General features: G+C 68.9%; 49 protein-coding genes (2 of these 49 only partly in view). 26 read left to right on the forward strand and 23 right to left on the reverse strand.

All coding sequences use genetic code 11. From position 1 onward, the window contains the following. A protein-coding gene (locus tag ON29_RS14910; RefSeq protein WP_040866834.1) for a heavy metal translocating P-type ATPase crosses the window boundary here: on the reverse strand, positions 1 to 1,374 show its 5' portion. The gene continues 585 nt to the left of window position 1, outside the view; the window shows 1,374 of its 1,959 coding nt (coding positions 1-1,374); the start codon lies at positions 1,372 to 1,374; its stop codon lies off the left edge, out of view. 93 nt (positions 1,375 to 1,467) lie between these two features. Between ON29_RS14910 and ON29_RS14915 the strand changes: the two genes are divergently transcribed. Then, positions 1,468 to 1,830 carry an ArsR/SmtB family transcription factor gene (locus ON29_RS14915; protein WP_040866835.1) on the forward strand — a complete coding sequence of 121 codons (363 nt, stop codon included), beginning with the start codon at positions 1,468 to 1,470 and terminating at the stop codon, positions 1,828 to 1,830. Between the two features lie 92 nt (positions 1,831 to 1,922). Next, positions 1,923 to 2,798, forward strand: a complete 876-nt coding sequence (locus tag ON29_RS14920; RefSeq protein WP_040866836.1) for an LLM class F420-dependent oxidoreductase — start codon at positions 1,923 to 1,925, stop codon at positions 2,796 to 2,798. A gap of 114 nt (positions 2,799 to 2,912) precedes the next feature. Here ON29_RS14920 and ON29_RS14925 read toward each other — a convergent pair whose 3' ends face one another. Both ON29_RS14925 and ON29_RS14930 read right to left on the reverse strand, forming a co-directional pair. Further along, the gene (locus ON29_RS14925; RefSeq protein WP_040866837.1) at positions 2,913 to 3,395 is read right to left on the reverse strand and encodes an adenosine-specific kinase; all 483 of its coding nucleotides are present in this window, start codon (positions 3,393 to 3,395) and stop codon (positions 2,913 to 2,915) included. A 102-nt stretch (positions 3,396 to 3,497) separates the two neighbouring features. After that, complete coding sequence (locus ON29_RS14930; RefSeq protein ID WP_217999166.1) at positions 3,498 to 4,256, reverse strand: PP2C family protein-serine/threonine phosphatase; 759 nt, start codon at positions 4,254 to 4,256, stop codon at positions 3,498 to 3,500. A 968-nt stretch (positions 4,257 to 5,224) separates the two neighbouring features. Between ON29_RS14930 and ON29_RS33845 the strand changes: the two genes are divergently transcribed. After that, positions 5,225 to 6,748, forward strand: a complete 1,524-nt coding sequence (locus tag ON29_RS33845; protein ID WP_157172783.1) for a hypothetical protein — start codon at positions 5,225 to 5,227, stop codon at positions 6,746 to 6,748. Between the two features lie 17 nt (positions 6,749 to 6,765). Here the strand turns inward: ON29_RS33845 and ON29_RS14940 are convergent, their stop codons facing one another. Continuing rightward, complete coding sequence (locus ON29_RS14940) at positions 6,766 to 7,101, reverse strand: MmcQ/YjbR family DNA-binding protein (protein ID WP_040866838.1); 336 nt, start codon at positions 7,099 to 7,101, stop codon at positions 6,766 to 6,768. A 219-nt stretch (positions 7,102 to 7,320) separates the two neighbouring features. Between ON29_RS14940 and ON29_RS14945 the strand changes: the two genes are divergently transcribed. The 4 genes from ON29_RS14945 (at position 7,321) to ON29_RS14955 (ending at position 11,991) form a co-directional block, all read left to right on the forward strand. Next, positions 7,321 to 8,871: an acyl-CoA carboxylase subunit beta gene (locus tag ON29_RS14945; protein ID WP_040866839.1), complete on the forward strand. Its 1,551-nt coding sequence runs from the start codon at positions 7,321 to 7,323 to the stop codon at positions 8,869 to 8,871. A 76-nt stretch (positions 8,872 to 8,947) separates the two neighbouring features. After that, on the forward strand, positions 8,948 to 10,405 hold the full coding sequence (locus tag ON29_RS14950) for a lipase maturation factor family protein (RefSeq protein ID WP_040866840.1): 1,458 nt from the start codon (positions 8,948 to 8,950) through the stop codon (positions 10,403 to 10,405). 137 nt (positions 10,406 to 10,542) lie between these two features. Then, on the forward strand, positions 10,543 to 10,689 hold the full coding sequence (locus ON29_RS35820) for a hypothetical protein (protein ID WP_157106512.1): 147 nt from the start codon (positions 10,543 to 10,545) through the stop codon (positions 10,687 to 10,689). Between the two features lie 117 nt (positions 10,690 to 10,806). Continuing rightward, positions 10,807 to 11,991, forward strand: coding sequence for a mechanosensitive ion channel family protein (locus tag ON29_RS14955; protein ID WP_245548960.1), 1,185 nt, complete (start codon positions 10,807 to 10,809; stop codon positions 11,989 to 11,991). Positions 11,992 to 12,053: 62 nt separating this feature from the next. Here the strand turns inward: ON29_RS14955 and ON29_RS14960 are convergent, their stop codons facing one another. After that, entirely contained in the window at positions 12,054 to 12,554 is a 501-nt protein-coding gene (locus ON29_RS14960; RefSeq protein WP_040866841.1) for a metallophosphoesterase family protein, read from the reverse strand. A gap of 242 nt (positions 12,555 to 12,796) precedes the next feature. Here ON29_RS14960 and ON29_RS35825 point away from each other — a divergent pair, with 242 nt between their 5' ends. Continuing rightward, the gene (locus ON29_RS35825) at positions 12,797 to 12,949 is read left to right on the forward strand and encodes a hypothetical protein (RefSeq protein WP_157172784.1); all 153 of its coding nucleotides are present in this window, start codon (positions 12,797 to 12,799) and stop codon (positions 12,947 to 12,949) included. Positions 12,950 to 12,960: 11 nt separating this feature from the next. Here the strand turns inward: ON29_RS35825 and ON29_RS14965 are convergent, their stop codons facing one another. The 4 genes from ON29_RS14965 to ON29_RS14980 all read right to left on the reverse strand — a co-directional run bounded on the left by ON29_RS14965 (position 12,961) and on the right by ON29_RS14980 (position 16,466). Continuing rightward, positions 12,961 to 13,308 (reverse strand): SCO6045 C-terminal-like domain-containing protein, encoded by a 348-nt coding sequence (locus tag ON29_RS14965; RefSeq protein WP_063825315.1) that lies wholly within the window; start codon positions 13,306 to 13,308, stop codon positions 12,961 to 12,963. Further along, positions 13,305 to 14,177 (reverse strand): MbnB/TglH/ChrH family RiPP precursor modification enzyme, encoded by an 873-nt coding sequence (locus tag ON29_RS14970; protein WP_174371824.1) that lies wholly within the window; start codon positions 14,175 to 14,177, stop codon positions 13,305 to 13,307. The genes ON29_RS14965 and ON29_RS14970 overlap by 4 nt, the downstream gene beginning before the upstream one ends. Continuing rightward, positions 14,170 to 15,090, reverse strand: a complete 921-nt coding sequence (locus ON29_RS14975) for a TIGR04222 domain-containing membrane protein (RefSeq protein ID WP_063825316.1) — start codon at positions 15,088 to 15,090, stop codon at positions 14,170 to 14,172. The genes ON29_RS14970 and ON29_RS14975 overlap by 8 nt, the downstream gene beginning before the upstream one ends. Positions 15,091 to 15,239: 149 nt before the next feature. Next, entirely contained in the window at positions 15,240 to 16,466 is a 1,227-nt protein-coding gene (locus ON29_RS14980) for a PucR family transcriptional regulator (protein ID WP_040866927.1), read from the reverse strand. Positions 16,467 to 16,555: 89 nt separating this feature from the next. Here ON29_RS14980 and ON29_RS14985 point away from each other — a divergent pair, with 89 nt between their 5' ends. From ON29_RS14985 to ON29_RS15005, 5 genes are all read left to right on the forward strand, one after another. Beyond that, positions 16,556 to 18,103, forward strand: coding sequence for a class I adenylate-forming enzyme family protein (locus tag ON29_RS14985; RefSeq protein WP_083863508.1), 1,548 nt, complete (start codon positions 16,556 to 16,558; stop codon positions 18,101 to 18,103). Between the two features lie 98 nt (positions 18,104 to 18,201). After that, the gene (locus tag ON29_RS14990) at positions 18,202 to 20,022 is read left to right on the forward strand and encodes a DUF3556 domain-containing protein (protein ID WP_051175214.1); all 1,821 of its coding nucleotides are present in this window, start codon (positions 18,202 to 18,204) and stop codon (positions 20,020 to 20,022) included. Between the two features lie 26 nt (positions 20,023 to 20,048). After that, the gene (locus ON29_RS14995; protein WP_040866844.1) at positions 20,049 to 21,476 is read left to right on the forward strand and encodes a phytoene desaturase family protein; all 1,428 of its coding nucleotides are present in this window, start codon (positions 20,049 to 20,051) and stop codon (positions 21,474 to 21,476) included. Positions 21,477 to 21,703: 227 nt separating this feature from the next. Next, positions 21,704 to 21,982, forward strand: a complete 279-nt coding sequence (locus ON29_RS15000) for a hypothetical protein (protein WP_040866845.1) — start codon at positions 21,704 to 21,706, stop codon at positions 21,980 to 21,982. 106 nt (positions 21,983 to 22,088) lie between these two features. Continuing rightward, on the forward strand, positions 22,089 to 22,661 hold the full coding sequence (locus ON29_RS15005; protein WP_040866846.1) for a GNAT family N-acetyltransferase: 573 nt from the start codon (positions 22,089 to 22,091) through the stop codon (positions 22,659 to 22,661). Between the two features lie 14 nt (positions 22,662 to 22,675). On the opposite strand, the gene fadD11 is transcribed toward ON29_RS15005, so the two are convergent. The 6 genes from fadD11 to ON29_RS15035 all read right to left on the reverse strand — a co-directional run bounded on the left by fadD11 (position 22,676) and on the right by ON29_RS15035 (position 30,490). Continuing rightward, the gene (fadD11, locus tag ON29_RS15010; protein WP_040866847.1) at positions 22,676 to 24,517 is read right to left on the reverse strand and encodes a fatty acid--CoA ligase FadD11; all 1,842 of its coding nucleotides are present in this window, start codon (positions 24,515 to 24,517) and stop codon (positions 22,676 to 22,678) included. 130 nt (positions 24,518 to 24,647) lie between these two features. Continuing rightward, positions 24,648 to 25,526: an SDR family oxidoreductase gene (locus tag ON29_RS15015; protein WP_040866848.1), complete on the reverse strand. Its 879-nt coding sequence runs from the start codon at positions 25,524 to 25,526 to the stop codon at positions 24,648 to 24,650. Beyond that, entirely contained in the window at positions 25,523 to 26,989 is a 1,467-nt protein-coding gene (locus ON29_RS15020) for a flavin-containing monooxygenase (RefSeq protein WP_040866849.1), read from the reverse strand. Before ON29_RS15020 ends, ON29_RS15015 begins: the two co-directional genes overlap by 4 nt. Further along, positions 26,986 to 28,488, reverse strand: a complete 1,503-nt coding sequence (locus ON29_RS15025; protein ID WP_040866850.1) for an aldehyde dehydrogenase family protein — start codon at positions 28,486 to 28,488, stop codon at positions 26,986 to 26,988. The genes ON29_RS15020 and ON29_RS15025 overlap by 4 nt, the downstream gene beginning before the upstream one ends. Positions 28,489 to 28,547: 59 nt before the next feature. Next, positions 28,548 to 29,600 carry a PDR/VanB family oxidoreductase gene (locus ON29_RS15030; RefSeq protein ID WP_040866851.1) on the reverse strand — a complete coding sequence of 351 codons (1,053 nt, stop codon included), beginning with the start codon at positions 29,598 to 29,600 and terminating at the stop codon, positions 28,548 to 28,550. Beyond that, positions 29,597 to 30,490, reverse strand: a complete 894-nt coding sequence (locus tag ON29_RS15035) for a metal-dependent hydrolase (protein WP_040866852.1) — start codon at positions 30,488 to 30,490, stop codon at positions 29,597 to 29,599. Before ON29_RS15035 ends, ON29_RS15030 begins: the two co-directional genes overlap by 4 nt. 96 nt (positions 30,491 to 30,586) lie before the next feature. Here ON29_RS15035 and ON29_RS15040 point away from each other — a divergent pair, with 96 nt between their 5' ends. Next, positions 30,587 to 31,219 carry a TetR/AcrR family transcriptional regulator gene (locus ON29_RS15040; protein ID WP_040866853.1) on the forward strand — a complete coding sequence of 211 codons (633 nt, stop codon included), beginning with the start codon at positions 30,587 to 30,589 and terminating at the stop codon, positions 31,217 to 31,219. Between the two features lie 721 nt (positions 31,220 to 31,940). Next, positions 31,941 to 33,506, forward strand: a complete 1,566-nt coding sequence (locus tag ON29_RS15045) for a flavin-containing monooxygenase (protein WP_245548961.1) — start codon at positions 31,941 to 31,943, stop codon at positions 33,504 to 33,506. A gap of 60 nt (positions 33,507 to 33,566) precedes the next feature. Here the strand turns inward: ON29_RS15045 and ON29_RS15050 are convergent, their stop codons facing one another. The 4 genes from ON29_RS15050 to ON29_RS15065 are packed head-to-tail and all read right to left on the reverse strand — an operon-like array spanning position 33,567 to position 36,837. Continuing rightward, positions 33,567 to 33,920 carry a VOC family protein gene (locus ON29_RS15050; RefSeq protein WP_063825318.1) on the reverse strand — a complete coding sequence of 118 codons (354 nt, stop codon included), beginning with the start codon at positions 33,918 to 33,920 and terminating at the stop codon, positions 33,567 to 33,569. Positions 33,921 to 33,951: 31 nt separating this feature from the next. After that, a complete protein-coding gene (gene lipP1 / locus ON29_RS15055; protein ID WP_051175215.1) occupies positions 33,952 to 34,899 on the reverse strand; it encodes a LipP1 family hormone-sensitive lipase in 948 nt (315 codons plus the stop codon). A gap of 16 nt (positions 34,900 to 34,915) precedes the next feature. Continuing rightward, a complete protein-coding gene (locus tag ON29_RS15060) occupies positions 34,916 to 35,674 on the reverse strand; it encodes a glucose 1-dehydrogenase (protein ID WP_040866854.1) in 759 nt (252 codons plus the stop codon). Between the two features lie 35 nt (positions 35,675 to 35,709). Further along, the gene (locus ON29_RS15065; RefSeq protein WP_040866855.1) at positions 35,710 to 36,837 is read right to left on the reverse strand and encodes an LLM class flavin-dependent oxidoreductase; all 1,128 of its coding nucleotides are present in this window, start codon (positions 36,835 to 36,837) and stop codon (positions 35,710 to 35,712) included. A gap of 217 nt (positions 36,838 to 37,054) precedes the next feature. Between ON29_RS15065 and ON29_RS15070 the strand changes: the two genes are divergently transcribed. From ON29_RS15070 to ON29_RS34720, 6 genes are all read left to right on the forward strand, one after another. Then, positions 37,055 to 37,810 (forward strand): glucose 1-dehydrogenase, encoded by a 756-nt coding sequence (locus ON29_RS15070; protein WP_040866856.1) that lies wholly within the window; start codon positions 37,055 to 37,057, stop codon positions 37,808 to 37,810. 13 nt (positions 37,811 to 37,823) lie between these two features. Beyond that, positions 37,824 to 39,527 (forward strand): 3-oxosteroid 1-dehydrogenase, encoded by a 1,704-nt coding sequence (gene kstD, locus ON29_RS15075; RefSeq protein ID WP_040866857.1) that lies wholly within the window; start codon positions 37,824 to 37,826, stop codon positions 39,525 to 39,527. After that, entirely contained in the window at positions 39,527 to 40,258 is a 732-nt protein-coding gene (locus tag ON29_RS15080) for a glucose 1-dehydrogenase (RefSeq protein WP_040866858.1), read from the forward strand. The genes kstD and ON29_RS15080 overlap by 1 nt, the downstream gene beginning before the upstream one ends. A gap of 58 nt (positions 40,259 to 40,316) precedes the next feature. Then, positions 40,317 to 41,135: an SDR family NAD(P)-dependent oxidoreductase gene (locus tag ON29_RS15085; protein ID WP_040866859.1), complete on the forward strand. Its 819-nt coding sequence runs from the start codon at positions 40,317 to 40,319 to the stop codon at positions 41,133 to 41,135. Between the two features lie 419 nt (positions 41,136 to 41,554). Further along, entirely contained in the window at positions 41,555 to 41,899 is a 345-nt protein-coding gene (locus tag ON29_RS35830) for a hypothetical protein (RefSeq protein WP_157172785.1), read from the forward strand. Positions 41,900 to 42,511: 612 nt separating this feature from the next. Continuing rightward, on the forward strand, positions 42,512 to 42,949 hold the full coding sequence (locus ON29_RS34720; protein ID WP_245548962.1) for a hypothetical protein: 438 nt from the start codon (positions 42,512 to 42,514) through the stop codon (positions 42,947 to 42,949). 5 nt (positions 42,950 to 42,954) lie between these two features. Here the strand turns inward: ON29_RS34720 and ON29_RS15100 are convergent, their stop codons facing one another. Then, complete coding sequence (locus ON29_RS15100) at positions 42,955 to 44,544, reverse strand: FadD3 family acyl-CoA ligase (RefSeq protein WP_040866933.1); 1,590 nt, start codon at positions 44,542 to 44,544, stop codon at positions 42,955 to 42,957. Positions 44,545 to 44,819: 275 nt separating this feature from the next. Here ON29_RS15100 and ON29_RS36565 point away from each other — a divergent pair, with 275 nt between their 5' ends. Both ON29_RS36565 and ON29_RS15110 read left to right on the forward strand, forming a co-directional pair. Then, entirely contained in the window at positions 44,820 to 46,982 is a 2,163-nt protein-coding gene (locus tag ON29_RS36565) for a pyruvate, phosphate dikinase (protein WP_051175216.1), read from the forward strand. Then, positions 46,972 to 47,757: a tyrosine-protein phosphatase gene (locus tag ON29_RS15110; protein WP_051175217.1), complete on the forward strand. Its 786-nt coding sequence runs from the start codon at positions 46,972 to 46,974 to the stop codon at positions 47,755 to 47,757. The genes ON29_RS36565 and ON29_RS15110 overlap by 11 nt, the downstream gene beginning before the upstream one ends. Before the next feature lie 543 nt (positions 47,758 to 48,300). On the opposite strand, the gene ON29_RS15115 is transcribed toward ON29_RS15110, so the two are convergent. Next, entirely contained in the window at positions 48,301 to 49,206 is a 906-nt protein-coding gene (locus ON29_RS15115; protein WP_040866861.1) for a tyrosine-protein phosphatase, read from the reverse strand. Positions 49,207 to 49,285: 79 nt separating this feature from the next. Then, positions 49,286 to 51,688: a PEP-utilizing enzyme gene (locus ON29_RS15120; protein WP_169332578.1), complete on the reverse strand. Its 2,403-nt coding sequence runs from the start codon at positions 51,686 to 51,688 to the stop codon at positions 49,286 to 49,288. A 163-nt stretch (positions 51,689 to 51,851) separates the two neighbouring features. On the opposite strand from ON29_RS15120, the gene ON29_RS15125 reads away from it, so the two are divergent. The 3 genes from ON29_RS15125 (at position 51,852) to ON29_RS15135 (ending at position 55,448) form a co-directional block, all read left to right on the forward strand. Continuing rightward, complete coding sequence (locus tag ON29_RS15125) at positions 51,852 to 53,333, forward strand: FAD-dependent oxidoreductase (RefSeq protein ID WP_040866863.1); 1,482 nt, start codon at positions 51,852 to 51,854, stop codon at positions 53,331 to 53,333. A 97-nt stretch (positions 53,334 to 53,430) separates the two neighbouring features. Beyond that, entirely contained in the window at positions 53,431 to 54,594 is a 1,164-nt protein-coding gene (gene hsaA, locus ON29_RS15130) for a 3-hydroxy-9,10-secoandrosta-1,3,5(10)-triene-9,17-dione monooxygenase oxygenase subunit (RefSeq protein ID WP_040866864.1), read from the forward strand. After that, positions 54,594 to 55,448 carry an alpha/beta fold hydrolase gene (locus tag ON29_RS15135; RefSeq protein ID WP_040866865.1) on the forward strand — a complete coding sequence of 285 codons (855 nt, stop codon included), beginning with the start codon at positions 54,594 to 54,596 and terminating at the stop codon, positions 55,446 to 55,448. The genes hsaA and ON29_RS15135 overlap by 1 nt, the downstream gene beginning before the upstream one ends. A 16-nt stretch (positions 55,449 to 55,464) precedes the next feature. Here ON29_RS15135 and ON29_RS37475 read toward each other — a convergent pair whose 3' ends face one another. Next, on the reverse strand, positions 55,465 to 57,671 hold the 3' portion of the coding sequence (locus tag ON29_RS37475; protein WP_040866866.1) for a LuxR C-terminal-related transcriptional regulator. It continues 73 nt past the right edge of the window; only the last 2,207 of its 2,280 coding nucleotides appear in the window; the start codon falls outside the window, past its right edge; it ends in the stop codon at positions 55,465 to 55,467.

Below are 57,671 nucleotides of genomic sequence, written 5' to 3' on the forward strand. Positions count from 1 at the left end.
GATCGGCCGGTGCTCGCAGGTCACGACCACGGCGGTGCAGCCGCTCACCTGGAGCGCTTCGACGGTCGTTCGCGGGCCGGGGGCGAGTTCCGACGTGGTGGGGGAGCCGACGCCGATGAGCTGGTCGCCGACGCGGGCGGTGACGCCGCGACCGGGGTTCGCGGTGAACTCGGTGACCTCGGGCAGTCGCAGGCCCCGGGCACGGGCCGCGCGCACGATCGCCGCCGCCAAGGGGTGCTCGCTCGGATGCTCGGCCGCGGCGGCCAGTCGGAGCAACTCGTCGTCGGTGAATCGTTCGTCCAGGCAGCGGATTTCGGCTAGTTCGGGAATGCCGCGGGTCAGCGTGCCGGTCTTGTCGAAGGCGACGTGCGTGGTGGCGCCGAGCCTTTCCATGACCACCGCGGATTTGACCAGGACGCCGTGGCGCCCTGCGTTGGCGATGGCCGCCAGCAGGGGCGGCATGGTGGCCAGCACCACCGCGCAGGGGGAGGCGACGATCATGAACGTCATCGCCCGCAGCAGCGCCCGCCGCAGGGTGTCGCCGAACAGCAGCGGAACGACGAACACGGCGAGGGTGACCAGAACCATGCCGATCGAGTAGCGCTGCTCCACCTTCTCGATGAAAAGCTGTGCGCGCGCCTTGGTTCGGGCCGCTTGCTCGACCAGGGCCGCGATCCGCGCGACCACGGAGTCCTCCGCGCGGCGATCCACCCGGATCCGCAGCACTCCGGTGCCGTTGAGAGTGCCCGCGAACACTTCATCGCCCGCGGCTTTGTCCACCGGCAGCGGTTCACCGGTGATGGTGGCCTGATCGACCTCGCTGCCGCCGGAGAGCACCGTCGCGTCGGCGGCGATCCGCTCACCGGGACGCACCACGAGAAGATCACCGACGCGCAGGTCGGCGGCGTGCACCGTCTGCTCCGCTCCGCCATCGGCGAGCCGGGTCGCGGTCTGCGGTGTGAGATCGAGTAGTCCGCGCACCGAGTCCTCGGTCCGGGCGGTGGCCAGCGCTTCCAGGGCGCCCGAGGTGGCGAAGATGACGATCAGCAAGGCGCCGTCGGTGATCTGGCCGATGGCCACCGCACCGATCGCCGCGGCGACCATGAGCAAATCGACATCGAGCGTCTTGTCGCGTAATGCCCGCAGCCCGGCCCATCCCGGTTCCCAACCGCCCGCGGCGTAACAGGCCAGGTATAAACCCCACCACGCCCCTCGCGGTCCATCGGCCAGCTGCGTCGCCAGACCGGCGAGGAAGAACGCGACACCCACTGCGGCCCACCGCACTTCCGGCAGGGCGAACAGCCGGGTCCGGTGCGTAGGCACACGACCGGTCGGCGAAGTCGGACGGGTCGGCGCGAGGGTCGGCGCGGCCACGGGTCACCTCCAGGACAGCAACGAACAGACCGCCCGACCATAACAGAAAGCATGAACATGTCTTCATTTGTTCCTAGAGTATAATGTTCCCTCATGGGACACGGTGTCGAAGGCAGGGATCGCCCTGCCGCGCGCCTGGATCCGGAATCGGCCAACCATGTGGCGACCACATTGCAGGCGCTGGCCACCCCGAGCCGCTTGATGATCCTCACCCAGCTGCGCCAGGGGCCACTGTCGGTGAGCGCGCTGGCCGACGCGATCGGCATGGAACAGTCCGCCGTTTCCCACCAGCTTCGCCTGCTGCGCAATCTGGGGCTGGTCACCGGTGCCCGCACCGGCCGCAGCATCGTCTACAGCCTCTACGACAACCACGTCGCCCAGCTGCTGGACGAGGCGATCTACCACAGTGAACATCTGCGCCTCGGATTGTCCGACCGCCCCGAAACCGCCGGCTGACCGCTCTGCCCTGATCCGCTTGCTTGACCTGGAGCGCACTCCAGCACTTAGTGTGCGCTCGTACACGGTTGACCAGCAGAAGGGACCGCTTCATGGAGCTCGGTTTTCACGTACCCGTCTTCGATATCGACGGTGGTACGACCGCTATCGCCGGTGAGCTGGCGCGGGTCGGCGCGGCAGCGGAGGCGTCCGGGGCGACCTGGTTGTCGTTCATGGACCACTACTTCCAGATCGAGCCGACGGGCCTGCCTGCGGAGGCGAACATGCTGGAGGGCTACACCACTCTCGGCTATCTGGCCGCGCACACGTCGCGCGTCGACCTCGGCCTCCTCGTCACCGGCGTGACCTATCGCCACCCCGGGCTGCTTGCCAAGATCGTCACCACGCTCGACGTCCTGTCGGGTGGCCGGGCGGTCCTCGGCATCGGCGCCGCCTGGTTCGAGCGCGAACACCGTGGGCTCGGCGTGGCGTTTCCCTCGACCGCCGAACGGTTCGAGCGGCTGGAAGAGACGTTGCGCATCTGCCGCCAGATGTGGGACCCCCAGGACAACGGGGCGTTCGACGGGAAGTACTACCAGCTGGCCGAGACGCTGTGCTCGCCGCAGCCGATCAACCGGCCGAAGGTGCTCATCGGCGGCGGGGGAGAGCGCAAGACGCTGCGCTTGGTCGCGCAATACGGCGACGCCTGCAACCTGTTCGGCTCCTCGCCCGCGGACGTCGAGCACAAGCTCGATGTGCTGCGCCGGCATTGCGACGACGTCGGCCGCGACTATGACGAGATCCGCAAGACGATCATCGCCAACAATCCGCGGCCGAGCCCGGAGAACCGCGACGACTTCGTCCGGCAGATGGCCGACTACGCGAAACTCGGCATCGACACCGCCATCGTCACTCCGACCACCGGTTCACCGGCGGCTTGGATCGATGGCATGGCGCCCGCCGTGGCGCAACTGGCGGAACTCGGCTGAGGCGCGGCGGAACGCGCTGTGAAGGCGCTCCGGATGAGGTGTCGCGGTAGGGGATTGCGGACCCGGGGATGAACATGTCGCGGTCGGCGGCCCGGAAGGTCGCCGACCGCGGGACTACAGTTTGTAGCCGATCTGGCGCAACAGCTGCCTACGGGCTGCCTGGTCGTCGGCATTCTCCACGCCGAGCGGCGCCGAACCGTCGATCACGCCGATGATCCCTCTGCCGAGTTCCGTCTCGGCGATCAGAACCTCGACGGGATTGGCTGTGGCGCAGAAGATCCCGCAGACCTCGGGGACCTGCCGCACGGCATTGAGCACGTTGACGGGATAACCCTCGCGCAGAAAGACGATGAACGAGTGCCCGGCCCCGAGGTCCACCGCGTTCTTGGTGGCGAGCTCGACGAGCGAGTCGTCGTTGCCGGAGTGGCGGACCAGGCGCGGGCCGGAGGCCTCGCAGAACGCCAGCCCGAAGCGCAGGTGCTGACTTACCCCGACCAGCGCTTCGTGCAGGTCTTCCACGGTTTTGATGAAGTGGGACTGTCCGATGACGACGTTGAGTTCGTCCGGCTTGTCGATGCGTACCGCTGTCAACTCCACAGCGACATACTGCGCCCCAGCGATGTCGATTCATAGCATTTCGACATTTCTTTCGCACGCGTCGCGGGTGCCCCGCGGTGACGCCCGAGTCGGTAGCGGGACCTAGCCCTCGGCCGTGCGGGAAGGGAGGTCCACCACCAGCGCGGTGGCGTTGTCCCTTCCTCCGGCCAGAAGGGCGGCGTCGACCAAGGAGTTCGCGATCGCGTCGGCCGCGTCGCCGTCCGCAAGAATGGCCTTGACGGTGGCGATGCCGAGTGGCTTGTGCACTCCGTCGGTGCTCAGCAGCAGTCTGCCCGTGCTCGATCCGGTGGCGGCATACCCGATCTCATCCGGCCGGACGGTGCGGGCCGAGGTGGTGACCAGATGGCTCATTCGCGGGGTGACGGCCAGCCCGCGGGCTCGGTACGACTCGGCCACGGTGTGGTCGGTGGTGATCTGGTGCAGCACCCGCCCGTTCCAGCGATACGCCCGGCAGTCGCCGACCCATGCCACCTCGCAGGGGCCATCGGGTCGACCGGCGGTCGGCAATACCGCCACCACGAGCACGCTGTCGGCGGAGGGTTCCGGGACTTCCCGCAGCAATTCTTCTTGTGCCGCGAGGATTCCCGCTCGCGCCCCGTCCCGGGCGCCCGCATGTGCCGCCGCCGCGGCAACCGTGCGTGCCGCCCGGGCGCCGAGGAGATGGTCTCCCACACCGTCGGCGACCACGAACGCTGTCGCTCCGCTCATCGCATCGGTCTCGATCGCCACCGCGTCGGCGTTGATCGACCGTGACGCACGCCGACTGGCCGAGGCGCCCATCGCCGCGCCCAGCCACGGCAGCTCGATCCGCGGCAGGCTTGAAGTAGTGCCGGTGTACATGAACTGGTCTCCTCCGGGCTGAGCTCGAGTGCTGCCGACCAGCACCCTTCAAGGAGACCGCACCGGTATTTGGGCTTGTCGAGAGTTCGTTGTGGGGACACTGAGAATTCGCTCTCGATCCGGTCACGGCCGGCATCCCGCGTCCGCTCCGGCGCGAGCATCGGTGTGCTTTGCGTCTTGTATTCGATCGATGCCGACCGCGGGTGGATGCAGCCGTGCAATATCGATCATTGTTTCCGCGCCGAACTCCCATTTCGCGACATTGCTTCCGGATTCCGGCAATCAATCGGCTTACTGTCGGCTGATCGGCGAATTCACCTTCTCGTCAGTCCGGCAGGGACACAGGCAGCGTGTAACTCATCGAGGCCGATTTCTCTCGTACGGGTCGCCAGGGGCCGAAGCAGTGCGCCCGATGCCGCGACGGCCGCAAACTCGGAGCCGTCGGCTCGCTACGGCCCAGCGCGGCTCCGGGACAGGACATGGTCGCGCTGCCCGCGCTGCGGCAGCGCTCGCCTCGCCTGTCCCGGTCGCCTGCGCACGGATTGTGTCGGCGGGTGGCGGACCGCTCCTGCTCGGCGAGGCGATGTGGGCGGCGCGGTGGTCGGGTGTCGGCTGTCCTGGTGTGCGCCGGGTCGGCGCGCGCTCCGCGCGGTAAGCCCGACTCGGGCGGCAACGTTCGGTGTACCGATTTGGCGGCGTCCAGCACCGTAGACACGGACGCCGAAATTTCCGGTGTCGGCATCGGCCACGTCTTTCCGTCGCTAGGGGCGACAGACATCTTGACTAGGCAAAACGCATTCGGTGCGCGAGATTTCGGTAGATCGTGTAGTTGCCGGTGACGTAGACAACAGACGAAACTCCGTTGAATTCCCCGCCCTACCGGCGAGTACGTGATCGAATGCTCTGCAACTGACGTCTCGAACCCGCCGTGTTGCGCCGTGGGTCCAGAAATCCAGGAGGTTGTGGCTGTGGTCGACGCAAGCGTGCCCACGCTGCGTCCGTCCGAGCTGGAAAGATTGGCCCAGCTCGACGAACACAACGAACTTTCTGCCGAACGGATGCGATCGACCTCGCAGCGGCTGGGCGTGCCGGAGGAGGACCTGCGGCGATGGCTGGCGGACCGCCGCGCCGCCAGCGCGCCCACCAGGCGCATCGATGTCACCGGGACCGCGTCCCCACGCATCGATGTTCCCGACGCACCGGCTACGCATACCGATGCCCCCGAGGCAGCGACCACGCAGACCGATGCCCCCGAGGCACCGGCTACGCACACCGATGCCCCCGAGGCACCGGCTACGCAGACCGATGCCCCCGAGGCAGCGGCCACGCAGACGGATGTCCCTGAGGCAGCGACCACGCAGACCGATGCCCCTGAAGCGGCGACGACGCGCATCGGTGTCCCCGACCCGCCCACCACGCGCATCGACGGCTTCGAGCCGCCGACCCGGCAGGTGGGGTATGGGCAGGTCAGCCAACCGCCGTCGCGCATCATCACGCTGTCGGAAGCGGCAGGAGGCGGGCTGCTGCCGCAGATCTCCGACGGCGATGTCACCACCTTCCTGGCCGATGCCTACCGCAGCCTGCCGCCGCAGGAGTTCGCGCGCATCGACGCCGTCTACACCGATGGGATCCAGACGACCTGCCGGTGGCTCGCCGAACACACCGGCAGGCAGTGCCGTCACGACCTGAACCAGAACGGCGTCGGGAGCTGGCTGGGTCCCCGCGGGGCCGGTCTGGCCGAATACATGCTCTCGGTGCTGCAACCTCGACTCAGCTCGCCGAATCGCTTTCAGCCGGGTCCCGGCTCCGGTGTGGTGGACGAGTGGAACGACATCCTCAGCCTGTACCGATTCCTCGGCAGCCTGGTGGCCGACAGCCCCAGTCGCGGGCACACCATCACGCGCCTGCGCGGCGCCCAAGCCGCGTTCCTGCTGCACGGTCTTCGGCTGGATCTGCCGCCGGATCTGGCCTACTCGGTCGGGCCCGGGCTGACCACGGTCCCGATCGACCACGACGTCATCGCCCGTGTCCGGGCCAGGACCGCCGATCCGGTGGACGCGGCGGCGCTCGTCACCGCACTCTTCACCGGTGCCACCGCGATGGAACTGAACGCCATTCCGTGTGTCGCGCTGACCGCCGACGCGCTGATCTTCAACGGCCCGATCGGCTACACCCACGCACCCGACTTGTACGTCTGGGTGATACCGCCGCCTGCGCGCACCTTGCTCTACGACGCCCGCGTCGCCCAGGAATCGCGACCCACCCCGAACAGCAAACTGTTCACCGGGGCCATCGGTGGCGCGGGCTTCCGCCTTCGCAGGCTCGCCGCGGCATGCGAGGTGAGCCTTCCCGACCTGTACCACTGGCACCACAGCTGGATCCGCCGTGCCGGACTGCTCCGGATGTCCGAGCAACCGGCGCCGGTCCGCAACACCGATCTGCTGTTCGGCCTGAAACTCGCGCCCCGGCCACGCCGCCGCCGCGCACGCTGAGGCCGGGCGCGAGCAGGTCACCCCGCGTCGAGGAGATGCCGGGGTGCGGCCTGCCGCCACGAGTCGAGCACGATGGCTTCCAGTTCGGCCAGGTCGTCGAGGGCGGTCAGACGCGCGCGGACCCACGCGTTGTTCGCTTCGTGCGCGGCGATCCAGAACTTGCCCGGTTCGGCGGCGACGAGTTCGTCGCGATCGGCGATGGGGCAGCGGACCGCCATCGAGGTCTCCGCCTCCGGAAGGGTGAGAAACAACTTGCCCGCGACCCGGAAGGTCGGCATCCCCCAGGTGAACTGTTCGGATGTCTCCGGTAGCGACAGCGCGAAGGACCGGACATCGTCCCCGGTGAAACTCATGCACCGAATCCTTCCAGGCCGGAATGGAACTCCCCGTGCGTGGTCCGCCCCCCGACGAGATCGCCGGTGCGGGGCCGGCCCGATCAATAGGGCGGGGTGCCAACGCGACGGCCGGCGCGTTGTGAAGTGCCCAGTAATCGTCTCGTGACCTCAGCGCTCGTCGTCCAGCCCCCTATCGTTCGGCGCAGTGATCGGTGAGGTCGAGAGGGCAGTATCCGAATGGTCGGCACGCGCGAGAAGTTGGAGCGATTGCGGGACACCCTCGCGACCGCCGAGGAACCGGCGGGTGCGTCCGGTGTCGCCAAACGGCAGAGCAAGGGCATCCCGAGTGCCCGTGAGCGGGTGCGATCGTTGCTGGATCCCGGAACGTTCGTCGAGATCGGCGCACTCGCGCGGACACCGGGAGCCCCGGACGCGAAGTACGGCGACGGCGTGGTCACCGGCCACGGCCGCATCGACGGCAGACCCGTCGTGGTCATCGCGCACGACCAGACGGTCTACGGCGGCTCGGTCGGCGAGATGTTCGGCCGGAAGGTCGCGCACATCCTGAAGTTCGCGTACGAGAAGGCCTGCCCAGTGGTGGCGATCAACGATTCCGGCGGCGCCCGGATCCAGGACGCGGTCACCTCGCTGGCCTGGTTCGCCCACATGAGCCGACGCCAAGAGCGGTTGTCCGGATTCGTCCCGCAGGTCTCCATCATGCTCGGCAAGTGCGCCGCCGGTTCGGTATACGGCCCGGTGAACACCGACGTTCTCGTCGCGACCGAGAACTCCTACATGTTCGTCACCGGTCCCGAGGTCATCAAGACGGTGACCGGCGAAGACGTGACCGCGGAGGAACTGGGCGGCGCTCACGTGCAGGCCCGCAACGGCACGATCCACCACGTGACCGCGACCGAACAGGAGGCATTCGACTGGGCCCGCAAGTACCTGAGCTACCTGCCGTCGAGCTGCCTGGAGCAGGCGCCGCTGGTGAACCCCGGCCTCGAGCCGGAGATCACCGCGACCGACCTCGAGCTCGAGTCGATCATCCCGGACTCCGATCGCGAGGGATACGACATGCACGAGATCCTGCTGCGCATCTTCGACGACGGTGATTTCCACGAGATCCGCTCCGCCACCGCGGCCAATCTGATCACCGGCTTCACGCGTGTGGACGGACGCAGCGTCGGGGTGGTCGCCAATCAGCCGTTGGTGCTCGGGGGAGCGGTCGACGCGAAATGCTCCGACAAGGCAACGCATTTCATCCGGCTGTGCAACGCCTTCGGCATCCCCTTGGTATTCGTCGTGGACACTCCCGGCGTGCTTCCCGGCGTCGAAGAGGAACGCAACGGTGTCATCGTCCGCGGCGGACGCGTGTTCCGCGCGATCATCGAGGCGACCGTGCCCATCATCAACGTCGTGGTGCGCAAGTCCTACGGCGGCGCCTACGGCTTCATGGCATGCAAGCAACTCGGCGCCGACATCAGTCTGGCCTGGCCGACCGCCCGCATCGCGGTGATCGGCGCGGAAAGCGCGGTCGACATCGCGGGGCGGCGCCAGCTGCTCCAGGTGCCGGAAGAACAGCGCGCGGCGGTGCGGGATTTCATGATCGACCAGTACAACGCCACCGTCGCCACTCCGTGGATCGCGGCCGAACGCGGCTACATCGATGCGGTGATCGAACCATCCCGTACCCGGCTGGAGATACGGCATGCGCTCCAGCTGCTGCGGGACAAGGAAGCAGCCGCCGAGCACAATCCGCGCAAGCACAGCCTGTACCCGATGTAGTGCCGGGTTTTCCCGCTGCCGGGCTGGGTATGCGGCGGTGTGGGGGTGAAGGTCCGCGGTCGGAGGAGTTGCGGGCATGGACTGGTTCACCGCATCCGAATACTGGTTGAGCAGGCAGGTGCTGACGCGCGGCGTCGCGGCCGTCTATCTGATCGGCTTCCTGGTCGCCGCACGGCAGTTCCGGGCGCTGATCGGCGAGCACGGCATGCTTCCGGTGCCGCGCTTGCTGGCCCGGCGCTCCTTCCGGCGGGCGCCGAGCATCTTCCACGTCCACTATTCCGATCGTTTCTTCGCCGCCGTCTCCTGGTTCGGTGCGGCGCTGTCCGCGGCGCTGGTCGCCGGTGCGGCCGACCTGGTGCCGCTGTGGGCGGCGATGCTGCTGTGGGCCACGTTGTGGGTGCTCTACCTGTCGATCGTCAACGTGGGGCAGGAATGGTATGCGTTCGGCTGGGAGTCACTGCTACTGGAATGCGGATTCCTGGTGATCTTCCTCGGCAACGACCGCACCGCGCCGCCGGTGCCGGTGCTCCTGCTCGCCCGCTGGCTGCTGTTCCGGGTGGAGTTCGGCGCCGGACTGATCAAACTGCGCGGTGACCGGTGCTGGCGCGATCTGACCTGCCTGTACTACCACCACGAGACCCAGCCGATGCCCGGACCGCTGAGCTGGTTGTTCCACCACCTGCCCAAGCCGCTGCACCGGGCGGAGGTGGTGGGCAATCACATCGCGCAGCTCGTGGTGCCCTTCGGCCTGTTCGCACCGCAGCCGGTGGCCGGCATCGCCGCGGCCGTCATCGTGATCACCCAGCTGTGGTTGGTGGTGTCGGGCAATTTCGCCTGGCTGAACTGGCTGACGATCGTCCTCGCGTGCGGCGCCATCAGCGGGTCCGCGGTGGCGGCGGTGCTACCGGTGCCCGCCCCGCCGCCCTTGCCCGGGCCGCCGCCGTGGTTCGTGGGCCTCGTCATAGCGTTCACCGCCTTGGTGGTCTTCCTGAGCTACCGCCCGGCGCGCAACCTGATCTCCAGTCACCAGGCCATGAACCGATCGTTCGACCCCTATCACTTGGTCAACACCTACGGAGCGTTCGGCAGCATCGGCCGCACCCGCTACGAGGTGGTCGTCGAAGGCACCGAGGAGTCGACCGTCACCGGTCGGACGCAGTGGAAGGAATACGAGTTCAAGGGCAAACCCGGCGATCCGCGGCGGCTGCCACGCCAATGGGCCCCTTACCACCTGCGCCTGGATTGGCTCATGTGGTTCGCCGCGACCTCGCCACGCTACGCGCAGTCGTGGCTGGCCGCGTTCCTGGCACGGCTGCTGGAAAACGACCCGGCCACGCTGCGCCTGCTGCGGCACAATCCGTTCCCGGACGCCGCGCCGCGTTTCGTGCGGGCGCAACTGTATCTGTATCGCTTCACCACACCGCGCGAATTGGCTCGCACCCGAGCGTGGTGGCACCGCACCCTGATCAGCCGCTACGTTCCGCCTCTTGCCTTGGACGACCTGCACTCCCACAGCCACCCCGGCCGTCATTGAAGTCGAGAACCTATGGCCGGCAACGGCTTGCGCCGGAGGTCAGAGGATCGGGTGGTATTCGCCACAGTGCGTCGGCGACGATCGGCGCCGAAAGCGGGTATGTGCCTGAATGACGCAACCGACCGAAGGAGGATGTCATGTCCATTTCGGCCTCGCGCTCGCAGTATCGCGCCGCCCGACACAGCGACGGCGGTTATCCCGGCTCCGAGGGCCCCATCGAATGGACCGTCGCGGCATGGGTTCTGGTATTGACAGTGCTGAGTATCGCGCTGGCGCTGCTGTAAGAACACCACCCTTGGCCGACGAAGGCCTGGCGAGAAACGACAACGGTTCGAACGCCGTTGCGCCAGAGCCGGAACGAGAGCATTCCACTCACGTGTACAGGAGCTGAGCAGCACCAGGTGCTCGACGTTCCTCGCATCCCGTTTCCCCTGCCGCGAAGACCCCTGCGGAGCAACGGTGCCGAGTGGAACGAGGAGAAGGAGTTCGTTCTGTTGGAGGAAGTACTACGGCCGCTCGTCGTCGTGTTCGGCACGGTGGCGATCACTGTGACGGCCGGACTGCTGATCGACCGATTATTGCGTTACATCGCCGGGAAGCGTCCGGACACCCAACTCCCCACACTGTTGCGCCGGGTGCAACTGCCCGTGCAGGTGTTGCTCGGCGCGCTGGCGTTGCACGCCACCTATCCGCTGGCGCACCTGGATCTGCGCCAGGACATGATGATCCGGACCATCCTGGCCTCCGCGGCGATCATGGCGGCGGCCTGGGTGGTCATCCGTGCCGCCGACGCGGTCGCGGAGAACATGCTGCGTTCCTATGCCCGGCGTACCCAGGACATCACGCGGGTACGGCAATTGCGCACCCAGCTCGGTCTGGTGCGCCGGATCGTCACCTCGGTCCTGGTGGTCACGACCGCCGCCGTGGCGATCCTGTTGCTGGTGCCGAGTCTGCGGACCCTGGGCACCTCGTTGCTGGCCTCGGCGGGGGTGATCGGCATCATCGCCGGTGTCGCGGCGCAGTCGACCCTGAGCAACCTGATCGCCGGTCTGCAGATCGCCTTCGGCGACTCGGTCAAGATCGGCGACACCGTCGTCGTGGAGGGGGAGTGGGGCATCGTCGAGGAGATCACCCTCGCGTTCCTCACCGTGCGGATCTGGGACGACCGGAGGCTGACCATGCCCGTCTCCTACTTCAACAACAAGCCGTACGAGAACTGGTCGCGTGGCGGCCCGCAGATCACCGGCACCGTCTACTTGTATCTCGATCACAGCACACCGGTGCCGCTGCTGCGTGAGCACCTGCAGGAGTATCTGCGTACGCGCGCGGATTGGGACGGGCGCGACTGGGGTTTGCAGGTCACCGACAGCACGCCGACGAATATCGTGGTGCGCGCGACGATGTCGGCGGCGAATGCCGACGACGTATGGAACCTGCGCTGCGCGGTGCGCGAGGAAATGCTCGACTGGCTCGCCCGCAACCACCCCCACGCGCTGCCGAAGATCTCCACCGCCATCACCGACTCCTCCACCGACGACCGCAATCTGGCGCCGGCCGGCGACCGCGGCGACGGTTTCGGTGACTGACCCGGTGGTCCGAGACACAGGGCAAGGCTGGAGCGATGGGGCTCGGGCCGCGTGCCGCTGGGTCAGTGTTTCGGGAGGGGATGGAGGGTCACCTGGCTCAGCCGGCCGGACTGTATCCGCGCCGTGAGATAGGTGTGCTCCGGTTGGCGGCGCCGATCCGTCGGCGAACCGGGATTGAGCAAGCGCAACCCGGTCTCGGTGACGCTGTCCCAGGGGATGTGGCTGTGCCCGAAGACGAGCACGTCGGTGTCCGGGAAATTCCGGGAACAGCGTTCCTCCCGGCCTTTCGCGGGTCCGGTCTCGTGCACCACCGCCAGCCTGAGTCCTCCGACTTCGGCATGCGCGATCTCGGGCAGCCGCGCGCGTAAGTCCGGCCCGTCGTTGTTGCCGTAGACGCCGATGAGGCGTGCGCTGCGCGCTTCGAGCCGATCCAGCAGCGCCACCTCCACCCAGTCACCCGCGTGCACGATCACATCGGCCGCCTCGACCTCGCGCCAGAGCGGCTCCGGCAGATCACGCGCGCGCTTGGGCACGTGCGTATCGGACATGATGAGCAACCGCATGGTGACCGGTGTACCACGCCGGGATGTGGACCGGCCGCCTCGCGGATGAGCGGTTTCGGCTGCGCCGGATTATCCCGGTCGACTCATAGGCCACGTAGTGCATTTCTCGAGTGAGATCTATCACACCACCCTCGGTGGTCTCGACGAGATTGGACTTCCGAGCGTGGGTATGTCCGGGCGTGACGGTGACGCAGCGCGGCGCACCGGTGCGACAGTGTCCATCGCGTTGTCCGGGAGGGCTTGTGTCTTCGATGCTTTCATTTCTCATGCTGATGCTGATGCTGCCGGGGATGGCGACCGTCGCTGCGTATGCGACGGTGGCGGTCAGCGTGTGGCTCGAGGAGCGTCGCGACGCCGCCGACTCCGCGGTGCCTGTCGAAGCGCGCCAGTCGTAAGCGCCCAGCGCTCAGCCGTGCAGCCGGTGCCACCAGCGCGTCTTCTCCCGGCGTCGGGGCCCGGCGTTCCAGTCGATGCCCGCGGCAGCCGCGAAGGCCGCCGCATCGGCGGACGTCGTCGTCTTCGGGTGCGTGCGAGCCCACGCCGTGAAGCGTGCGGTGAAGTCGCCCGCACACGCGTGCGCCAGCAGCGGGAAACGACGCGCCACCGCACCGGCGCGCTTGTGGAGCAAGGCGTCCGCCGCCGCACCGACGGCATCCACATCGAATCCCGCGGGTACCGCCGTCCCCGCCACGAGTGCCCGCACCAGTGCCGCTTGCCGCTCGGCGAGAGTCGGGTGCTCCGGCAGGGGAGTCACGCCGGTTCCGCTCTGGCACCGGCTGTGATCGGCGGCCGGGCGGTGGCCGCGGCGATGGCGTCCAGCTCGTCGAGCAACTCGGCGGCGGGCGGATAGTTGCCGTCGCGCTCCAACATCATCGGCGCCGGATGCCGGGCGGTGAATTCCGCGACCAGCGCGAGAACTTCGGCGGGCAGCGGATCGGTATGCGTGTCGTGGTAGCGGCCGCCGGATTCGTGACCGCCCGCGACGTGGCAGTAGGCCACGTGTTCGGCGGGCAGCCGCAGGAGCTCGGTGAGGGGGTCGCGACCCCGGTTGCGGGCGTTCGCGTAGACATTGGCGAGATCCAGCAGCAGCAACACGCCGGTACGGTCGACGAGTTCGGCCAGGAATTCCGCTTCGGAGTACTCGTCGTCGGGCCAGTCGAACAGTGTGGCGATGTTCTCCAAGGCGAGGGGGACCTCCAGCACCGCCCGGGTGCGGGCGATGTTGCCGGTGAGTGCGTCGAGCGCTTCCCTGGTACGCGGTACCGGCAGGAGATGGCCTGCCTCCAGTCCGCCCGCCCGGACGAACGCGACGTGCTCGCTCACCAGCGGAGCCGCGACGGCCGCCGCGCAGGCCGCCAAGTGCTCGACGCGATGGCCCGCCACGGGTTCGGCGCCACCGAGCGACAGCGAAATACCGTGCGGCACCACGGCGACGCCTCGCGCGCGCAGAGCGGCCAGTTCCTCGGGCACGGTCGGCTGCCCGGCGCGGTGGCTGTCCCGGGGCAACGATTCGGCGATGACCTCGCAGAACCCGAGCCCCGTCAAGGTGGCTATGACCCCGCAGATCTCCGGCCGCCAGCCGATACCGAGCGCCCCCGGCGGCAGCGGTCCGGGCTCATCCACCGCAACCGCCGCAGCCCCCGCCACACCCACTTCCGCAGCCGCCCCCGTCTCCGCCGCCGCTGTCGCCGCCCCCGTCGCCGCCGCCCGACGCACTCGGCGGCGCGACTGCCTGGGCAAGGCCGGGATCCAACGCGATGAGCGCGCCGATACCGAAAACGGCGGCCGCGAGCGCCGCGCTCTCGGCGCCGTAGGTCGCGTAGGACGGTGAATAGCTCGGCCCCAGATGCCGGTTGCGCTCGGCCGCGGCGTCCCTGGCACGGACACCGAGCGCGGTCAGCCGGGGCTTCCGAACCACCAGCCAGTAACCGAACGCCTGCGCGATCACCAGCGCCACCAGCACACCGACCGGGTTTCCGTGCGAAGCGCCCGCGATGATCCGCACCACGCCGAGCGCGCCGGTGACCAGGATCGGCATCCCCGCGTCGCGCAGCCCGTGACGCACGGCGGGCCCGGGGAAGTACCCGAGGTCCACCATCCTGGCACGCAGCGCGTCGAGGGCGGCGGGTGATCCGCCCACTATCGCCCGCACGTTCTTGCGCTCACCCGTCGCCAGCCGGTCGTACACCGACAAGGTGAACGCATCCAGCCGCGCCCGCTCCTGCGCCGTGAGGGCGCGAACCGTCGCGGCCCCCGAATCGATCGCGTCGAGAGCGCGCAGCCGCGCCATCGCCGCCAATGCGGCGTTCTGGTCGCCGAACAGCAGCCCCACCTCCGGTGAGGTCAACTCCGCGCCCGGCACGGTGACCGCGTCGGCGTCCGGATCCGCGCGCGTGACCCGTGACCGCAGCCAGATCCCGGCGATCACCGCGACCAGCACCACCGGCAAGTAGATGGCCAGGAACTGCGGCCCGGAGATCCCCCAGGTATCACCGGCCGCGACGAGCCCGTCCGAGTCCACCCCGATTACATTCATCTTCCACCTCGGAATCGGTCCAACCTGCACTCAGTATCGGGCCGCGGGGGTCACCGCGCCATGGCGAATCGCCGTGGCGCGCATATGTCGCCGAGTGTTGCCTCGGCGCTCACCCGGATGATTCGCCAGGGGAGCGTGGCGGACCCGGCTCACCTCCTCTGGCCGAGGCCGAGTTGCTCGGAGACCATCAGCGCGACTTCGGTCTCCAGCCGGTTCACCGTCAAGGGGTGGCCGAGTACTTCTTCGGCCCTGCGTATCCGGTAGTGCACGGTGTTCTTGTGGACGTGCATGCGCGCGGCGGCGTCGGTGAGGCTGCCGCGGGCTTCGAGATAGGTCTGCACCGTCTCACGAAGACGCGCGGTGGTCTCGTCGTCGCCCATGAGGTCACCGAGCACCCGGTGCACCCACGCTCGAGTGTCGGGCAGCCGGTCGATCAGCAGACTCGCCAGCGCCACTCGGGAATGCAAGGTCAGTTGGCGAGCGGGATCGGCGATCAACGCGAGGTTGCGCGCGCCCTGGGCATCGCGGAAAGTCTGCCGGAAGCCGGTCAGTCCGGCGCCGGAGTCGCCGATCGCGACGCGAAGGCCCGGCCTCCGGCGCAGGTCTCGCTCCAGCCGTTCGGCGTCGAGCGACGGTTTGCCGACGGAGGATATCCAGGCCCAGCAGTTCTGCTCGTCGATCAGGACCGTCAGCGGGTGCTTTCCGATCGCGGCGGTGAGCATCTCGGCTCCCGCGCGCAGCAGGTCGATCGATGACCCGACGGGTTCGCGCACCCAGACGATGGCGGCCATATGCCATCCCCGCAACGACGTGGCGAGCATCTGCTCGGCGGAGGCCAGGTCGAGGTCCTCGGTGTCGAGCACGGCGCGGATCTGTGCCGCGCGCGTATTGTCCGTGCGTGCGTCCCAGCGCCGGCGTTCGCTCTCGTAGATGTCGATGACACCTTCGATCACGTGGTCGATATAGCTGTTGACCAGCATGCCGATCCGGCTGGTGGTCTCCAGGGCCAGATCAGCCGAGGCCTCGGAGCGCCGGAGTGCGGCGATGGTCCGCTGCATGAACATGTGTTCGCCGAGGCGGTATGCCCGCAGCAGGGCCTCCAGGGACATCCCGTGCTGGGCGAAGCGCCGGGCGTACTCGGCGGCGGCGGGCGGCACGGTGATGTCGTCGCGGGAGATGCTCAGCGTGAGCATGTCGAGGATCGCGGTGAGGTTGGACGCGGTGCTGGCGATCATCAGGCGCCGCACTTCGTCGTCGTGGCGGAACTCCGGGATCACCTCGCTGAACATCGCGGTCATCTCGGCGGTCAGGCGGTCGATCTCGGCTTTGACGCGTCCGGCGACATCGCGGATGGTTCTGTCCACGTCAACGCTCATGCCGGGACCGTACCCGAACCCGTGCGGCGGCTCCGGCGCATTCCGCATCCTTTTGTGCCGCCGGTACAAAGCGGGACGAAAACACTGGGATGCGAGCCCGTAGCCGGGTTCCGGCACCGCACCTACCTTGGAAATGTAATTCCCGTCACACCCGATCATCTGAGGAAATCGTGCAGCACGTCGTAGAAATTCCGGAGGTCCGGGCGACATGGAATCCGTCCGGTCCCTGCATCGCGGACGACCGCGAACAACTCGACAATCAGACTTTCGCGAAACGGGTATGCGCGGCAGCCGCTGTGCTGTCCGCGAACGGAGTCGGCGAAGGCGATGTGGTCGCCCTCGTCCTGCCGAATCGACTCGAATTCGTCGTCATTCTGTTCGCGGCGTGGCGGCTCGGCGCCGCGGTCACCCCGGTGAAGCCGGATTCCACTTTCGAGGAGGTGCGCTATCAGATCGAGGACTGCCGGGCGAAGGTGGTCGTCACCGAAGGCGGGCGCGGAGCGGGAACGCTCGATATGACCGAAGTGGCGGGCGCGGGCCGCGAGGCCGCCGCGGCCGAACCGGCGCCCGTCGACCCCGGCGCTGCTGCGCTGATCATCTACACCAGCGGCACCACCGGGCAGCCGAAGGGGGTGGTTCTCGACCACGCGAACATCGCCGCGATGTGCGAAATGCTCGTCGCGGCACTGGCATTGGACGACACCGACCACAGCCTGCTCACCTTGCCGCTGTTCCACGTCAACGGAATCGTGGTCGGCATCCTGTCGCCGCTGCTCGCGGGCGGCCACGCCACGATCGCGGGCCGCTTCTCCGCCTCGGCGTTCTTCGGCATCGTGGAACGCGTTCGGCCCACGTACTTCTCGGCCGTACCCGCGATCTACGCGATGCTGGTCGCGCAGCCGGCGAACTCGACGCCGGACACCTCGTCGTTGCGCCGCGTGATCTGCGGGGCCGCGCCGATGCCCGCGGAACTCATCGCGCGATTCGAAACCCGTTTCGGTGTACCGATCGTCGAAGGCTACGGACTGTCGGAAGGCACCTGTGCCTCGACGCTGAATCCGCCGGGCGGGCCGCGCAAACCGGGAACGGTGGGGCTGCCGCTGCCGGGGCAGACCGTCGCGATCATGGATGCCGAAGGAGCGATCGTGGCCGCCGGGACGAGCGGGGAAGTGGTGATCCGGGGCGCCAACGTGATGCGCGGCTATCTCGGCAGGCCGGAGGCGACCGCGCGGACGGTGGTCGACGGCTGGCTGCACACCGGGGATGTCGGCTACTTCGACGAGGACGGATACCTGGTCCTGGTCGACCGGATCAAGGACATGATCATCCGGGGCGGCGAGAACATCTACCCCAAAGAGATCGAAAACGTCCTGCACGCCCATCCCGCGGTCTTGGAGGCCGCCGTGGTCGGCGCTCCCGATCCGGTCCTCGGCGAAGTCCCGGTCGCCCATGTGGTGACGATGCCCGGCGAGCGGGTCGGTGCCGAAGAACTGCTCGAGCACTGCCGCAGGTCCCTGGCCCGGGCGAAGGTACCGGTGTCGATCGAAATCACCGAGGAACTGCCCCGGAATCCGGTCGGGAAAATCGACAAACGCAAACTCCGCGCGCTCGTCGCCGGCACGATCGCCACCCCGTAGACATTCTCCGCTCGGTGCCGAGCGGAAATCCATGATCCGAAACGAAATCGTCCGGGTCCTCGTATGCGCTCGATTCATCGGATGAGAAAGGCCGAACAATGGGATTCAAAACAGCGGATTTCCCGCCCGTCGATGTGACGACATTCCTCGACCAACCGTTGCGGGAGCGTATGCGAACGCTCGCCCTGCACTGGGCCGAATACGGCTTCGGCACGCCGAAGATGATCCATACGATCTATCTGCTCAAGGTGCTGCTGGTCTCGGTGCTGGGCGGGGTCGCCGTGGCCACCTGGAGTTCCGGCGCCGGGCCGTTCTGGGATGTCTCGGCATGGTGGAACGAGCCGGTGGTCTACCAGAAGCTCGTGTTGTGGACCGTCCTGATCGAAGCGATCGGCATCGCCGGGTCGTGGGGGCCGCTCGCGGGCAAGTTCAAGCCCATGACCGGAGGCATCCTGTTCTACGCGCGCCCCGGCACGATCCGCCTGCGTCCGTGGCGGCGGGTGCCGTTCACCAGCGGCGATACCCGCACGGTGCTCGACGTGCTGCTGTACCTGGCGTTCCTGGCGACATTGCTGGCAGCGATCGTGCTGCCCGGCGTACCGAGCGCTTCGCTCAGCGCGGCGCTGCCCGAGAACACCTCGGGCTTGGTGAATCCCGCGCTGCTGATCGCGCCGATCACGCTGTACGTGCTGTGCGGCCTGCGGGACAAGACGATCTTCCTCACCGCCCGCGGCGAGCAGTACCTGCCCGCCCTGGTGTTCTTCGCGGCGCTGCCGTTCGTCGACATGATCGTCGCCGCCAAGCTGCTGATCTGCGCGGTGTGGATCGGCGCGGGTGTGTCGAAGTTCGGGCGGCACTTCAGCAACGTGGTACCGCCGATGGTCTCCAACAGCCCCGGCGTGCCCGCCAAGTGGATCAAGCGGCTGCACTACCGTGACTTCCCCGGGGACATCCGCCCCTCCAAAGTCGCCTCGTTCCTGGCCCATGCCGGCGGCACGACCGTCGAGATCGTCACACCGCTGGTGCTGCTGTTCTCCACCGACCACCGGCTGACGCTGGCCGGTGTGGTGCTGATGGTGGTCTTCCACGCGTTCATCACCTCGACGTTCCCGCTGGCGGTGCCGTTGGAGTGGAACGTCTTGTTCGCCTATCTGACCGTGTTCCTGTTCCTGGGCTTCCCCAACGGCGGCGGGTACGGCCTCGGTGACATCTCCTCCCCGTGGCTGGCCCTGGTGATCGTCGCGGCGCTGGTGTTCTTCCCGATCCTCGGGAACCTGCGCCCGGATCTGGTGTCGTTCCTGCCGTCGATGCGCCAGTACGCCGGCAACTGGGCGTCCGCATTGTGGGCCTTCGCGCCCGGCGCGGAGGAGAAGCTCAACACCATCGGGCACCGGCCCACGCTGAATCAGATCGACCAGTTGAAGGCCATGGGCTACCCGCCCGAGGTCGCGGAGATCACCATGCAGCAGACCATCGCGTGGCGCTCGATGCACAGTCAAGGGCGCGGACTGTTCTCGCTGCTGTACAAGCACCTTCCCGAGATCGACCGGTGGACCGTCCGGGAAGCGGAGTTCGGCTGCAATTCGCTGATCGGCTTCAACTTCGGCGACGGCCACCTGCACAACCTGGATCTGATCAACGCCGTGCAGTCCCGGGTCGGATTCGCGCCGGGCGAGTGGATCGTGGTGTGGGTGGAGTCGCAGCCCATCCACCGGGGTATCCAGCGGTATCAGGTCATCGACGCGGCGCTCGGCGTCATCGAACGCGGCACCTGGCGAGTGCGCGACGCGGCGCAGACGCAGCCGTGGCTGCCCGACGGCCCGATCCCGCACGAGGTGACCTGGCGGCGCGCGGATTACACGGTGCCGATGCCGCCGGACGACCCGGCTCGGGTCCTCGCGCCGCAGCCGGTCGGCTGAGGCCCTCGCACGGACAGGAGAGCGATATGAGCACCGCAGTCGTGGTCGGCAGCGGCCCCAACGGCTTGGCCGCGGCCATCACGTTGGCCAAGGCCGGACTGGACGTCACCGTGCTGGAGGGCGCCGACGAGATCGGGGGCGGCACCCGCACCAGCGAGGCGATCGTGCCCGGTCTGCTGCACGACCACTGCTCGGCCATCCACCCGATGGCGGTCGGCTCTCCCTTCCTGCGCGGCCTGGACCTGGAGCGCTACGGATTGTCCTGGGCGTGGCCGGAGATCGACTGCGTCCATCCGCTCGACGACGGCAGCGCGGGCGTGCTGCTGCGCTCGGTCGCCGAGACCGCCGCCGGTCTCCGCGGCGACGGCCGGGCATGGCGGCTGCTGTTCGAACGGACGGTGGCGGGCTACGACCGGATGAGCGCCGACATCATGCGGCCGCTGCTGCGCCTGCCACGCCATCCGATCCGGCTGGCCCGTTTCGGGATTCCCGCCCTGGCCCCGGCCACGCTGCTGGCCGGGCTGTTCCGTACCGAGCAGGCCAGGGGACTGTTCGGCGGCGTCGCCGCGCATGCCTTCCACCCGCTGCATCGGCCGCTCAGCGCCAGCGTCGGCCTGGGCATCCTCACCGCGGGCCACACCTATGGCTGGGCGGTCGCCGCCGGTGGATCGCAGCGGATCACCGAAGCCATGGCCGCGGTGCTGAGTGACCTCGGCGGGAAGATCGAAACGGGTGTCCACGTGCGAGCGGTGTCCGATCTGCCGCAGGCGGAACTGACGATGTGGGATCTTGCGCCCACCGCGGTCGCGGACATCCTCGGTGAGCGCCTGCCCCCTCGGGTCGGGAGGTCCTACCGCGCGTTCCGATACGGACCGGGCGCGTTCAAGGTCGACTTCGCGGTACACGGCGGCGTGCCGTGGACGGCGGAGGCGGCTCGACGGGCGGGAACGGTGCATCTCGGCGGCACGTTCGCCGAGATCGCCGCCACCGAACGCGAGATCCACGCGGGACGCATGCCCGAACGCCCCTTCGTCCTGGTAGGCCAGCAGTACCTCGCCGATCCGCAACGGTCGGCCGGCGACATCCATCCGATCTGGGCATACGCGCACGTGCCGCACGGCTATCCCGGCGACGCGACAGCGGCCGTCACCGCCCAGATCGAACGCTTCGCTCCCGGTTTCCGCGACCGGATAGCCGGGACCAGCGTGCGCAGCGCCGTGGGATTCGCCGAGTACAACCCCAACTACGTGGGCGGCAACATCATGACGGGGGCGAAGGATATCCCGCAGTTGCTGTTCGGTCCTCGAAAGACTCTGCAACCCTACGACATCGGTGTGCCGGGTCATTATCTCTGCTCCGCGGCCACACCGCCGGGTCCCGGTGCGCACGGCATGTGCGGGGCGAACGCCGCGCAGCGGGCTCTCCGGCAAGCGGGCATCGCGGAGCCGTCCTAGCGTCGCGCACGTCCGCTGTCATCCGGGCGGCGGCCGGTCTCCTCGACACCGGCCGCGAGCCGCGCTCATTCCGGGCGGGGCGGACGGCCTGCAGTTCACCGCCTTGGCCGCGCTGGGCGCCGCGATCGCTCTCGCCTGATCGGGCGAGACGAAGCGGGCGGTAGCGCCGGCCGGTCAGTCCGTGGCCAGGCCGGTTTCCTGTGGGATCGCCAGGGCACTCGATCACCATGGATGCTGACGATACGACGCCGAGCAACGCACCTCATTCCGGTCGAGTCACGCAAGATGACCTGCGCCGTCTGCTGGCCGCAGGCGAGCCGGACGCGCGCCTGGTCCTGGAAGAGGGACAGCTCAGGATCGAACCCGGTGCCGGACCCGAAACGCGCGGAATGCTCATCCTGACGCGAGCCGAATTGGCCGACCGGCTCGGAGCCGATCCGGACGCCACGGCACTGGCCACGGCTGCCGCCGAGTTGGACGCCGAGGTCCGCCTCCGCGGCGCCTGAGGCGCATCGCGGCCCGGGCGGATAGCCGGCGGGCCGCCGCGCGAATCGGCCGCACACGAAATATCGGTTTGCCCGCCCGTACGCCGGACGAGCACCATAGACGGGCATGGACATCGAACCGCGCTACGCACTCGCACCGGGTGTGGGGCCGCCGCAACGAATCGAAGTCGGAGAACTGCTGTCGCGCCGTTGGCTGCCGGAGGATCTGCTGCCGCGGCTCGAGGCGATCAACGCGTCGTTCGACGAGATCCACCCCTGGATGGACTGGCTGCCCGAACCGGCGACGCTGGAGGGTCAACGCGCCTTCGGCCGGGAAACGGACAAGAGCTGGCCCAGCGCCGCCGGAGGCTTCAACTTCGGCATTTTCGACGCCGAAGGCAACGTGCTCGGCGCGATCGGTCTGCACGACCGGCTCGGTGCAGGAGCCGTGGAGATCGGCTACTGGTGTCACACCGCGCACTGCGGCCGGGGAGTGATCACCCGGAGCGCGGCCGCCTTGACCCGTATCGCGTTGGCATCACCCGGTGTCGACCGCGTCGAGATCCATTGCGACGAGGCCAATATCCGCAGTGCCGCGGTCGCCCGTCGGCTCGGCTACCGGCTGGATCGGATCGAGCCACGGGAAAGGACTGCGCCCGCGGAGTCCGGTCGCGGAATGTACTGGGTCATGCGGCGGTGATCACCCGCCCGGTCTCACCCCGTTGTCCGCGCCGAATCCGCCGCCGTGGCGACAGGTGCGCCGGGTTCGTGGACAGCGGGGCCGGGGTCGGCGTCGTAGAGTTCGGCGATCTCGGTGGCGTACTTCTCGGCGATCACTCGCCGCTTGAGCTTCATGGTGAGGGTGACTTCGTCGCCGCCCGCCTCCCAGAAGGTGGGCAACAGGCGGAACCGTTTGACTTGCTCCACCCGTGAGAGTCGAGCGTTGCCCGCGGCGATGCCGGCGGTGATCCGCTCGATGACACCGGCATCGGCCGACAAGGCCGCCGCCGACGAGTCCGGCAGATGGTGGCGCGCGGCGTACGGTCCGGCGGATTCGGCGTCGAGGACGACCAGCGCGGTGTTGTAGGGGCGGCTGTCGCCGATCACGGCGATGGCCCCGATCAGCGGGGTCGCCGCCTTGATCGCGTTCTCGATGTTGGTGGGGGACATGTTCTTCCCGGCGGAGTTGATGATCAACTCCTTCTTGCGGTCCACGACACGGAGGTATCCGTCGTCGTCGATGGTGATCACATCGCCGGTGCTCAGCCAGCCCTCGGAATCGACGGCCTCGGCGGTCTTGCCGGGTTCTCCGCGATAGCCCTTCATCACGAGCGGTCCACGCACCTGTAGTTCGCCGTCATCGGCGATCCTGGCCTGCATGCCGGGCAGCAACTTGCCCACGGTGCCGAGTCCGGCTTCGCCGGGATGACTGACGCTGCAGATGCAGGTGAGTTCGGACATGCCCCAGATCTCCGCGATCGGGACCCCGAGGCCGGCGAAGAAGCCGAGCGTCTCGGCCGGGATGGGCGCCGCGCCGGAGATCGCCCAGCGGACCCGGTCGAGACCGAGTTTCGCACGCAGCCCCGACAGCACGAGCCGGTCGGCGCGCGCCCACTCGGCGGCGACCGCTTCCGGGACCGGTTCCCCGTTCAATTGGTGCGCGCTGCGCCGGGCGGCGACCGCCAACGCCCAGTGCAGTGCGGCCCTGCGGTCTTCGTCCGGTTCGCTGGCGACGGCGAATTCGATTGCCGCCTTCAGCTTCTCCCATACGCGAGGCACGGCGCCCCAGATCGTGGGATGCAGGTCGGCCAGCGCGGCGCCGATCCCGGTGGGGTCGGCGACGCAGGTCACCTGCGTGCCGAAGACCTCCTGGAAGTAGAGCGCGGTGAGCCGGTCGGCGATGTGCGCGGTCGGCATATAGGACGTGATCGTGTCGCCGAAGCGAACTCCGAGCACTCGATCGACGGCATAGCACTCGAACATCAGGTTCGCATGTGTCGTCTCCACGCCCTTGGGGTTGCCGGTGGTCCCCGACGTATAGATCAGCGTGGCGACGTCATCCGGCCGGACCGCACGCCACGCGGCGTCGAAGTCGAAGTTCTCCTCGCCCGCGGCGATCACGTCGGCGACCGACAAAGTGCCCTCGGGTGCGTCGTCGACGCAGACGATGTGGTCGAGTTCGACTCCGCTCGCACGGATCGGCTCGACATACCGAGGCTCGCACATCACCAGTCGCACACCGGCATTGCCGAGGACGTACGCGATCTGCTCCGGCGCCGCGGTGTTGTACACCGAGAAACTGGTGGCGCCCAGGTGCTGAGCCCCGATTTCCAAGGGATAGAAATCGATGCGGTTGGACATCATCGAGGCGACGGTGTCGCCGGGCCGCACCCCGAGCGCCGACAGGCCGGCGGCGATACCCCGGACCCGCGCCGCGTACTCGCGCCAAGTGAGGGTGGCGGCGTCCCCGGGGGTTCGGAGCGCGATCGCGTCGGGATCGACGGTGGCGTTGTACTGGAAGGCGGCGGGAAGCGTGTCGAAGGTTCGGGTGCTCACAGGAGGAATTCCTTCGGATCGGGTGACGCGCGTTGCGGCCGGACCATGCCGCGTGGAGCTGAGATGGACGGCCGCGAGCCGCCGTGACCGGAGTACGGCGACCGCATGCGGAATGACACGGGCTCGGAGGTTACGACGGGGTCGCGCGGGCTTCGACCCGGCGCAGCAGGTCGTGCACGCGGGTGTCGCGAGCGAGTGCGCTGTCGAGCACGACGTTGATCGCTCCGCGCAGCAGGGCGTAGGGCTCCCAGCCCGCCGGTGCGATGGTGCGCGCCGCGCGCCGCTCGATGCCGTCGGCGATGGTCCCGGCGGCCTGCGCGGCCGAGATCCGCACGTTCAACGGCCAGGGCAGCAGGTCGTCCAGTTCTCGGCCGAGTTCGTCGTAATCGAGGGTGTCGTGTGTCATCCGGGTGTCCACGATGCCGAAATAGGCGATGCCCGCCGAAGCGCCGAAGGGGGCCAGTTCCACGCGCAGCGCCCGGCCGAGCTGTTCGACCGCCGCTTTGCTGATCATGTACGGGGCTCCCGCCATACCGGGCGCGAAGGCGGCGCACGACGACACCACGACCACGTGACCGCCCGCGGTGACGACGTGGTCGAGCGCGGGCCGCACCGTGTTGAACACACCGGTGAGGTTGATGTCCATGACCCGATCGAAGTCCCGCCCGTCGAGCGTGCGCACCGTCGCCGGGCGGGGCACCACGCCCGCATTCGCCACCACCACGTCCAAGCGGCCGAAATGCCCGGCGGCCCGGTCGATCGCCGCGCGCATCGCCGCGCGGTCGGTGACGTCGGCGGCGATGGCGAGGGCGCGCTCGCCCAGCGTCGCGGCGGCCGCGCCGACCGCGTCCTGGTCGACGTCGACGAGGACGACCGAGGCCCGCCGGTCGTGTAGGACATCCGCCAGTTCGCGCCCGATGCCGTGGCCCGCGCCCGTGATGAGCGCGACCCGGCCCTCGACCGAATAGCTCCGGCGCTTGCGGCCGATCGAGAAGATGTCGTCGATCATCGGCTCACCTCGTAGGCTTCGGTGTCGAATCGGCTGGTGCGCTGCCGGTATTCGAAACTCCAGTTCGGATACAGGCCAGCGTTGAGCCCGTCGGGCGTCTGGTAGTAGCTGCGGCAACCGCCGGTCAGCCATACCGTCGACGAGCTCCGGCGCGCCATCTCCGCGACGAAAGCCGCCTGCGCCTCCGGGCGCACCTCGACGCGGCGCGCGCCGGAGGACCGTGCGTGGCGCAGGGCGTCGACGATGTACGCGATCTGGGATTCGATCATGTAGATCGCGGACTGGTTACCGGCGGCGCCGAAGGGACCGAGTGTGCAGAAGAAGTTGGGGAACCCGGCCACCGCCACACCGAGGTAGCTCTGCGGTCGTCGACGGTAGAGCTGGGCGAGCGTTTGCCCGTCGCGTCCGGCGTAGCGTTCGTAGGCGGTCGGGATCGAGGTGAAGCCGGTGCCGAAGATGATGGTGTCCACCGGGTGCTCGCTGCCGTCGCGCAGCAGGATCGAGTGCGGCCGGATCTCGGCGATCGGTTGGGTGACCACGTCGACGTTCGGCTGGTCGAGCGCCGGGAGGTAGGTGTCGGAGAAGATGGCGCGTTTGCACCCGATGACGTAGTCGGGTGTGAGCTTCTCGCGCAGCTCCCGATCGCGCACCTGGCGCAGCAGCTGCCAGCGGCCCAGTGCTTCGTAGGGGTGCCGGAAGCGCTGGTCGACCAGCGAGATGAGCCCGAACGTCTCGATCGCCGCGTAGAACCCGCCGCGGATCGCGCGCTGCGCCAGCGGTATACGCCGGAGCAGCCGCCGCTCCAGGTCGCGGGTGCGGCGATCCATGCGCGGGACGATCCACGGGGCCGATCGCTGGAACAGCAGCAGCTGGGCCACCTTCGGCTGGATCTCCGGGACGAACTGCACCGCCGAGGCGCCGGTGCCGATCACCGCGACCCGCTCGCCGGTGAGATCGTGGCCGTGATCCCAGTGCAGGGAGTGGAATGACCTGCCCGCGAACGAGTCCATGCCGGGTAGCTGCGGATACTTCGCCTCGGCGAAGAGCCCGGCGGCGGAGAGCAGGAAGTCCGCGGTGAGCGTTCCTCGCGAGGTCTCGATGAGCCAGAGCGAACGCTGCTCGTCCCACCGGGCGTCGAGCAATTCGGCGCCGAACCTGATGTGCCGCACGACATCGTGTTCGACGGCCACCGTGCGCAGGTAGTCGAGGATTTCACCCTGCCTGCCGTAGGTGCGCGACCAGTCGGGATTGGGCGCGAAGGAGTAGCTGTAGAGGTGCGAGGGCACATCGCATGCGCAACCGGGGTAGGTGTTGGCGCTCCAGGTGCCGCCGAGGTCGTCGGCTCGTTCGAGGATGACCAGGTCGTCGAATCCGGCCTCGCGCAGCTTGATCGCCAGGCCGATGCCGCCCAGTCCCGCGCCGACGATCGCTACGGGTGTGTGCTCGATCGGGTCGGATGTCACTGGTGCTTCCTTCCGTGCAGAATCCCGACGAGCAGGTCGGCGATCGCGTCCGCGCGATGGTCGCGCCGGAACGAGGTGAGCGGCAGCGGGGACGGGAAGCGCTGGCGCGTCGTGGCTTTGGCGTAGGTGAATTCGCGGAGGCCGTCCGGGCCGTGCACACGGCCGAAGCCCGAGGCGCCCACACCGCCGAGCGGCAGAGCGGGGATGGTGGCGTGCGCGACGAAGGCGTTGATCGAGGTGCCGCCCGCGCGGATGCGGTCGGCGATCTCGCGCCCGCGACGGCGGGCGAAGACGGTGCCGCCCAGCCCGTACGCTCCGCGGTTGACCAACTCGACGGCCTCGTCCATGTCCCGGACCCTGGTCACCGTCAGGGTGGGACCGAAGGTCTCCTCCGTCACCGCGGCCGCGTCCTCGGGGACGTCGACCAGGATGGTCGGCTGGACGAACTGGCGATCGATCGTGTCCGGGCCGCCGAGCACAGCCCGCGCGCCGCGCGCGACGGCGTCCTCGATGTGGCGGCGGATGATGGAAAGCTGTTTCGGCATGGTGATGGGTCCGATTCGCGAGCCCTCCCCGCCCGCCTCGATCTCGGCCGCCGCCGCCACCAGCTTCGCGAGGAACTCGTCGTAGACATCGGCATGGACGTACACGCGCTCCACGGCCAGACAGGTCTGCCCCGCGTTGGACAATCCGCCCCACACCGCCGCGTCGGCGGCGGCCTCGAGGTCGGCGTCGGCGTCCACGATGAGCGCGTCCTTGCCGCCGCACTCCATCAGCACCGGCGTGAGATTCTCCGCGCAGGCGGCCATGACCAGCTTGCCGGTGGCGGTGGAACCGGTGAACCCGATCTTGCCGACTTCGCTGCGGCACAACGCGTTCCCGGTATCGCCGAGCCCGGTGATCACCTGGAGCACCGGCTCGGCGGGCGCGGTGCGGGCGAAGGCCTGCGCGAGCCACAGCCCGACGCCGGGGGTGTACTCGCTGGGTTTGAACACCACGGCGTTTCCGGCGGCCAGCGCGAACGAGATGGAACCGAGCGGAGTGAAGACCGGGTAGTTCCACGGGCCGATGACGCCGACCACCCCGAGGGGACGGTATTCGACCGTGGCCGCGTGGTTGAACGTCAGCAGGCTCGACGGCACGCTACGGCGTCCGAGCACCTTCTCGGCATTGCGCGCCGCCCACCGCAGGTGTTCGAGTGCCATGGCGATCTCGAGCTTGGCGTCGGAGATCGGCTTGCCCATCTCGCGGTGGATCACCTCGGCCAATTCCGCACGGCCCGAGGCGATCTCGCCGCGCCAGGCGTCCAGGTGCCGCGCGCGCCCGGCGAAGCCGAGGTCGCGCCACCAGGCCGCGGCCCGGTGGGCCGTGGCGACGGCGGCATCGACGGCATGGCGGTCGTGGACCGGGTAGGTGCCGACGACCGCGCCGGTGGCCGGGTCGTGCACATCGAAGGTCGACACCGCGGACGGTGCGGGCTGGCCGGTCGAGACGCTCATCGGGTCGTCTCGCTCGATCGGCGACGGATAGACAACGCTGTCCCTTTCGTGTGGCGGTCTCAGAGGTCGACCACGAGGTGGTCGCCCGCGGCGCGGGAGACGCAGACCAGCATCTGGTTCTCGCGTTCGGCGGCGGTGAGCAAGCGGTCGCGGTGGTCGACGGCGCCGGAGACGACCGCGACCTTGCAGGTGCCGCAGAAACCCTGGCGGCAGGAGTAGGGGGTATCGGGCAGCGCGCGGTGGATCGCGGTGAGCGCCGTTTCGCCGGCCGCGACCCGGACGGTGGTGCCGGTGCGGGCCAAGGTGAGGTCGAATTCCGCGCCGTCGGCGACCGGGAGCGCGGAGAACCGTTCGGTGTGCAGCGAGCCGGTCGGGTTGAGTTCGAACATGCACCGCTGCGCCGCCTCCAACATCGGCGGCGGCCCGCACACGTACACCGCCGCGCCGGGTTCGGCACGCGACAACAGGGCGGCGACATCAGGTGGGCCGAATTCGTCGTCCGGCCTGACCTCGGCATCGGGGAGGTCGGCGAGGAACGGCATGGTGGCGCGCGAGCGTCCGACGTACACCAGGCGCCCACGGGCACCCGCGGCCTGGACCATGGGTTTGATCGGCGTGATGCCGATGCCACCGGCCAGGAACAGATACGACGGCGCCTCGACGAAGGTGAAGGCGTTGCGCGGCCCGCGAATCCGCAGACCGTCGCCGACTCGCAGCGAGCGGTGTATTTCGCGGGACCCACCGCCGCCCTCCGGGATGAGCCGCACCGCGATGCGATACCGGAACCGGTCGTTCGGGTCGCCGCACAGCGAGTACTGACGCTGGCGTCCCGAGGGCAAGAAGACGTCCACGTGAGCGCCGGGCCGCCACGCGGGCAGCGGACCGCCACCGGCGGCGCGCAACGTCAGGCCGACGACGTCGGCGGCCGGTCGATCGATCGCTGCGATGGTGGTGTCGAAGTCGAATCCCGTGCCGCGCACCATGTTCGGGCGCGACAGGAGCGGCGCGGCGCGTCCGGTGACGAACACCTTCCGGTAGATGTCCATGACATCGCCGATCAGCCGCAGTCCCGCCGGCGCCGGGCGGTCGGTCACGGTGGGCGCTCCGCTCATCGGTTCGCCGCCCGCGCGGCAGGCGAGTGCGCCAGATAGCGCAGGGCGTTGTCCATCGGCCCCAACTGGGACGGATGGAAGCCCGGCCGCAGGTACCGCGGCATCTCGGTGAAGAAGACCGTCCATTTCGGGATGACGCCGCGCCGGGTCGCGCTCCAGAACTGCAGACCCCAGAACCGGCCTTTCCGCGGCGACGGGTCCTTCCGGTACAGATAGGCGGTCGAGACGATGAACAGCGGCAGCAACGTCGCGCTGGCCAGGAGCGCCGTGCGGGCCTTGCGCGCGTAGCTGCCGTCCAGATGCATGAACGCGTCGTAGACGACGCTGCGATGCTCCACCTCTTCGGCGCCGTGCCACCGGACCAGGTCCAGCATCGCCGGGTGCATGCCCTTGGCTTCGAGGATGTCGGCGTTGAGCAGCCATTCCCCGAGGACCGCTGTGTAGTGCTCCATGCCCGCGAACAGGCCGAGCCGTTCCTTGAGCCACTCTTCCTTGGCGCGCCCGGTCAGGCCGTGGTCGCCCAGGATGCGATCGACCAGCCAGGCGACCTTGGTGACATACGACTCGACGTCCAGGCCGATGGATTGCAGATGCCTGCGCGCGGCCTCGTGGCTGCTCGCGTGCATGGTCTCCTGCCCGATGAACCCCGTCACCTCCTCTCGCAACCGCTCGTCGTCGATGTGCGGGAGGGCCTCGGCCAGCGCCTGCGCCATGGCTCGTTCCCCTTCGGGCAGCACCAGGTGCATGACATTGACGATGTGGGTGGCCAAGGCCTCGCCCGGCACGTAGTGCATAGGCACCGAATCGAAATCGAAATGGACGTCGCGCGCATGGATGGCATGCGCTTCGTCGCGATACGGGCGCTCCGACGCGCCTACCTGCTCAGCCATGCCCCGACCCTACATAGCTACAAATCGTATTGCAATGTTGCAGCAACAACCCGGTTCGAATGTTGCAGGAAGGGGTGGTTTTGCTAGCGTTGGCCTATGCCCACCGCCTCGAAAGCCACCGCGAGCAGCGAAAACGTCGCCGGAAATTTGGTCACCCGGATCTTGGACGCGGCTCTGGTGCAGTTCGAGCAGGTCGGCGTCAAGAAGACGACGATCGAGGAAGTGGCCCGGAAGGCGGGTGTGGACCGGGTGACGGTCTATCGCCACGTCGGAGGCCGCGACGACCTGGTGCAAGCCGTGATCAGTCGGGAGGTGGCCGCGGTGCTCGCCGAGATCACCGAGATCGCCGACCGTCACGACGACCTCGGCGATCTGGTCGCCGACATCTTCGTCACCGTCATCACCCGCTGGCGCACGAACCCGCTGGTCGAACGCATGCTGGCGCTGGAACCGGCGCGCGTGGTCCTCAAACTCACCGTCGACGGCGCGGGTCCGTTCGCGATGTCCGTGCACACGACCGATGTCGCGCTCCAGCGTGCCGTCGAGCGGGGGATCCTCCCGCCCGCGACGGATCTGACCACTCGCGCCGAGATCGTGTGCCGGATCGTCCATTCGCTGATCCTCGCGCCGCACGGCCTCACCGAACTCCGAACCGACGAGCAGCTCGGCGATTTCGCCCGAACGTACCTCGTGCCGGTAGTGGCCGGACCCGACGCCGTGTCCGGCTGACACTCGGGCGCATCCGGTCGACGAGAACCGGCACGCGGATGTGCCGCGGGTGAATCCTCCGTTCCGGCGCGGCAACCACATTCGGTGACTTGTAGGGTTTGCGCGGAGCCGGAGAAATGTCCGGCGGGCTCAGGAACTCACCCGAGCGATGTCCGGGCGAGGAAGGGCGGAGTCGGTTTCTCCTGCCCGCCCGTGGCGTCGCCGCTGTGAGTCGGCGCCGGTGGCGTGTTCCTCTTTCTCGGTGTGCTTCAGCCGATTTCGTCTCGGCCGATAAAATCGATCGCTCGGATCGCGAATTGTGATGTGCCGTTGCCGAGCGCCCCGACGAACCTGCACTCACGGTCACGCTCGGTGACGGAGCGCTCCGGTGTGGCGTGGGTAGCCGGGGCGCGGGACCTCGTGCGTGGTTCGGCGGGAAGCCGACATGTCCTCCGGCCTGGAACGATGCGGATCTCCACCGTCTCCCCTGAATAGCGAAAGGTGTGCTGTTCGGCTCGGAAATCGGGGCACGGACTGTGCGCCGCAGGTTGTCGAGCGGCCGTGGACGGGTCGCCGGGCATCGTCCCGCTGATCCTGTCACGAATCCTTTTGCGGTGGGGCCGCGCACTTCTGGCTTGCCAGGGGAGGCCGAATACCCACGACGATCTTGCCATCCGCAGCGCTTCAGCCAACGAAGAGTTCAGGTAGCTCAATGTTGACTATGCGCTGTGAAGGAGGAGGGGTGGCAAACGCGATGACCTGCGAGGTGGCTGTCGTCGGCGCGGGGTTCGGCGGCATCGGGATGGGAGTCGGGTTGCGACGGGCCGGGATCACCGATTTCGTGATCTTCGAGCGGGGCGGCGACGTGGGCGGGGTCTGGCGGGACAACACCTATCCGGGGTGCTCCTGTGATGTGCCGTCCCACTTGTATTCGTTCTCGTTCGCCCCTTACCGCAGTCGGCGCACCCGGTTTCCGCGCCAGTCGGAGATCCTGGAGTACCTGCGCCAGGTCGCCGCCGACCACGGCTTGGCGCCGCACCTGAGATTGGGCACCGCGATCAGCGAGGCCACCTATCTGGAAGACCGGGGCGGCTGGGAACTGACCACCTGCGATGGTCAGCGCGTGTTCGCGCGCGTGGTGATCTTCGCCGTCGGACAGCTGCACCGGCCGAACGTTCCCGACATCGCCGGACGGGCGGATTTCGCCGGACCGTCCTTCCATTCCGCCCGGTGGGACCACAGCCAGAACCTACGTGGGGTGGACGTGGCCGTGATCGGCACGGGCTCGAGCGCGGCACAGATGCTGCCGACCTTGGCCGCGACCGCCCGCCACGTCCGCGTCTTTCAGCGCACACCGCACTGGGTACTGCCCAAACCGCCGGCCGATTTCGGACCGCTCGCCCGAACGGCGCTGCGGCTGCCCGGCGCCCACCGTCTCTACCGCCGAGCCCTGTACTACGGTGCCGACGTCGTGCTCGCGCCGATCATGCGCCGGGGTTGGTCGGCGCGTCCCGCCGAATGGGCTGCCCGACGGTATCTGCACAGCCGGATCGAGGACCCACGGCTGCGCGCGAAACTCACGCCCGACTATCCGCTCGGGGGCAAGCGCATCATCTTCGACAGCGACTACTACTCGACGCTGACCCGGGACAACGTCGAGCTGGTGACCGCCCCGATCGCCCGGATCACCCGCGACGGACTGCTCACCACCGACGGCGCGCACCATCGGGCCGACGTCATCATCTACGCCACCGGCTTCCGCGCTCCGGAATTCCTGGTTCCGATCACCGTGCGCGGACGCGGGGGAGTTCTGCTGCACGACCAATGGCGCTCGGGCGCGACAGCGCTCCTGGGGGTGGCGGTACCCGGGTTTCCGAACGCCTTCCTGATCGCCGGACCGAACAGCTTCAACCCCGCGGGAAGTAATCCCGGGATGAAGGAATGCCAGATCGACTACATCATTCGTTGCCTGCGCTGGCGCGACCGGATCGGCGCCGCCACGATCGAAGTCCGCGCGTCCGCGATGCGGACACACCAGGAGTGGATCGAGCGAGCTGTCGCGAAGACGGTCTGGCCCGCCATGGGACCGATTTGGTACAAGCACGACAGTGGGCGCGTCACCAATCCGTGGCCTGCCTCGGCCCGCACGTTCGACCGCGCTATGCGGCGACCGCCGTCCGAATCGTTCGGCACCGTTGCGTCCGATCCGGCCACGCCGGATCGGAAGCGCTCGAAACGAGTGAAGTGGACGAGGAAGTCCGCGCCGTCGGTGCAATCCGAAGGACCGACGGTGATCCGCGCCGAATGAGCGGGCTCGGCCGAGCCGCGCTCGCACCGCTGGTTCGGTGTCCGCGTCGGCTCGGTCGTGTCACGGCTGGGGAGTGCTCGGTTCGTAGAGCGCGATGTGCCAGACGGAACCGGGTGCCGGGCGTATGACGGCGCGGCGCTCGTGCGGTCCGGTGACCGGTTGCGCAACCTCGAAACCTCCGGTGCGCAACCGGTTGAGCGCGAGATCCAGATCGTCCACCTTGATCGCGAGGAACGGGGTGTCGTCGTCGCGGTCGGTGCCCGCGAGCATGACCCGGACGCCATTGCTGTCGAACTGGGCCCAGCGGTCGCCGTCCAGCACGGTGGGCCCGGCGCCGAAGACGGCGGTCAGCAGTGCCACGGTGGTGGGCAGGTCGTCGGTGGGGTAGGCGGGGCCGATTCGCTGGATCGTCATCTGTGCTCCGTAACTGTGTGTGCGGGCTCGGTCAGGGACGCCGCCGGGCGTAGGCGGCACCAACGGCCGAGTATGCGGCGGTGTTCGCCAGTACCGCCTCGGGCAGGGTGTCGGCCATGCTCATGAAGCCGTGGAACATCCCGTCGTATCGGCGGATCTCGGCCGCGACACCGGCTCGCCGCAGCCGATGCCCGTAGTCTTCGCCCTCATCGCGCAGTGGATCGAATTCGGCGGTGACGATGTGCGCGGGCGGGAGTCCGGACAGGTCGGCGCCGAGCGGGTCGGCGTACGGGTCGGCGCCGTCGTGCGAACCCAGGTATTGGCGCCAGTACCAGCGCAGGTGCGCGGCGGTGGTGAAATAGCCGTCGGCGTTCTCCCGGTAGGACGCGCTGTCGCAGGCCGGGTCGAGCATGGGATACAGCAGCAGCTGCCGGGCGATCTCGGGGCCGCCGCGATCTCGTGCCATCAACGCCGTCACGGCGGCGAGGTTTCCGCCCGCGCTGTCCCCCGCCACCACGAGGCGGGCGGGATCGCCGCCCAGCGACCCGATGTGGTCGGCGACCCAGCACAGCGCCGCGTACGCGTCCTCGGCCGCTGCGGGAAACCGGTGTTCGGGCGCCTGCCGGTAGTCCACCGACACCACGACCGCGTCCGCTCCGACTGCCATGGCCCGGCAGAACCGGTCATGGCTGTCGAGGCCGCAGATCACGAACCCACCGCCGTGGCAGAAGACCACCGTCGGAGCCGGCGCCATGGCGCTCGCGGGCCGATAGATCCGGACCCGGACCTCGGGTGCGCTCGGTGGACCGGGGATCCGCCGCTCCCACACCTCGGCGACCGGGATCGGCTCCGCGGCCGGTGCGGCACGCGCGGCGAGCAGCCGCCGTGCCTCGGTGGCGTCGAGCACTTCGGTGCCCAACGCGGGAAACGCGGCGCTTGCGGCATCGACGACCACCTGCGCTTCGGGTGTCAGCGGCATCCGGCTCGCTCCTTCGCTAGTGCTGGGCGTCCGGTGGCAGGAACTTGCCCGCCGCCAAGCCGCCGTCGATCGTCACCTCGGCGCCGGTGATGTAGGCCGAGGCGTCGGAGGCCAGGAACGCGACCAGTTCGGCGACCTCTTCCGGTACGCCGGTGCGTTGCAGCGGCAAGGACGGGAAGCTGCCCGGCCCGGTGGTCAGGTACGGGACCATCGGCGTCGCGATCGGGCCGGGGTGCACCGAGTTGACCCGGATCGCGGCCGGGCCCAGCTCGAGCGCGGCGGTCTTGGTCAGGCCGCGCAGTCCCCATTTCGAGGAGCCGTAGGCGGCGTGACCCATCAGCCCTTCCAGCCCCGCTTGCGAGGAGATGTTGACGATCGAACCGCCGCCCGCCCGCGTCATCGGACCGACCGCTGCCCGGATGCCGCGGAACGCCCCGATCAGGTTCACGCGCAGAATGCGCTCGAATTCCTCCGGCGTGGTCTCGGCCAGCGGCTTCGCGGTATAGATGGCGGCGTTGTTCACCAGGACATCCAGCTTGCCGAACGCCGAGACCGCCTCGGTCACGGCGACTTCCCAGTCCTCGTCACCGCCGACGTCGTGCCGCACGAAACGTGCTGCGGCGCCGAGCGATTCGGCCAGCCGGGTGCCTTCTTCCTCCAGCACGTCGGTGATCACCACGCGGGCGCCGCGCTGCACGAACAGCCGCGCCTCGGCGGCGCCCTGTCCCCGGGCCGCGCCGGTGATCAGGGCGACCTTCCCACTCAGGTCAACCATGTCGAACTCCTCGTTGTCGTCGGCGATCGCCGAGATCAGCTGTTGCGGAAGTGGGGGATGACCTTCTCGCCCCAGTGCCGGATGGTCTCCAGGCAGGCCTCCTGCGGCACCGTGCCCATCTGGATCAGGCAGAGGATCTCGTCGGCGCCCGCGGCCTGCAGACGCTCGACGTAGGCGATGGCGTCCTCGGGGCTGCCGTAGGCGTGGTCGGCGTTGAAGACCGAGGTGGCGCCGGTCTGCACCGGAATCTTGGCCTCGTGCAGGTAGGCGACGTGGGCGTCGGCGGCCTGCTTGATCGCGGCGAGCTCGTCGGCGTTCGGATCGACGGCCTCGTCGGGCGCCGGGCCCGCGCCGTAGTAGTGCTTGATGGATTGCGCGAAGAAGCGCTGCCCGCGGGCGCCGATCCGCTGGGCCTTCTCCCGGTCGTCGAGAACGATGGTCGGGCACAGCGCCGCGAAATGATCGTTCACCACGGTCGACACGAAACGCTCACCCGTGCGCGCGGCGATCGCCTCGTCGTAGGTGCGGCGCAGTTCCGCGATCTCCTCCACGCCCGCGAAACCCAGCACCAGCGCGCCGATTCCGTAGTCGGCGGCCATCTTCAGCGTGTCCTTCTTGGTGCAGGCCATGAACAGCGGCGGATGGGGCAACTGCTCCGGCCGCGGCAGCAGTGAATGCGGCGAGACCTGCAACAGTTCGCCGTTGTACTCGAATTCGGCTTCCGGATCCTGCCACGCCTTGCCGATCATCCGTAGCGACTCCTCCACCTCCTGGTAGGTACGCTCGGGGTCGACACCGCACATGGAGGTCTCCACCGGCGTCGCGCCGCGGCCCGCGCCGAGGTTGAGCCGTCCGCCGGACAGCACGTCGAGCATCGCGGCGCGTTCGGCCGCGCGCACCGGGTGGTTGAAGTTGAACGGCATGCACACCACGCCGTGCCCGATCCGAATCCGCTCGGTCTTGGCGGCCACCCAGGTCAGGAAGACCTCCGGGGCGCTCATGTGCGCGTACCACTTCAGCCCGTGGTGTTCGACCGCCCACACGGTGTCGAACCCCATCTCGTCGGCGAGCACCGCCTGTTCGACACAGTCGCGCAGCACCTGGTGCTCGTGCTCGCGCGACGGGTCGGCCATCTGGGCTTCGAAGATCATCGAGAACTTCATCCGGTCTCCTTATCGAGCGCCCGATCGGGCGTTTTCGGGTTTCGTCGGGGTGTCTGATCCCGGGGCGGGACAGCCGGCAGCGGTATGCCTAATCGAAATATGTCCGCCGGAACTTCTCAGGTCAGGCCCTAGTCCCGGTGGCCGGGACGGTCCGGTGCCCCGCCTCGATGGGCGACCTAGCGTCGGTGAGCAAGCGACGGTGAGAGGACGGAATTCGGTGGGACAACTCGACGGCAAGGTGGCGCTGGTCACCGGCGGGGCGCGGGGGATGGGTGCCGAGCACGTGCGACGGTTCGTGGCCGAGGGCGCGCGCGTGGTGTTCGGTGACCTGCTCGACCACGAGGGAACGGCGCTGGCCGCGGAACTCGGTGCCGCGGTGCGATACGTGCACCACGACGTGACCAGTGAAGCGGATTGGTCCGCGGCGGTGTCGGAGGCCCTCACCCACTACGGGCGGCTCGACGCGGTGGTCAACAACGCGGGCATCCTGCGGTTCGTCCCGATCGCCGAGATGGCCTTGGCGGACTTCACCACGATCATGAACGTCAACGTGACCGGCACCTGGCTCGGCATCAAGACCGCCGCGCCCGCGCTCGCCGAAACCGGAGGCGGGTCGGTCGTGAACGTCTCCTCGGTGGAAGGGTTCGTCGGCGCGGCCGGTCTGTCCGCCTACAGCGCGAGCAAGTTCGCCATCCGCGGCATCACCAAGTCGGCCGCTCGCGAGCTGGGGCACCTGGGTATCCGGGTCAACTCGCTGCACCCCGGTGGCATCGCCACCCCCATGACCGCCGCGGTGTCCGGAGCCTCCGGCGTCGACGGCGCCGGCTTCTTCGCGAGCCTGCCGATCCCGCGCTGGGGGCAGCCCGTCGAGGTCTCCCACGTGGCGGTGTTCCTGGCCTCGGACGCGGCCAGTTACTGCACCGGAGGCGAATTCGTCGTCGACGGCGGCATGCTGACCGGTTGCGGTTACTGACGGAAGCGACGCGATGACTCAGGAATTCGAATTCGATGTGGTGGTCGTCGGCTCCGGCGCCGCGGGCATGACGGCCGCTCTGACGGCCGCCTACCGTGGACTGTCGGTGACGCTGATCGAGAAGAGCAGATCCTTCGGCGGGTCCACGGCACGGTCGGGCGGTGGTATCTGGATCCCCAACAACCCGGTGTTGCAGCGCGAAGGCGTGCCCGACAGCCCGGAACTGGCCCGCACCTATCTGAAAGCGGTGGTGGGCGATCGGGTTCCAGAGGCCAAACAGCGGGCCTTCCTCGATCGCGGCCCCGAGATGATGCGTTATCTCGGCGCTCGCAGCCGATACTGGGAGTTCGTCTACGACCGCGGCTATTCCGACTATCACCCGGAGTTCCCCGGTGGTCTGGCCCAGGGGCGCAGCATCGAACCCGCGCCGCTGGACGGACGCTTGCTCGGCGGCGATCTGCACAAGATCAATCAGCCGACCATGTCCGGCCCCAAGGGAATCGCGTTCACCGTCAGCGACTTCCACGATCTGAACATGATCGCCCGCACCTGGGCCGGGAAGCGCACCGCGATCAGGGTCGGTATGCAGGCGGTGCGGAACAAGCTACGCGGACGGCTGCCGCTGAGCCTGGGCAAGGCGCTCGCGGCCCGGCTGTGGCTGTCACTGCGTGACGCCGGAGTGCCGGTGTGGCTGAACACGCCGCTGACCGACCTGATCACGGAGGCGGACGCGGTGGTCGGTGTGCGCGCCGAGCACGACGGCACGCCGGTGGTGATCAAGGCGCGCCGCGGTGTGGTGCTGGCGGCGGGCGGTTTCGAGCACAACCTGCGGATGCGCGAGCAGTACATGAGCGGGCCACAGTCCACCGAGTGGACGGTGGGCGCCACCGAGAACGTGGGTGAAGGCATCGTCGCTGGTCAGAAGGCCGGTGGCGCGGTAGATCTCATGGGCGACGCCTGGTGGGGCCCGTCCGTGCGCAATCCCGATGGCCCGCCGTTCTTCTGCCTGGCCGAGCGCTCCCAGCCCGGCGGCATCATGGTCAACCACGCGGGCGAACGGTTCGTCAACGAATCGGCCCCGTACGTGGACGTGGTGCACAAGATGTACGAGCGGGAAGCGGCGGGCGTCGGGCACATTCCGGCGTACTTCATCATGGATCAGCGCTTCCGCGACCGGTACCTGTTCCTGGGCAACTTCCCCAAACGTCCACTCCCGCAGAAGTACGCGGACGCCGGGATCCTCGACCAAGCCGAGACCTTGGCCGAACTGGCGGCGAAGATCGGTGTGCCGCCCGCGGCGCTGACCGCGACGGTGGAGCGTTTCAACCGCTTCGCCCGCGCCGGTCGCGACGAGGACTTCCGGCGCGGCGAATCCGCCTACGACCGCTACTACGGCGACCCGACCGTGCGGCCGAATCCGTGTCTGGCCCCGATCGAGCAGGGCCCGTTCTACGCCGTGGAGATGGTGCCGGGCGATCTGGGCACCAAGGGCGGCCTGGTCACCGACGAGCACGCTCGCGTCCTCGACGCCGACGACCGGCCGATCCCTGGCCTGTACGCGGCGGGGAACAACTCGGCCTCGGTGATGGGCAACGACTACGCGGGTGCGGGCGCGACCATCGGCCCCGCCATGGTGTTCGGCTACATCGCGGCCGGTCACCTCGCCGACAACCAGCCGGGCGCGACCGCGCGGCACGCAGTGGAAGGAGAGCGTTGATGGGACGGATCGACGGTAAGAACGTCATCGTCACCGGCGGCGCACGGGGGATGGGCGCGGCCTTCGCGCGGCGGCTGGTCGCCGAGGGCGCCACGGTGGTGATCACCGATGTGCTGGTGGACGAAGGCGTGACGCTGGCCGCCGAGCTGGGCGACGCCGCGACCTTCCTGCCGCTGGATGTCACCGACGAGTCGGCGTGGAACGACGTGATCGCCTACACCGAGGAAGTTTTCGGGCCGGTCTCCGGTCTGGTCAACAACGCGGGCATCGTGCACGTCGCTCCGATCGAGAAGTTGTCGGAGGCCGACTTCCGCAAGGTGATCGACGTCAACCAGGTCGGGGTGTTCCTCGGCATGAAGGCGGTGCTGGGATCGATGCGCCGGGCAGGCGGCGGCTCCATCGTGAACATCTCCTCGATCGGCGGCATCATCGCCTTCTCCGACATCCTCGGTTACACCGCGTCCAAATGGGCCGTGCGCGGCATGACCAAGACCGCCGCGCAGGAGTTCGCCGCCGACGACATCCGGGTCAATTCGGTGCATCCCGGCGTGGTGGCCACGGAGATGACCGCCGATTCCACTCGCTCGCAGGGCATGTCGGGCAGTCAGCCGATGCGCAGGGCCGGGCGGCCGGAGGAACTGGCGAACCTGGTGCTGTTCCTGATCAGCGACGAGTCGAGCTTCAGCACCGGCTCGGAATTCGTCGCCGACGGCGGCTACACGTCCCTGTGACGACGTCCGGCAGGGCAACCCGGCGGATCGACCGCCGAGCGAGACAAGGAAATCAACCGTGAAGAACTTCGAGGGCACAACCGCCGTGATCACCGGCGCGGGCGCGGGCATCGGACGGGCACTGGCGATCGAACTCGCCCGCCGCGGCGCCCACCTGGCACTGTCGGGCCGCAACGTGGACAACGTCGCCGAGACCGCCGCGCTGTGCGGCAAGGAGGGTGCGCAAGCCCGCGCCTACAAGCTGGATGTGACCGACCGGGATGCGGTCTATCGCCACGCCGACGAGGTGGCGGAGGACTTCGGCCGGATCAATCTGGTCGTCAACAACGCCGGAGTCTCGCTCACCGCGAACGTGGAGGAACTCGGCTGGGCGGACTTCGAATGGATCGTCGGCATCAACTTCTGGGGCGTCGCCTACGGCACCAAGGCGTTCCTGCCCCACGTCATCGCCTCCGGTGACGGGCACATCGCCAACGTGTCGAGCATGTTCGGCCTGGCCGCGTGCCCGAGCCAAGGAGCCTACAGCGCCACGAAATTCGCCATCCGCGCCTTCACCGACGCGCTACGGCAGGAGATGAACATCGCCGGTCACGCGGTGGGCGTCAGCAGCGTGCACCCCGGCATGATCAAGACCGAGATCGCCTGGAAGGCGCGCGCGGGTGGCGATCGCGACCGCGACGCCCTGGCCGCCAACTTCGACCGCCTGGCCAAGACGACCCCCGAGCACGCCGCCCGCGTCATCGTCAACGGCATCCGCAAGAACAAGGCGAAGATCTTGATCGGCACCGACGCCCACGTGATCGACTGGCTGCCCAGGATTTTCGGCGCGGGCTACCAGAAGATCCTCACCGCTCAGATGAAGAACGAAGTCGCCTGAGCTTATCGTCAGAGCGCGGCCGCGAAATTCGGTCGGGCGATAGCTGAGGACCACACGTGCGGCGCCGTTACTCAACCGCCCTCCTCGATGAGTAACAGATATGCCGACTCGAGGTGCACGATGCACTCGTCTGGGCGGTGAAGGCGGTGGATGTACCGAAGCTCTTGAGCGCGTTCGACAGTCAGCTCCAATAAATGCACCTGACACATGAACTCGGCGAGCATGCCGTCGGCTCGGACAAAAGTTCTGTGATGCGGAGGATCTGGCGATGTCAAGGACACTCCTGCTTGGACGCGGAACAGAGGTCAGTCCCACAGTTCGGCGCACGGGAGCGTCGGTAGGTCGATACTCACGTCGTCGTCGACCGTGACAACGAGCTCTGGAAAGCTCCGTGCCAGTGCGTCCGCGACGCTCTGCGCTTGTTCGGCACCGGCCTGATAGTCGAGGGTCAGAGCACCGACCTCGATGTGGATATGGCGGATTCGCCGGGACGCGCGAAGGGGTGGCACGGCGGATCACTGCGGTTTGTCGACGGAAGGGACAACGCGCCCGGCTGCGGCCAGCGCTCGCAGCCCGGCGGCCTTGCGTGGACATTTCTCCGCTCGACAAGCTACGTGACACTGCATGTGCGTATGCGCCTGGTCGATCGTAAAGGGCTGTGCAGGTTTCGGATGAGCGCCGGGCGTAGTCGTGATGGCGAGTTGATGGATCGCGAGAGCCGCGTAAGGCATTGGGTGAGCGCTTTCTCTGCGGAACAACATTGATCGGTGAGGGGCCGCCGGCACCAAGGGCTTTCGCCACCTACCCCGGCTCACCGGGGCCGGTGCACCGTTCACGAGGTACGGCGTCTGCTTGGTACCGGGCACCGGAATAACCGTGCCTGCGAGCAGTTGCCGCGCACGACCGCGTAATGGTCGGGTAACGTTCGCCTAGTGTGCGCGTTTTCCCAGTTCAGGTAGCGAATCGTAAGGTGGGGGAATGGTCAGAGGGCGGGCGTGGACCGGCTTTGAAGCGGTGGCACTGCAAGAAGCTATGCGGCGATCGGTTCGGGACTTCGCCGCATTGCTAGGACTGGAGACGACAACCGTCAACAACTGGCGGACCGGCCTCAGTTCTGTTATGCGCCAGTGAAAGACTCTCTGTCCGTACCTCATATAACGATCGCGTATCCACTCTTCGAGGGGCTCTCGGCGGAGTCTGCTGCTATCGCGATGGAATCGAAAGCGACGATCGAAGGGGTCGCTATGACGGTTACAGAGGCGGTGATAGTGGCTTTGGAACGCCATGAGCACTCGTACTCGTGGACTGTTGCGGCGGAAGTCCCGCTGACTGGTAGGTAGAACCTGCTGGCTACCGCACATTGATGGAGGAGCACTGTGAGCAACGACAACGATCACGGCGGCAAGGTCTTCCGCGAAGCCTGGATTTCCGGCGTCACCACCCACTACCCAGGTACGCCGAAGGACAGTTACATCACGCCCTGGGAGGACACGCCGGATCGGGAGCGCGCGAGTGCGGCGGCGGTCTACGGTCAGGTGGTCGACTTCATCGAACGCACACAGAACGCGGCGGCTCGCCTGAGTCCGGAGCTGAAGGGGCAGTTTGTCGCAATCTGCTGGATCGGGCAGATCTGGCGCGGATACCGGATCCGAAGCCTGGCTATATCGCGCCCTGGGACCAGTTGCCCGAATGGCAGCAGAAGACCGATATCGGAATTTTCGAGGCAATCGAGCGCCGAGTGGAAGCCTTCGAGTCCCCCGCCGCCTTATAGGCATATCGAACGGGCGTCCCCGTGGCCTGAGCGCTTGCCTTGAAGTATTCAGGATTGGGCCTCCTGTGAGCGCAGGACGCGTTTGAGGACCTTGCCACTGGTGTTTCGAGGTAGGGCCGCTACGACCTCGATCCGACGCGGGGTCTTGTATCCGGCGATACGGGTGCGGGCCCAGGCGATTATCTCTGTGGGCTCGATCTGGGAGATGCCGTGGGGGACGATGAAGGCGCGTCCTACTTCACCGAGGCGAGCGTCAGGGACGCCGACCACTGCGGCCTCGGCTATGTCGGGGTGCGCGAGGAGAATTCGCTCGATTTCAGCGGGATAGACATTGAAACCGCCGACGGTGAACATGTCCGCTTTGCGGTCGGTGATCCGTAGGTAGCCGTCGGCGTCCAGGGTTCCGATGTCGCCGGTGTGCAACCAGCCACCTGAATCGATGACGGCCGCCGTTGCTTCGGCGTCGTCGAGGTAGCCGTGCATCACGTGGGGACCATGAACCATGATCTGGCCGGGCGCACCGACCGGCATGGGCTGTCCGGAATCGCTCACGACGCGAATCCGCCTACCCGGCAGAGCTTTACCTACGGTATCCGCGATGAGGTGTGCGGGTTCATCTGGTGAGCAGACCGTGGCCACGCCGGTCGATTCGGTCAGACCGTATCCGGTGAAGAGCTTTTCGATAGCCAGGTCGCGGCGGATGCGCTCCACCAACCCGGCCGGCACACTCGAACCACCCGTACCCGCCAGACGTAGCGAACGCAGATCATGGGCTGTGCGCCGATCGTGGGTGAGCAGGTCGTGGAACACGGTCGGAGGCCCCGTCAGCACGGTGATCCGCTCGCGCTCGATGACGCTGAACACCCCTTCCGGATCGAATCGGTCCATCGGCACCATGGTGGCGCCGCGTAAGAGGCACGCGACTATCCCCGCCTTGTAGCCGAAGGTCTGGGAGAACGGGTTGACCAGTAGATATCTGTCGTCGGCGGACAAAGTGACCGCGTCGGCCCAGCGGGTGAAGGTCTCGATCGTCTGCCGATGGGTGGTGGGCACGCCTTTCGGCACACCCGTGGTGCCGGACGTGAACAGGATGTCGGAGATCGATTCCGGGTCCACGGACGAACTCCGCGCCTCGGCCGCCGCGATGGGTACTTTGTCGCCGGGGGCGAGGAACCGAGGCCACGAGAGATCATCGGCCTCAGCGGTGTCGTCGAGCTTCACGGTGGTCCGCAGCTCCGGCAACGCACGTCCCGACTTCCGCAGCATTCCCGCGTAGTCGTTGCCGAGGAAATCGGTCACGGTGAGCAGCATGCTGCACCGGCTGCGGGCGAGGATGTCGGCGGCCTCCGGACCGCGCAACCGCGTGTTGATCGGGACGAGCGTCGCGCCCGCACCGAGGACGCCGAGCGCGGCGATCACCCATCGCGCGGTGTTGGGCGCCCAGATCGCCACCCGGTCGCCGGGCGCCACCGATCGCGACAGCACCGCCTGCGTGACGCGCCGTGCCGCCACGGCGAGTTCGGCGTAAGTGAGCGGGCCTCCCGGCCCTGTCACCGCGATCCGCGCGCCGTCGCGCCGTGCCCGATCGGCCAGCACCGCGGGAATCGTCGCGAGCCCATCTGCGCGCCGTCGATCCATGCCGCGATGGTGCCGCACCCGCCGCATCAGCCGGTCCGATCAGCGCCACATATCCCGCTGACCGGGAACGTCCTCCCGCGCAATGCCCGCACCCGCCACGGACGCCGGTTTCCGACGTCTCGATCCTGCTCAGCGGGACCGCGAGTACGGCCGATGATGGGCGGCACGGCAGGCTCGAACAGAGCTACAGGTGAGCGCGCCGCGGTTCGCGCCCGGTCGGGTGCACGAGGTATCGCACCGAGGCGCGGAATGCGCAGTGATCGCAAAGGAGTGACATGACCGCCGGAGCAGAGCTAGCGGAGCGAAACGACGAGGCAGCGGGCGCGGCGCCGGTCGTCGAACTCGACGGCGCCTGCGCGCTGTCGCGGGAAAGCATCGGCGGGAAAGCATGGAGCGTCAACCGCATGCGCGCGCTGGGTCTTCCGGTGCCGCCCGCCTTCGTGATCACCATCGAGGGCTGGGCCGACTTCTCGGCGCGCGGGGTGATCGGCGAGGACATCTGGCGGGCGGTTCGGGCCGGAATCGCCACCTTGGAGCGCGGCACCGGACGGGTCTTCGGGTCCGGCGCCCGGCCGCTGCTGGTGTCGGTCCGTTCGGGCGCCGCGGTGAGCATGCCGGGCATGATGGACACGGTGCTGAACCTCGGCATGAACGAGGCGGTCGCGGCAGCGCTGGCGGCGGAGACCGGGAACCCGGACTACGCGGTCGACACCCGGGAACGGTTTCGCACCCAGTATCGCGAAACCGTGCTGGGCGACCCGGCCGGTGCGGTACCCGAGAATCCCTGGGAGCAGCTGCGGGCGGCCATCAGCGCGGTGTTCCGGTCCTGGGATTCGCCTCGCGCGCAGACGTATCGGCGCAATCGCGGCGTGTCCGGAACGCTGGGCACCGCGGTGACGGTGCAAGCCATGGTCTTCGGCAATCTCGACGAGAAATCCGGCACCGGTGTGTTGTTCAGCCGCAACCCGAACACGGGTGAGCGCGCGGTGTTCGGCGAATGGCTCGTCGGCGGGCAAGGTGAGGACGTGGTGTCCGGCCGGACCACACCGCGACCGCTCGACGAGCTGGCCACCCTGTTGCCGCAGGTGCACAGCCGGCTCGTCGCGGCGGCCGGCCTGCTGGAACGCGATGGCCGCGATATCCAGGACATCGAATTCACCGTCGAATCCGGCGCCCTGTGGCTGTTGCAGTCCCGCCCCGCCAAGCGCTCGGCGCGCGCGGCTGTGCGGGCCGCGGTGGCCATGACAGACGAGGGCCTGATCGGCGCGGAGGAGGCGCTGGCCCGGGTCACCGCCGATCAGGTGCGTGCCGTGCTGCGCCCGGCGAGCGGCGAGTACACGGGGACGCCGCTGGCACGCGGCGAATCAGCCTGTCCCGGATTGGCGGCGGGTGTCGTCGTCAGCGATCCGCACGAGGCGGAGCGCCGCGCGGAGGCAGGCGAGGACGTGATTCTGGTGCGCCCGACCACCAGCCCCGACGACCTGCACGGCATGATCGCCGCCCGGGCGATCGTCACCGAACTGGGCGGTGTCACCTCGCACGCCGCGCTGGTCGGCCGCGAGATCGGCAGGCCGTGTGTGGTCGGCTGCGGTCCGGGCGTCGTCGCGGCGCTGACCGGCCGGATGGTGACCGTGGACGGCGGCGCGGGCACGGTGTGGCCGGGTCGAGTCGAAGGCAAACCCGTCGACGGGATCACCCTCGCGGACGTCGGCCGGTTGGCAGGCTGGGCGGGCACCGACATCGACGGGTTCGCGGCGTGGTTGGACGCGCGCGCGGCCGACGCCTCGGCAGAGGTGACCGTGGCACTCCCGCCGGCGGTGACGCAGGTCGCCGACCTCGATCTGCTGCGGCTGATCGGGATCAAAGGCCGGGCCGCCCACGACGCGCTCGCCGCAGGCACAGGCGCGTCGGCCGAGGCCGTCGCCGCCCGATGCGAGGAACTCGTGACCGAGGGCTGGTGCGTCGCGACGCCGATCGGCGTGCGTCTCACCCCCGAGGGCAGACAGCACCTCGACGGTTTGCTGGCGACGGAACGACGAGCGGTGGACCGCGCCGCGATCGCCTCGGTCTACGCCGAATTCTGTGCTTTCAACGGCACTCTGAAAGAGATCGTGACCGCGTGGCAGATGAAGGATCCGGCCACCGTCAACGACCACGCCGACGCCGAGTACGACGGCGCGGTCCTGACCCGGCTGACCGAACTGCACCGCGGCGTGCAACCGCTACTGCGGCGGATCGGCGATGTCGCACCGCGGCTGGCACGGTATTCCGGCCGGTTCGCGCACGCGATCGAGCGGATCGCGGCCGGCGACCACTCCTGGGTCGCCCGGCCCGTGCTGGACAGCTACCACACCGTGTGGTTCGAGCTGCACGAGGACCTGATCGGACTGTGCGGCCTGAGCCGCGCCGACGAGGCGGCGGCCGGCCGTGCCCACTGACCTCGCGGGCGAATCCACCGTGCCCGGTGACCGGTGGGTGGAGTTCGCCCAGATCGACAACGTACGCGACCTGGGCGGGCTACCCGTGCAAGGCGGCGGCACCACCCGCTTCGGGGTGGTCTACCGTTCCAGCACGCCGCAGAACCTCACCGAAGCCGATATGGCGAAACTGCTCGGCCCGATCGGTCTGCGAACACTGATCGATCTGCGGCTGCCCGACGAAGTCGAGCGCGAGGGCTACGGACTGCTGGCCACCGCCGACCTGCGGCGGGTCTGCCTGCCGGTGCGCAAGTCGCCGCAATCCTCGCTGGCGGCACGGGATCTGGTGCCGGACTCCAGCCGGGTCGATCTGGTGGACCTGTACGACAAGCTGCTGGCGGGCAGTGCCGACTCCATCGTCGCTGCCGTGCGGCTGGTCGTCGACGCGGGCCGTCACTCGGTGCTGTTCCATTGTGCCGCGGGCAAAGACCGCACCGGCCTGCTCGCCGCGGTGCTCCTGGACGCGGTCGGCGCGGCGCCGGAGGCGATCGCGGCGGACTACGCGCTGACCGGTGAACGCATGCACCGGGTTCGCGACCGGCTCGACGCGCTCCCGTCCTACGCGGGACTGCCCCCGGTCAGCACCGGCATTCTCGGGGTAGAGGCCGAGGTGATGCGGCGTTTCCTGGCGAACCTGTCCGCCGACCACGGTGGCGCCGCCGAATGGTTGCTGACCAGCGGGTTGACCACCGTGGAGTTGGCGCGACTGCGCGAGGTGCTGATCGCGCCGGAATAGGGGCGTGGGTCGGAGAGCGGCCGTCATCGGGCCCGGCTGGAGCATCCGGGTGATATGGCGGTCCGTCGGCTCGATGGCGACAGCGTCGCCGAAACCGAACCGCGAACTCGCCCCGCCCTCGGCGGTCGACGCATCTTCGGCGCCGGAATCGCGTAGGAGATCAATGAAGTCGGACTTCTAGCGCTGCCCGGGTCTTCGGCGGGCATTCGGTCGAAGGCCGCTGGGCGGGCAAGCGCACCGCGGTGAGGGGCGCGACTCGTTCGCCGCGTCGGCGGCGGCCCACACGATGACAGCACCTCGCGCGCTTCAGTGGAGGCAACCGCACTCGCATGCCATTGGCGGGGCGATCATCGATCACCGGTTCGAGTCGCGAGCATCGGTGCGGCCGGTGACCGCGGCCGTGTCCCGGAACCACCGAGCGGGTGCCTGACCGCGGCCCGGTTCGTCGCCGATCCGCTGCACCCCGGCGAGCGGATGTACCGGACCGGCGACCTGGTGCGGGCCGGGGGACCCACGATCCACCCGACCCGCCGACGTCCGTGACTACCGCGACAGCAGCTTGGATTTCAGCGCCTCCAGCGTCGGACCGTCCACGCCGAGCCCCTCGGAGAGGAACCGGTCGAACGGACCGAAGGACGCGCCTGCCTGGTCGAACGCGGCATCGAGGAAGTCGCGCTGCACGCCGAGGATCGGATCGAACAGCGCGGGATCGGTGACCAGCCCCTTGGCCACCAGCCCGTCCATCAGCGCCTTGTTACCCGCGGCCAGGTTGTCGTTCGACTCCAGATAATCCTTGTACACCTGACCCTTCGGGACGCCGAGCGCCGTCATCAGGATCGCGGTCATCCAGCCGGTACGGTCCTTGCCCGCGGTGCAGTGGAACAGCACCGGGCCGGTGGCGTTCGCGACATCCCGGATGGCGGCGCCGAACCGGCCGCGCGCCGTGGCGTCGCTGACCAGCCAGCGGTAGTAGTCGCGCATGATGCCCGCGGCCTTGCCGTCGCCGAACATCTGTTGCTGCACGGCGGGGCCGCCCTGTACGGCCTTGCCCACCATCAGGTAGAAGTCGTTGCCCGGGTCGTACACCGGACGCGCGAGGGCGGGAATCGACGCGGGCAGCTTGTCGGGATTGGCCCCCGACTCGGCCGGGCTGCGGAAATCGATCACCGCGGTGATGCCCGCGGCCACCAGTTTCTGCTGATCGGCGGCGGTGAGCTTGTCCAGGGCGTCGGTGCGGAAGACGACACCGGTCCGTAGTTTGCCGTTGCCCTGGGTGGGATAGTCGCCGATGTCCCTGGCGTTCGGTGCCGCCGATAGCTGCATGGAACGGTCGTGCACGGTGTGCACGAGTGCGGGGCCCGCGAATGCGGTGGTGGTGGACGGGAATACGGCGATCAGTGCGGCGGCGACACCGGTCATCGCCCCGCGAACAGCACGCGAAATCGTCACTGGATCATTCCTTCCATAGGGTCGCGGCCCGGCGGCGCCGAACCGGCAAGGGGCCGGGGTGCGCGCCCCCGGCCCCGGCTCATGCGTCGGCGAGCAGGGTGACGGTGCCGGCCGACCCGTCCACGCGCACCCGCTGCCCGTCGGCGAGGGCCGCGCTGGCGGTCTTGGTGTCGACGACGCAGGGGATGCCGAATTCCCGGGCCACGATGGCGGCGTGCGAAGCGGATCCGCCGATGTCGGTGACCACCGCGGCCGCGTAGGCGAACATCGCGGTGTGCCCGGTGTCGGTGACCGACGCGACGAGGATGTCGCCCGGTTCGATGTCGTCGTCGAGGGACAGCACGCGTTTCACGGTGCCCTCCACGACGCCGGAGGACACTCCGATGCCGGTCAGGCTTTCCCCGGGCGCCAAAGCGTCCGCATCCGAGAGGGGTTCCCAATCGCCCGCGATCACGTCCGGCATCCGGATGCCCTGTAGCCGGGTGAGTTCCGCCCGCCGCCGTGCTACACGCTCGGTCAGATCAGCGGGTGCCCAGAGGATTTCGTCCAGGGTGAGGAAGCAGGCGTCCTCGGCCTGCTGTAGCCGCCCTTCCCGGATGAGCCGGTCCGCTCGCTCGCGCACGGCGAGGCGCAGGCAGTGGGTGTAGCGGACGACGGCGTCGCGGACGCGTTCGCGTGCCATCGTCGCTCCCGCCGCCATCCGCGCGGTGCGGCTCGGGGACGAGTCGACCGGTTCCCGCTTGGGCGCGGGCATCGCGGCCGCTCGGGCCGCGGCGGTGACCAGCAGTTCGGGACGGTCGCCGAAAGTCGGGTTGATCAACTCACACTCGCCCGGTCCGCGATGCCCGATCCGGTGCAGTTCCTCGTCCAACGCGGCGGAGAACGCCGGGGAGATCGCCCGCGCCGCGGCGACATCGCCGGAGTGCGCCGCGTCCTGTAACGCGGTGTCGGCCCGGCACAGCGCGGCGAGCCGTTCCACGGCGAGCATGGTCCTGGCCGACTCCAACCGCTCGAGGTCGATGGGCACGTCCGCCGATTCCTTGCCACGGGAGTGGATGGCCGTCGCCGCGCCGGTCATCATCACGCCGATGGACGCCGCCGCCCACGAGTGGTTCAGCCGGTCCCGCCACAGCAGGGCCCGAGCGTGCAGTTGCTCGTCGGTGAGCTCGCGGATCGCCGCGGCGCTCAATGTCTCCTGGTGCGCGGCGGCGTTGATACCGTCGGTGGTCTCCCGATAACGCAGCGCCGTGCGCAGCACCCGGCCCGCGGCGCGCCAGGTGGCGCGGGTACTGGCGAAACCGGTCGGGGTGGGTGGTTTGCCGTGCGGGGTCAGCGAGATCTCGGCCGGGATGTTGCCGTAGACGTCGCGACGGATGCTCTGCTCGTCCCAGCCCGGCATGTTCTCCGCGGCCAGCACCCCGATGGAGGCGTTGATGTAGATGTGGTGCCCGAGCACGGTGGTGACCCGGCTGGTCCAGTGCTCCAGCGCGATGCCCTCCAGCGCGATCATCCGGCCCATCGCCGCGTTGGCCAGCCGGATCGCGCCCGCCTGCAGATCAACGGTCAGCGGCGTGAGCGGGCCGGGCAGCGCCTCGGAGGTATTCGTCGCGGTGTGCACCGGATAGGCCGGGTCGACGCGATCGTCGAATTCGCCTTCGAGACCCTCCGGCGCCACCGACACCAGGGCGTGGCCGTCCGACGTGGCCGCGCGGGTAGGCACCAGATAGCCGGGCAGCGGGATCGCGCCGGTGCGAGCGACGAGTTCACCGCCGTCGACCTTGCGGCCGCCCAGTCCGCGAACGATATCCGCCGCCACTTCCGACGCGGTCCACCCGCAGCGAAATCCCCACTCGTCGCGCGCCGCCGTCGAATCCACCTGCGGTACGGGCCGAGTGCGCGACTTCCGCCGCAGCCGCCGTGTTCCCGCCGCCGCACGGATGCGGCGCGCGTCCTCGGCGGAAACCACGCCGGGCGCGGCCAGCTCCACCACGCCGGTACGTCCCGATCCCACGGCCAGTACCAGGAAGCGTTCGAAGTCGTCGGTGTGCAGCACCTGGAATCCGCCCGCCGGGCGGGAACCCAGCAGCCGCAGCAGGTTTCGCCCGCTCGCCCCCTCGACGCGCCTGCCCGCGACCGGCGCGGTGCGCACGATCAGCGCCTGCGCCCCGCTGGACCGCACCGCGTCCTCGGCGACCGCATCCGATCCCGCGCCTACGGGAACCACGATTCGCGCCCCCGCCGCTCGGGCCGCTCGCGCGATCGCCGCGAGGGAACCGCCCAGGTGTACCACCGCCGCACAGTCGGCGACGGCCCGCGCGCAGATCACAGGCCCCTCCGGGTCACCGGTGATCACCTCGACCCGAGGATCGACGTACCGGTGGCGCTCGCGATCCAGCCCGACGACGTCGTGGCCCGCGGCCAGCAGCATGCGCGCCACCGCGCGACCGGTCGGATCGGAAACTCCGGTGACCAGGACCCGCATGAATTCTTCCTCCTCGCTGGCGCCCACGCAGACGTGACGCCGTTCACACACCATCGCCACCCGGCGCCCCCGTGCTGGGGCACAGTCCCGATCACCGGGACCGGAGGGTCGCTCACCAAGATGGGCCTGCGGCCACCGAGCGCGGCGCGGGAAGGTCGACTCCATGAGTGATCGGAATTCGGTCGCGCCCCGCGCGGCCGCCGACGTGCGCGCCTACGACATCGAGACCGATGTGCTGGTGGTCGGCTACGGATGTGCCGGGTCCGCTGCGGCATTCGAGGCGGCGGCGGGCGGCGCGCAGGTCCTGGTGCTGGATCGGATGAGCGGTCCCGGCGGCGCATCCGCCCTCTCCGGCGGCGAGATCTACCTCGGCGGCGGCACACCGATCCAGCGGGCCTGCGGGTTCGACGACGACCCGGCGGCGATGGCCGCGTTCCTGTCGGCCGCGCTCGGGCCGGGCGCCGACCCGGACAAGATCACTCGCTACTGCGAGGACAGCGTCGCGCATTTCCACTGGCTCGCCGACCGCGGTGTGCCGTTCAACCCCACGCTGTGGGACGCGCCTGCCTGGGTGCCGCCGACGGATGACGGACTCATGTGGCTGGGGGAGAACAGCGCGCCGTTCGCCGAACTCGCCGCGCCCGCGCCCCGTGGCCATCGCCCGGCCGCCGCCGACTTCGGCGGCAAGGTGCTCATGGACCGCCTTGCCGGGGCCGCTCGATCCGCCGGTGCCACGGCGCTCTCCGACACCAGGGCGACCTGCCTGATCGTCGCGGGCGACGGCACGGTCGTCGGCGTGGTGGCCAGGCGGTACGGCACGGAGCTGACCGTCCGTGCCCGCCGCGGCGTCGTGCTGACCACCGGCGGATTCGTCGACAACGACGCCATGCTGGCCGCGCACGCGCCGAAACTGCTGGGACACACCAAGGTCAGCGCGGGCACCGACGACGGAAGCGGGATCCGGATGGCACAGGCGCTCGGCGCGGCCGTGCGGCACATGGCCAGCGGCCAGGTCGGCATCTCACTCGTTCCCGGCCTCGCCGCGCGCGGCATGGTGGTGAACGGGAACGGGCAGCGGTTCATCAACGAGGACACCTATCCCGGCCGGATCGGCCAGGCGGCGCTGTTCCGGCAGAACATGCGGACCTGGGTCGTGCTCGACGAACGGGCCTTCGACGAAGTACCGGAACCCCAGCGGTGGGGTGTGCGGCCGACCCACGTGGCGGAGACCGCCGAGGAACTCGCCGATCTGATGGACCTACCGGCGGCCGCATTGGCCGACACCATCGGCCGATACAACAGCTTCGCCTCCCGCGGCGTGGATCCCGAATTCGGGAAAGCGCCGCGCTGGCTGCGGCCCCTCGCGCCACCGCTCGCCGCGATCGACGTGCGGGCGGGGGTGCGGCCACCGTCGGAGTCCGGTGACCGCCGCGGGACCGGCGCATCCGTCTTCACCCTCGGCGGTCTGCACACCTCGCTCGACGGCGCCGTGCTCGACATCGACGGCGCCCCGATCCCCGGGCTGTTCGCCGCGGGCCGGGCCGCCAGCAACCTGCACGGCGAGGGCTACATCAGCGGCACTTCGCTCGGCGACGGCACCTTCTTCGGCCGCCGCGCGGGCGCCGCCGCGGCTCGCACCGACTGATCCCGCCGGTGGGTTCCGGTCATCGGGATGGATCGGGGCCGACGGCGGCGCACCGGCCTAGCGTCGAAAGACGGCACTACGAGGAGGACTACCGCATATGACCAACAAGGTGCTCGATCGGGTACGGGATCTGCTGCCCGCGATCCGAGAGCGAGCCGCCGACGCCGACCGGCAGCGCAGAGTGCCCGAGCAGAGCGTTCGAGAGCTGACCGACGCGGGGGTGTTCCGCATGCTGCAGCCGTCTCGCTTCGGTGGCGACGAGTCGTCCCCGGTCGCGTTCTACGAGGTGATCCGGGCTGTCGCCACCGCGTGCCCGTCCACGGCGTGGGTGTCGTCGGTGCTGGGCGCGCACCCGTGGCAGCTCGCCTTGTTCCCCCTGCGGGCGCAGGAGGACGTGTGGGGCGCCGATCCGGACACGCTGGTCTCCTCGTCGTACGCGCCCACCGGCAAGCTGACGCCCGCCGAGGGCGGCTTCGAGATCAGCGGTCGCTGGAGCTTCTCCTCCGGATGCGATCACGCCCGCTGGGCTTTCCTCGGTGCGGTCGTGCCGAACGACGAAGGGGGAGCGGAGTACCTGACCGTCCTGGTGCCGCGCACCGACTACCGCATCGAGGACGTATGGCATGTGTCCGGGCTGTCCGGCACCGGCAGCAACGACATCGTCATCGAGAACGCGTTCGTGCCCGCCCACCGGACCTACCGCGCGAGTGAGCAGGCGGAGCTACGCGGACCCGGTCAAGAGGTGAATACCGCCCCGCTCTACCGGATCTCGTTCGGCGCGGTGTTCTCCAACACCATCACCGCACCCATCATCGGCGCCGCCCAAGGCGCCTACGAAGCGCACATCGAGCGGATGCGCGAGCGGGTGCGGATCTCCTACGGCGGGCAGAAGGCCGCCGAGGACCCGTTCGCGCACGTCCGGGTCGCTCGGGCGGCCTCGGAGATCGACGCGGCCGTCCTGCAGATGGAGCGCAACATCGGCGAGCAACTGCGCTATGCCGAAGCGGGGGAGGAGATCCCCTTCGAACTGCGGGTGCGCAGCCGCCGCGATCAGGTGCGCGGCACCGAACGCGCCATCGAGGCCATCGACCTGCTGTTCGACAACTCCGGCGGCCACGCCATCCGCAAACCCAATCCGATCGAGCGGCACTGGCGCGACGCGCACGCCGGAAGCGTGCACGTCATCAACGATGTCGAGCGCGCGCTGGTCCTCTACGGCCGCAACGCGTTCGGGCTGCCGGTCACGGATCGGATGATCTGATGACGTTCACCGCCGAGAACACCACGCGCTGGAGCACGACGGGCGGGTACGAACTGCGCTACCACGAGGCGGGGTCCGGTGCGCCCCTGGTGCTGTTGCACGGTTCCGGGCCGGGAGTCTCGGGCTGGGCCAACTTCAGCGCGAACCTGCCGATGCTGTCCGAGCGTTTCCGCTGTCTGATCGTCGACCAGCCCGGCTTCGGCGCCAGCGGCCGCCCGGCGGCGTACGAACGCAACTACCTGCGCATCTCCGCCGACGCGGTGCTCGGGCTGCTCGACGACCTCCGCCTGGACCGTGTGCACCTGCTGGGCAATTCGATGGGCGGCGCCGTCGCGACGTTGCTGGCGCTGGAACATCCCGACCGGATCGATCGGCTGGTGCTGATGGCGCCCGGCGGCGTCGGAGTGAATGTCCTGGGACCGGAACCGTCCGAAGGCATCACGCGGTTGCTCGAGTTCAGCGCGGACCCCACCCGCGAGCGCCTCGTGCCCTGGCTGCGCAGCATGGTGTCGAATCCGGGAACCCTGACCGAGGACCTGATCGAAGCCCGGCTGGCCGCGGCCTCGGATCCGGCCGCCATCGCCGCGCTGCGCGACGCCTACGCGACGTTCGCCGATCCCGCTCTCGCCGAACCGGTTCCGCTGTGGGCCCGGCTACGCGGACTGCGCCCGCAGACACTGATCCTGTGGGGGCGCGACGATCGAGTGACACCGGTGGAGGCGTCGCTGCTTCCCGCACGGCAGATCCCCGACGCCGATCTGCGCGTTTTCGCCCGCTGTGGTCATTGGGTGCAGATCGAGCGCAAGTCGGCGTTCGAACGCGCCGTCGTCGATTTCCTCACCGCCGGGCTCTGATCGCCGCTCACGTCGGTCACAGCCCGTGATCGCGGACCCATCCCGCGACCTGGGTTCGGGAGGTGAAGCCGAGCTTGGTGAGGATGTGCTCGACGTGGGTCTCGGCGGTGCGCACCGAGATCACCAGGTCCGCGGCGATGCGTTTGTTGCTGTGCCCGGCCGCGACCAGCCGGGCGACGTCCTTCTCCCGCCGGGTGAGGACATCGGCCGCCTCAGATCCTACCGGCGCGGGCTGCGGCGGACGCGCCGCAGTCGGCGTGCGGCCCAGCGCGTAGTCGATCGCCTCGCCCAGTGACAGCGCCGCACCGCTGTCGAAGATCTCCTGAAAACGGCGCTCTCCCAGCGCGTCTCGGACGCGACCACGCATCTTGTCACCCAAGACGCCGGTGATGGCGTGCGCGAGGCGCACCGTGCTGCGCGCGAGGATCTCCGCGGCGCCGAGCAGGCGCGCGGCTCGCTCGAAGTCGGCTCGGGCCACCGCCGTCCATGCCAGCCCCTCGAATCCGGAGGCGAGCCAGACGCACCGCTCGAACAGGCTGAACATTTCGACGGACCGGGCGAGATAGCCGGTCGCGGCGGCCTGATCGCCGCGTCGCCAATGGTCCAGGCCCATCGACCACTGTGCCAGCCCGCCGAGCAGCGACGGTCCCCGCTCGGTGGCGACCGCGAGCAGCCGCTCGGCGAAAACGGTCGAGCGCGCGTCGGCGAGCACCAGCGCGCACACGAACGCGAAGGCGAGACTGTCCATCTCCATGGCGTGATGGCCGCATTCGGCCGCCAGATGCGCCGCGGTTTCGGCCAATTCGAGCGCGCGGGCGGTATCTCCGTCGTTGAAGGCAAGCAGCGCCGAATCGAGCATCGCCTCGGCGAGGATATCGGGAGCATTGAGTTTGCGTGCCAGGGTTACGCATTCGTCCACCAATTGGCGAGCGGACCCGCGGTCGGACAGCAGCGCCGCCAGCGAGGCGGCCGCGGAAAGTCCGCGTGCGCGAGACTCGGTCGGCTCGCTCGACTTCGCCAGCGCATCGGTCAGCCAGCGATACCCTTCGGTCAGGAAGCGGTTGTGCTCCCAGAACGGCCGCAGCACCGCGGCCATCTCCAGTGCCGACTCCGGTGCGTCGACGAGGCCGGATTGCAGAGCCGCGCGCAGATTCGCGTGCTCGCGGTTCAGGGCGCGGAACCACGTGACGTCGTCGGAACTCCAATACGCGGTCCGGCCGCGCAACGCCAGCCGCCGGTAGTGGTCGCGATGACGCGCGCGCACCGCGGGCTCGTCGCCCCGTTCGGCCAGCCGGTCGTGGGCGAACTGCCGGATCGGTTCCAGCATCGAGTACCGGCCGACATCGCCGTCGTAGCGCAGGCTCAGCACCGATTTGTCGACCAGGCCGGTCAGCGCGTCGAAGAGTGTCCGCGCCCCGGGGGCCGGCAGGCACACGGCCTCTGCGGCGTCGATGTCGAAGCCGCCCGCGAAAACCGACAGCTGCTCCCACAACCGCTGTTCGGCGGGCGTGCACAGGTCATAACTCCAGCGGATCGCACCCTCGATGGTCTGCTGTCGCTCCGGCGCGAGTCGCGGTCCCGCGCTGAGCAGGCCCATGGTGTCGTCGAGCCGGGCGAGGATCTGCTCCGGAGTGAACATCCGAAACCGCAGCGCGGCCAGTTCCAGCGCGAGCGGAATGCCGTCCAGCCTGCGGCAGATCGCGGCCAGCGCACCCCGGTTCGCCGAAGTGGCCACGAAGCCGGGGTTGGCGGCGCCCGCCCGTTCGGCGAGCAGCCGCATCGCATCGCTGTCCGCCCTCTCCCCTTCTGCGAGCGGCAAGGGCGCCACGGGCATGACCTGTTCGCCCTGCACCCCCAGCACTTCACGGCTGGTCGCCAGCACCCGTACCTCTGGGGTGGTGGCCACGATGCTGCCGACCAGCCGCGCGCACGCGTCGATCAGGTGCTCGCAGTTGTCGAGAATCAGCAGCAACCGTTTGTCCGCGAGGAACTCGGTCAGCCGCCGCAAGGGCGCCGCCGTGTCGTCGCGCAGCGCCAGCGCCTCCGCGACGGTCACCGTCACCAGGTCGGGGTCGTGCACATCGGCCAGCTCGACCGACCACACTCCGTCCGGGAACGCGCGCGCGACCACCGCGCCGACCTGGCGGGACAACCGGGTCTTGCCGACACCGCCCGGACCGAGCAGCGTCAGCACCCGCGTCGTGGGCAGCAGCCGCTTCGCGG

Origin of the sequence: Nocardia exalbida NBRC 100660, assembly GCF_000308575.1 — a bacterium.
Lineage (GTDB): Bacteria > Actinomycetota > Actinomycetes > Mycobacteriales > Mycobacteriaceae > Nocardia > Nocardia exalbida.

Excerpts from the sequence above, each read along its gene's own strand:
- ON29_RS14915 (WP_040866835.1), top strand. The coding sequence starts at position 1,468 with ATGGGACACGGTGTCGAAGGCAGGGATCGCCCTGCCGCGCGCCTGGAT.
- ON29_RS14920 (WP_040866836.1), top strand. The coding sequence starts at position 1,923 with ATGGAGCTCGGTTTTCACGTACCCGTCTTCGATATCGACGGTGGTACG.
- ON29_RS14930 (WP_217999166.1), bottom strand. The coding sequence starts at position 4,256 with ATGTACACCGGCACTACTTCAAGCCTGCCGCGGATCGAGCTGCCGTGG.
- ON29_RS14940 (WP_040866838.1), bottom strand. The coding sequence starts at position 7,101 with ATGAGTTTCACCGGGGACGATGTCCGGTCCTTCGCGCTGTCGCTACCG.
- ON29_RS14945 (WP_040866839.1), top strand. The coding sequence starts at position 7,321 with ATGGTCGGCACGCGCGAGAAGTTGGAGCGATTGCGGGACACCCTCGCG.
- ON29_RS14950 (WP_040866840.1), top strand. The coding sequence starts at position 8,948 with ATGGACTGGTTCACCGCATCCGAATACTGGTTGAGCAGGCAGGTGCTG.
- ON29_RS35820 (WP_157106512.1), top strand. The coding sequence starts at position 10,543 with ATGTCCATTTCGGCCTCGCGCTCGCAGTATCGCGCCGCCCGACACAGC.
- ON29_RS14960 (WP_040866841.1), bottom strand. The coding sequence starts at position 12,554 with ATGCGGTTGCTCATCATGTCCGATACGCACGTGCCCAAGCGCGCGCGT.
- ON29_RS14975 (WP_063825316.1), bottom strand. The coding sequence starts at position 15,090 with ATGAATGTAATCGGGGTGGACTCGGACGGGCTCGTCGCGGCCGGTGAT.
- ON29_RS14980 (WP_040866927.1), bottom strand. The coding sequence starts at position 16,466 with ATGAGCGTTGACGTGGACAGAACCATCCGCGATGTCGCCGGACGCGTC.
- ON29_RS14985 (WP_083863508.1), top strand. The coding sequence starts at position 16,556 with ATGCGAGCCCGTAGCCGGGTTCCGGCACCGCACCTACCTTGGAAATGT.
- ON29_RS14990 (WP_051175214.1), top strand. The coding sequence starts at position 18,202 with ATGGGATTCAAAACAGCGGATTTCCCGCCCGTCGATGTGACGACATTC.
- ON29_RS14995 (WP_040866844.1), top strand. The coding sequence starts at position 20,049 with ATGAGCACCGCAGTCGTGGTCGGCAGCGGCCCCAACGGCTTGGCCGCG.
- ON29_RS15000 (WP_040866845.1), top strand. The coding sequence starts at position 21,704 with ATGGATGCTGACGATACGACGCCGAGCAACGCACCTCATTCCGGTCGA.
- ON29_RS15005 (WP_040866846.1), top strand. The coding sequence starts at position 22,089 with ATGGACATCGAACCGCGCTACGCACTCGCACCGGGTGTGGGGCCGCCG.
- ON29_RS15015 (WP_040866848.1), bottom strand. The coding sequence starts at position 25,526 with ATGATCGACGACATCTTCTCGATCGGCCGCAAGCGCCGGAGCTATTCG.
- ON29_RS15025 (WP_040866850.1), bottom strand. The coding sequence starts at position 28,488 with ATGAGCGTCTCGACCGGCCAGCCCGCACCGTCCGCGGTGTCGACCTTC.
- ON29_RS15030 (WP_040866851.1), bottom strand. The coding sequence starts at position 29,600 with ATGAGCGGAGCGCCCACCGTGACCGACCGCCCGGCGCCGGCGGGACTG.
- ON29_RS15035 (WP_040866852.1), bottom strand. The coding sequence starts at position 30,490 with ATGGCTGAGCAGGTAGGCGCGTCGGAGCGCCCGTATCGCGACGAAGCG.
- ON29_RS15040 (WP_040866853.1), top strand. The coding sequence starts at position 30,587 with ATGCCCACCGCCTCGAAAGCCACCGCGAGCAGCGAAAACGTCGCCGGA.
- ON29_RS15050 (WP_063825318.1), bottom strand. The coding sequence starts at position 33,920 with ATGACGATCCAGCGAATCGGCCCCGCCTACCCCACCGACGACCTGCCC.
- lipP1 (WP_051175215.1), bottom strand. The coding sequence starts at position 34,899 with ATGCCGCTGACACCCGAAGCGCAGGTGGTCGTCGATGCCGCAAGCGCC.
- ON29_RS15060 (WP_040866854.1), bottom strand. The coding sequence starts at position 35,674 with ATGGTTGACCTGAGTGGGAAGGTCGCCCTGATCACCGGCGCGGCCCGG.
- ON29_RS15065 (WP_040866855.1), bottom strand. The coding sequence starts at position 36,837 with ATGAAGTTCTCGATGATCTTCGAAGCCCAGATGGCCGACCCGTCGCGC.
- kstD (WP_040866857.1), top strand. The coding sequence starts at position 37,824 with ATGACTCAGGAATTCGAATTCGATGTGGTGGTCGTCGGCTCCGGCGCC.
- ON29_RS15080 (WP_040866858.1), top strand. The coding sequence starts at position 39,527 with ATGGGACGGATCGACGGTAAGAACGTCATCGTCACCGGCGGCGCACGG.
- ON29_RS15100 (WP_040866933.1), bottom strand. The coding sequence starts at position 44,544 with ATGGATCGACGGCGCGCAGATGGGCTCGCGACGATTCCCGCGGTGCTG.
- ON29_RS36565 (WP_051175216.1), top strand. The coding sequence starts at position 44,820 with ATGACCGCCGGAGCAGAGCTAGCGGAGCGAAACGACGAGGCAGCGGGC.
- ON29_RS15120 (WP_169332578.1), bottom strand. The coding sequence starts at position 51,688 with ATGCGGGTCCTGGTCACCGGAGTTTCCGATCCGACCGGTCGCGCGGTG.
- ON29_RS15125 (WP_040866863.1), top strand. The coding sequence starts at position 51,852 with ATGAGTGATCGGAATTCGGTCGCGCCCCGCGCGGCCGCCGACGTGCGC.
- hsaA (WP_040866864.1), top strand. The coding sequence starts at position 53,431 with ATGACCAACAAGGTGCTCGATCGGGTACGGGATCTGCTGCCCGCGATC.
- ON29_RS15135 (WP_040866865.1), top strand. The coding sequence starts at position 54,594 with ATGACGTTCACCGCCGAGAACACCACGCGCTGGAGCACGACGGGCGGG.